Genomic DNA, 57,671 nt, shown 5'->3' on the forward strand with positions numbered 1-57,671 from the left:
TCGGTTACGTCGTGAACCAGATGGGTGGCGTGGACGACGAGCGGGCCAACCTGCTCAGCGCCGCGGTGCGGGACTGCCTGGCCGGATAGGGTCGCCCGCTGGCGGGACACGGTGCCCGAAGCACGCCTCGGCGGGCACCGTGCACGCCTACCTGGCTTTTCCTTCTTCCTCCACCCAGGAGGTCTTCTGGGCCGACGAGTCCGGCGCCAACGTGCGGCGAGCCGGTGTGGACGAGCGGTTGACTCCGTCGGCGCGGTCGCGGTTGGTGGACGTCAATCTCGATCCGCCGTTTCCCAACGAGCCGGCGTTCCGGGCCAGCCGGCTGCTGGCCGACGAGGAGTTCGTCGCGCGCTTCCACCCGCGGGTCGTGTCGACCACGCTGGCGGTGGCGTGGGTCGCCGCCGGCCGGCGGGCGGGATATGTGACCGACGGACAGCAGCGCGACAGCGTGCACTTCGCCGCCGGCATCGCCCTCTGCGAGGCGGCCGGCTGCGTGGTGACCGGGCTCGACGGCCAGCCCTGGCACCGCGGCGTCGGCGGTCTCGTCGTGGCGGCCGACGCGCAAACCCACGCGCAACTGGTGGTGCTCGTCCGGCGGCAGCGGAACGACCGCCACGGGCCGCCGGGACCGTGACCGTCGACGGCCCGTCAGTCGAGGCAGAACTCGTTGCCCTCGGGGTCGGTCAGCACGATGAAGCCGGCCTCGAACGGCGGCGCGGGGTCGACCCGGCGCAGCCGCGTGGCGCCCAGCGCGACGAGCCGCTCGCACTCGGCCTCCAGCGCCACCATCCGTTCCGCGCCCACAAGCCCGGGAGCCACCCGTACGTCGAGGTGGAGGCGGTTCTTGACGACCTTGTCCTCCGGCACCTGCTGGAAGAACAGCCGTGGCCCGTGACCGTCGGGATCCTCGATGGCCGACCGGGTGTTGCGCTCCTCCGGCGGTACGCCGAGCCCGGCGAGGAACTCGTCCCACGCGGCCAGCGGGTCAGCGCCGTCGGGCAGGTCGACGCCGGGCGGGCCGGGATGCACGTAACCGAGTGCCGCCCGCCAGAATGACGACAGCGCCTTCGGATCGTGGGCGTCGAAGGTGACCTGGATGTGCCGGCTCATCGGGTTGCTCCAATCGGTTGCGCGTCCGGAAGCCACCCTGCCACCCGGGACCGACAGAACCGGCGCGATCAGACCGGGTAGCCGGGGTCGGCGACCGTCTCGGCGATGCGGCTGAGCCAGTGCAGATCGTTGGTTCTGGCTTGCGGACTGGTATCGGGGTCGAGGATGGTGCCAACAAACTCGGCCGCGTCGTCGAGGTGCCGATCGCTGCGGTGGTAGCTCAGCCGGCGGGCCAGATCGCGCCCGCGACCCGGCCGCGAGCCGTGCTGGGGGTCGCCAGCGCGACCAGCGAAACAAGCTGGCAATCTCAGAGCTATCGATGTTAACGTTCCCATGGCGTCCCTGCGTGCGACGTGTCGCCTCGGCCGGCAGCCTGATGTGACCGCCAACATCGGGTGGTTCACCGGGGCGGCGCTCGCCCCTTCTTGACGCTCGGACGAGCCGCGCTGGCAGCCCTCACCTCGGGCCGCGCATTCATCTGATGTGTCGCGTGCCGAGGTGTCCACCGAATCGGGAAGCCTCCCGGATTTCCCGGGGCATATCCCTTGTTGAGGCGTTGACGTTACATGCCTGCTACCCCTAACGTCTGACGTCTAACGCGCGTGAGCTCCACCACCCCCGCCATTCCCGCGTTTTGGAGGGATCGCCATGTCCCGTCCCCCTGTCACCCGTCGTGCGCTGATGGCCGCCCTCGGCGCGGGTGGGGCCGCAGCCACGGTCCTGCTCTGGACCGGCACCACCGCCTGAACCTCTCGCAGGCGCCTCCGACGCGTGCATCGCCGGGATCCGTCCCGGCGGCACGCGTCGGATCACTTCCTGGAATATATGGAGGATCTTCGATGAAGCATAACGCTCTGTTGAGCGTCGGGCTCACCGTGCTGCTCGGCGCTTCGGCCACCTTCGCGGCCGGCTGCGGTGCCGGCTCGAACGAAGGCGGATCGGGCGACTCCCAGGTCATCGGCGTGGACTACCCCCGCTCCGACACCGACTTCTGGAACTCCTACATCAAGTACATCCCGCAGTTCGCCGACGAGTTGGGCGTCGAGATCAAGACCACCAACTCGCAGAACGACATCGCCAACCTCATCTCGAACACCCAGACCTTCATCAGCCAGGGCGTCAAGGGGGTGGTGATGGCGCCGCAGGACACCGCCGCCATCGCGCCTACCCTGTCCCAACTGGAGAGCAAGAAGATCCCGGTGGTCACCATCGACACCCGGCCGGACACCGGCAACGTCTTCATGGTCGTCCGCGCCGACAACCGCGCCTACGGCATCAAGGCGTGCCAGTTCCTCGGCACCAAGCTCGGTGGCAAGGGCAAGGTCGTGATGCTTCAGGGCGGCCTGGACTCGATCAACGGTCGGGACCGTACCGAGGCGTTCAACGAGTGCATGCAGAAGGAGTTCCCCGGCATCACCGTCTTCGGCGAGGCCACCGACTGGAAGGCCGACGTGGCGGCGTCGAAGCTACAGACCCGGTTCGCGTCGGACCCGGACATCAAGGGCATCTACATGCAGTCGTCGTTCGCGCTGTCGGGCACGCTCCAGATCCTCAAGCAGCGGGGCCTTCAGGTGCCGCCGAGCGACCCGAAACACGTCTTCGTGGTCTCCAACGACGGCATCCCCGAGGAACTGAAGAACATCGGCGAGGGGCTTATCGACGCCACCGTCAGCCAGCCGGCCGACCTCTACGCCAAGCACGGCCTGGCGTACGTGCAGGCGGCGATCGAGGGCAAGACGTTCCAGCCCGGCCCGACCGAGCACGGCAGCAACATCATCCAGGTGCGCGACGGGCTGCTGGAGGACCAGTTGCCGGCACCCCTGGTCACGCTTGACGGTGCGCCGATCGCCGGTGAGCCCACCCTGAAGTTCGACGACCCGTCCCTGTGGGGCAACAACGCATGAGCACCGTCCCGCAAGGGCCGAGCGACGGGCTGGCCGGTGCCGACCAGCCCGTCGTGGAGGCCGTGCACATCACCAAGCGATTCGGGTCGACGGTGGCCCTCTCCGACGCCGGAATCATGGTCCGCCGTGGTACGACGCACGCGCTGGTGGGGCGCAACGGGGCCGGAAAGTCGACCCTGGTCAGCATCCTCACCGGGTTGCAGGCCGCCGACGAGGGCGCGGTCGCCTTCGACGGGCGCCCGGCGCCGCCGTTGGGGGACCGTGACGCCTGGCGCAGGCGGGTGGCCTGCGTCTACCAGAAGTCGACGATCATCCCCACGCTCACCGTGGCGGAGAACCTCTTCCTGAACCGGCACGCTCGTGGCCCGGCCGGTCTGATCCGCTGGTCGAGGCTGCGACGCGAGGCGGCGCAGTTGCTGGCGGAGTGGTCGGTCGACGTCGACGTACGCCAGCCCGCCGCGACCCTCTCCGTCGAGCAGCGGCAGTTCGTGGAGATCGCCCGGGCGCTCTCCTTCGGCGCCCGGTTCATCATCCTCGACGAGCCGACCGCCCAGCTCGACGGCGCGGGCATCAACCGGCTGTTCGCCCGGATCCGGGACCTGCGGGCGCAGGGCGTGACGTTCCTGTTCATCAGCCACCACCTCCAGGAGATCTACGAGATCTGCGACCAGGTGACGGTCTTCCGCGACGCCCGGCACATCGTCACCGCCCCGGTGGCACAGCTGAGCCGCCCGGAGTTGGTGGCCGCGATGACCGGTGAGGACGTGACCATGCCCGAGGCCGACCACCGGCCGTTGCCCGCCGACGCGCCGGTGCTGTTGTCGGTGCGCGACCTGGTCACCTCCTCCGGCGCCGAGTTGTCGGTGCAGGCCAGGGCGGGTGAGGTGGTAGGCATCGCGGGCGGTGGCGGCAGCGGCAAGGTGGAGGTCGCCGAGGCGATGGTCGGCCTGGCCCGGCCGGCGGGCGGGACGGTCGCCGTCGATGGTCGCGCGCTGCGTCCGGGCAGTGTGCCCGACGCCCTCGACGCCGGCGTGGGGCTGGTGCCGCAGGACCGGCACCGGGAGGGGCTGGTGCCGCTGCTCTCCATCGCCGAGAACGTCACGATGACCGTGCCGGGCCGCGTCGGGCGGCGGGGCCTCATCTCGCCGGCCCGGCGCGACGCCCTGGCCCGGGACACCATCGCCGATCTGGCGATCAAGGCGTCCGGGCCGCACGTGCCGGTCTCCGACCTGTCCGGCGGCAACCAGCAGAAGGTGGTGATGGGTCGGGCGCTGGCCAGTGATCCGAAGCTGCTGGTCCTGATCACCCCGACCGCCGGGGTCGACGTGCGGTCCAAACAGACCCTGCTCGGTGTCGTCGAGGAGGTACGCCGTCGCGGCACCACCGTGCTGGTCGTCTCCGACGAACTCGACGACCTGCGGATCTGTGACCGCGTACTGGTGATGTTCCAGGGGCGGGTCGTCCGCGAGATGGCCCACGGCTGGAGCGACAACGAGCTGGTAGCTGCCATGGAAGGGGTGGATCTCCACCATGTCTGAGACGCTGTCCACCACCGCGCCACCAGCCGCGGCACCGCCACCGGCGGGGCCCGCCTCGCGGACTCTGGCCGTCGCCAGGCTGCGTGACCTGGCCCTGGTACCGGCGATCGTCGCGGTGGCGATCGTCGGGTCGATCATCAGCCCGGTCTTCCTCAGCACCGACAACATCATCAACGTGTTGCAGAGCATGTCGGAGATCGCCATCGTGGTCCTGGCCCAGACCATCGTGCTGATCACCGGCAAGATGGACCTGTCGCTGGAATCCACCTTCGGCCTCGCGCCGGGCATCGCGGCCTGGCTGGTCGTCGACCCGGCACTCACCCGAGGGCTCGGCCTCGACCTGGTGCCGGACGCCTGGGCGGTGCCGGTCGTGCTGCTCGTCGGCGCCCTCGTCGGCGCGTTCAACGGGCTGCTCATCGTCCGCTTCGGCCTCAACGGCTTCATCGTCACCCTGGGCATGCTCATCGTCCTGCGCGGACTGCTCACCGGCATCTCGGGTGGCCAGACCTTCTTCATGCTGCCCGAGTCGATGACCTACCTCGGCTCGGCCAGCTGGGTCGGGGTGCCGGCGTCGATCTGGCTGTCGCTGCTGTTGTTCGCCGGCGGCATCGTGGTCCTCGGCTACACCCGCGCCGGCCGGGCACTGTACGCGATCGGCGGCAACGCCGACGCGGCTCGCGCGGCCGGTATCCGTACCGACCGGGTGCTCTGGATCGCCCTCATCGTGGCCAGCGTGCTCGCGGCACTCGCCGGTCTGCTGATCAGCGGGCGGCTCGCGGCGGTGCCGGCGGCCCAGGGCAGCGGCGCCATCTTCCAGGTCTTCGCGGCGGCGGTGATCGGTGGCGTCAGCCTCAACGGCGGCAAGGGCAGCGTCTTCGGTGCGTTCACCGGCGTCCTGCTGCTCTTCATGATCATCAACGTGTTGACCCTGGCCGGAGTGCCCGCGCAGTGGACGAACTTCCTCAACGGCACCGTCATCCTGGTGGCCCTGGTGGTCTCCCGCATCACCGGAGGCAAGGCACAGACCTAGCCGGCTCGGCCCGCCGGCCGGGCCATCGCACGACAGACGACCATGTTCACCTGTTCAAACCTCCAGGAGCTCCGGTGAGTGAACGCATCTCGGCCGTAGAAACGATCGACGTACGGTTTCCCACGTCCCGGCACCGCGACGGGTCGGACGCGATGAACCCGTTCCCCGACTACTCCGCCGCGTACGTGATCCTGCGGAGCACCGGCGGCGCCGAGGGCCACGGGCTCGTGTTCACCGTGGGCCGGGGCACCGACCTCCAGGTCGCGGCCGTGCAGGCGCTCGCCTCGATGGTGATCGGCCAGCGGGTCGACGAGTTGGTCGCCGACCCGGGTGCGCTGGCCCGCCGGCTCGTCGGGGACAGCCAGATCCGTTGGCTGGGGCCGGAGAAGGGGGTCGTGCACATGGCCGCCGGTGGGCTGGTCAACGCGGTCTGGGATCTCGCCGCCCGGCGGGCCGACAAGCCACTGTGGAAGCTGCTCGCCGACCTCACCCCGGAGCAGTTGGTCGCCCAGGTGGATTTCCGCTACCTGCGAGACGCCCTCACCGAGGACGAGGCGTTGGCGCTGCTGCGGGCCGCTGAGGACGGGCGGGCCGAGCGCGAGCGGCAGCTACGGGCCGAGGGCTATCCGGCGTACACCACGACCCCCGGCTGGCTGGGCTACGACGACGAGAAACTGGCGCGACTCTGCCAGGAGGCGGTCGAGGCCGGGTACCGGCTGATCAAGCTCAAGGTCGGCGGGAACCTGGCCGACGACGTACGCCGGATGGGGATCGCCCGGCGGGCCGTCGGGCCGGACGTGCGCATCGCGGTCGACGCCAACCAGATCTGGGGGGTGCCCGAGGCGATCAGCTGGATGCGTGAGCTGGCCGCGTTCGACCCGTACTGGATCGAGGAACCGACCTCGCCGGACGACGTGCTCGGGCACGCCGCGGTGCGCAAGGCCCTCGCGCCGGTCCGGGTGGCCACCGGCGAGCACGTGCACAACGCGGTCATGTTCAAGCAGTTGCTCCAGGCCGACGCCGTCGACGTGGTGCAGATCGATGCCTGCCGGGTCGCCGGGGTGAACGAGAATCTGGCGATCCTGCTGCTCGCCGCGAAGTTCGGGGTGCCGGTCTGCCCGCACGCCGGGGGAGTGGGGCTGTGCGAGCTGGTGCAGCACCTGGCCATGTTCGACTTCGTCGCGCTCAGCGGCAGCACCGACGACCGGGCCATCGAGTACGTCGACCACCTGCACGAGCACTTCACCGACCCGGCACGCGTCAGCGGCGGGCGTTATCTCGCGCCTGCCGCCCCCGGCATGAGCGCGCAGATCCTGCCCGCCTCGCTGGCCGAGTACCGCTTCCCGGACGGTCCGGAGTGGGCGGGCACGCCCCTCATGGCGGGAGCGCCGACGGCATGATCATCGATGCGCATCATCACCTGTGGCGTCCGGAGCGCGGCTACACCTGGCTTGCGGAACCGGGCCTGGCCGCGATCCGGCGGCCGTTCACCCCGGCGGATCTGATCACCGAGATCACCGCGGCCGGCGTGCACGGCACGGTGCTGGTGGAGGGCGGTCGTTGCCATCCCGACGAGGCGATCGAGTTTCTCGGCTACGCCGCCGACACTCCGCCGATCCTCGGGGTGGTGGCCTGGATCGACGTGGCGGCCGACGACCTGCCCGCCACCATCGAGCGCTACCGCCGGCTGCGCGGCGGTGAGTTGCTGGTCGGGCTGCGCGCCCAGGTGCAGGGCGAGGCGGACCCGGACTACCTCGACCGGTCCGAGGTGCGGCGCGGGCTCGCCGGGATCGCCGCTGCCGGGCTCGCCTTCGACCTGGTGATCCGGGCCGATCAGCTGCCGGCGGCGGGCCGGGCGGCGCGGGCGGTGCCGCAGCTCCGGTTCGTCCTGGACCATCTCGGTAAGCCCCGCATCGACGAGGGTGCCGCCGGGCTGCGGCGGTGGCGCGACTCGTTCGCCGCCCTGGCCGCCAGTCCCAATGTCACCGGCAAGCTCTCCGGTCTGGTCACCGAGGCCGCGCCGGACTGGACGCCGGACGATCTGCGCCCGTTCGTGGAGGTGGCGGTGCAGGAGTTCGGCCCGGATCGTCTGATGTTTGGCTCGGACTGGCCGGTGTGTCTGCTCAGGTCGGACTACCTGGGGGTGCGCCGGGCGTTGGAGGCGGCCCTGCCGTCGTTGACGCAGCGGGAACGGTACGACATCTTCGGCGGCACCGCGCTGCGCAGCTACGAGCTGACCGGGCGGGGTGCCCGCCCCGGACAGTCGGGGGTGTCGGGATGAATCCGACCGTCCTGCCGGCCGGTTGTGCCCGACGTCCCGGCAGTCGGCCGCCGCCCCGGCCCGCCCGACCGCGCCCGGCGGCGGCTACCCGGCCGCCGGCTTGGCGGCGAGCACCGTACGCAGCCATGCCTCGGAGGTGTTGACATGGATCAACGCGCTGGCCTGGGCGAGCAGCTGGTCGCGCGAGCGCAGGGCGAGGTAGATCGCCTGATGTTCGTCGATCGTCTTGTGGGCCGCGTTGCCCTCTATCAGGCCGCGCCACACCCGAGCCCGAAGCGTCCGGCCGGAGAGGCCGTCCAGCAGCGAGGTGAGGGTCTCGTTGCCGGTGGTGGCGACGACGGTGTGGTGGAAGGCGGTGTCGAACTGGATCAGTTTCTCGGCGTCGTCGGCCGCCGCCCGCATGTCCTCCAGGATCTGGCCGATCTCGTCGAGATCGGCGTCGGTCATCCGCAGCGCCGCCAGGCCGGTCGCCATCGGCTCCAGCATCCGGCGTACCTCCATGACCTCCAGGAGGGTGTCGTCACGCAGCAGTTCCACCGCGACGCCGAGCCCTTCCAGCAGCAGCCGGGGGGCGAGACTCGTGACGTACGTCCCGTCGCCGCGCCGCACGTCGAGTACCCGGGCCGATTCAAGCACCTTCACCGCTTCGCGGACCCCGCTGCGCGACAGCCCCATCTGGGCGGCCAGTTGCGGCTCGGGCGGCAACCGCGTCCCCGGCGGCAGCTCGCCGCTCTGGATCATGCTCCGGATCTTCGCGATCGCGTCGTCGGTGAGTGCCATCCACGCCCCCTTCGGACCGGCCAGCCGCGCGCCGCCGGCCTGGGCCCGCCGCCTGCGGTCGGCACCGGCAACCCTCACCACTATAGAGACATCGGACGTTTGCCGGCGACGCGGCTCGCGCACCGGCCGGCCGACGCGAACCGGAACAACGAGGAGACGGCATGAACCGCAGTGCGCAGTACGTCGGCGAGCGGACCTTCGTGGTCGAACAGACCGCCACGGTGCCGCCCGGTCCCGGCGAGGTCCGCATCGACGTCGCGTACACCGGCATCTGCGGCACCGACCTGCACATCGCGCATGGCGCGATGGATCAGCGGGTCCGGGTACCGGCGGTGATCGGCCACGAGATGTCGGGCCGGGTCGCCGAGGTGGGCGCGGGCGTCGCGGCGCACCGGGTCGGTGATCCGGTGACCGTGCTGCCGCTTGACTGGTGCGGCGAGTGTCCCGCCTGCCGCGCCGGCCACACCCACATCTGTCACCGGCTCACCTTCGTCGGCATCGACTCGCCCGGTTCGTTGCAGCGATCCTGGACGGTGCCGGCGCGGCTGCTGGTGCCGCTGCCCGGGGACCTGCCGCTGGCACACGGCGCGCTTGTCGAACCGACTGCGGTGGCCGTGCACGACGTACGGCGGTCCCGGCTCGTCGCCGGTGAGCACGCCGTGGTCATCGGGGCCGGCCCGGTCGGTCTGCTCATCGGCACGGTCGCCCGGCAGACCGGTGCCGCGGTGACCGTGCTCGAACTCGACCCGGATCGTCGTGCGCTCGCCGCCGAGCTGGGACTCGACGCGGTGGACCCGGCAACGGTCGACGCGGCCCGCTACGTCCAGGAGGCCACCGCAGGTGCCGGCGCCGACGTGGTGTTCGAGGTCTCCGGCTCGGCGGCCGGCGTCCGCGCCGCCACCGACCTGCTCGCCGTACGTGGCCGGCTGGTCGTCGTGGCGATCCACCCCACCCCGCGCGAGGTGGACCTGCACCGGATCTTCTGGCGCGAGCTGGAGGTGATCGGGGTACGCGTCTACCAGCGCGAGGACTACGCCGAGGCGGTCCGCCTGGTGCAGGGCGGGCAGGTGCCGGCGGACCGGCTGATCACCCGGATCGTGCCGCTGGACGAGGTGTCGCAGGCGTTCCAGGCCCTCGCCGCCGGGGGCGATGTCAAGGTACTCGTCGACTGTGGAGGAGACGCGTGAACCCGTTCGACCTGACCGATCGGTTGGCCGTGGTGACCGGCTGCCGGCGCGGCATCGGCCTGGCGATGGCCGACGCCCTGGCGGCTGCCGGCGCGGACGTGATCGGGGTGAGCGCCGCACTTGAGGAGCACGGCAGCGAGGTCGCCGAGCGGGTGGCGGCGCACGGCCGCTCGTTCGTGCCGTACCGGGCCGACCTGTCCGACCGCGCCGCCGTCCGCGCGCTCGCCGAGTGGCTCGGCCAGCGGGAGCGGCCGGTGGACATCCTGGTCAACAATGCCGGCACGATCCGCCGTGCCCCGGCCGCCGAACACACCGACGCCGACTGGGACCACGTTCTGGAGGTCGACCTGTCCGCGCCGTTCGTGCTCGCCCGCGAACTCGGTCGGAACATGGTCCAGCGCGGCAGCGGCAAGATCATCTTTACCGCGTCGATGCTGAGTTTCCAGGGCGGGGTGACCGTGCCGGGCTACGCCGCGGCCAAGTCCGGGATCGCCGGCCTGACCCGTGCGCTGGCCAACGAGTGGGCGCGCCACGGGGTGAACGTCAACGCCATCGCGCCCGGCTACATCGGCACGGACAACACCCGGGCGCTGCGCGAGCAGCCGGAGCGCAACCGGGCGATCCTGGAGCGGATCCCGGCCGGGCGCTGGGGTCGCCCCGACGACCTCGCCGGGGTCACCGTCTTCCTCGCCTCCGCCGCGGCCGACTACGTGCACGGCGCCGTCATCCCGGTCGACGGCGGCTGGCTCGCCCGTTGATCGAGGTGATGCGAATGTGCGCGTACGTGCCGGCGGCGGTGGACCTCGCCGCCGCCGTCCTGCGCGCCGACCCGACCCGTACCGTCGCCGCCCTCGCCGAGGATCTCGGTCGGGCGCGTGAGCGCTTTCCCGGCCTGGCGGGGGAGGCGCTGGCCCTGGCCGCCGCCTTCGATCTGGCCTATCGCGACCTGCCCGCCAGCCGGCGGCGGCTGCTCCGCTACCTCGGCCTGCACCCGGGCCCGGAGTTCGACGTCGCCGCAGCCGCCGCCCTGGGCAACCTGACCCTGCTGCATGCCCGGCGAGCCCTGACGGAGCTGCGCGACCGGCGACTGCTCATCGAGACTGGTGGCCGCTTCCGCTTCCCCGACTTCGTCGCCGCGCACGCCCGCCGGCTCGCCGGTGCGGAGCCCGCCGTGCTCCGCGATGCCGCCCTCGACCGGCTCCGCGATGCCGACCGACGTGCCGCCGCGCGGGCCCGTCATCCCCCGGACGGAGGAGCCGCCACGGATCACTACTGACCGCACGCCCTGGCGTCCAATCCACCGATTACATCTGATGAATCAGGGGGAACTCGGCGCTGGCTCCGACGTGTCGCCTCGGTGGGATTTGTCGAACGACTGGGTTGAACTCGCTGGCGAATGCTTGTGGGTCGCCGCAGCATGCGACGACTTTTCCAGCTCAAGGGGCTCGCGGACGGTCGCCTCGCGACCCATGAATTGACCATTGCCTATCCCGGGAGGCGGCGGTAACATTCGCGAAACACATCATATGTCTGGTTGCCTGCTGGCGGGCAGTGGGTGCTTCGGGTGGCCGGATCGATTCACCGGTTGGAGGATCGATGTCAGACCTGACCCGACGGCAGGCCCTACAGATCGGCGCGGCGGGCGCGGGTGGCGCCCTGCTGCCGCTGCCATGGACCGCCGCGGCCCGAGCGGACACGGCGGCACCACCACAGGTGCTGGCCGCCGGTGACCTGGCGCTCTGGTACGACCGGTCCGCCGGTACGGACTGGCTGCGGGCGTTGCCGATCGGCAACGGCCGGCTCGGCGCCATGGTGTTCGGCAACACCGACACGGAACGCCTACAGCTCAACGAGGACACCGTCTGGGCCGGCGGACCGCACGAGCCGAGCAACCCGCGCGGCCTGGGCGCGCTGGCGGAGATCCGGCGACTGGTCTTCGCCAACCAGTGGACCCAGGCCCAGAACCTGATCAATCAGAACATGCTCGGCAACCCGGTCGGTCAGTTGGCGTACCAGACCGTCGGCAACCTCCGGCTGGCCTTCCCCGCCGGCAGCGCCGGGCAGTACCACCGGCAACTGGACCTGACCACCGCGACCACCTCGGTGTCGTACGTGACGAACGGGGTGCGCTACCAGCGCGAGGTGTTCGCCAGCGCGCCGGACCAGGTGATCGCGATGCGGCTGACGGCCGACCGGACCGGCTCGATCACCTTCACCGCCACGTTCGACAGCCCGCAGCGGACCTCGGTCTCCAGCCCGGACGGCGCCACGATCGCCCTGGACGGTGTCTCCGGCAACCAGGAGGGCGTCACCGGCCAGGTCCGGTTCCTCGCCCTGGCTCACGCCACCGTCAGCGGCGGCACGGTGACCAGTTCCGGTGGCACCCTGCGGGTCACCGGCGCCAACAGCGTGACCCTGCTGGTCTCCATCGGCTCCAGCTACGTCAACTACCGCAATGTCGGCGGCGACTACCAGGGCATCGCGCGGCGGCAGCTCACCGCCGCCCGGGCCAGCAGCTACGACCAACTGCGCGCCCGGCATGTCGCCGACTACCAGGCGCTGTTCGGGCGGGTCAGCCTCGACCTGGGGCGCACCTCCGCCGCCGACCAGCCGACCGACGTACGCATCGCCCAGCACAACAGCGTCAACGACCCGCAGTTCTCCGCGTTGTTGTTCCAGTTCGGCCGGTACCTGCTGATCTCCTCCTCGCGTCCCGGCACCCAGCCGGCCAACCTCCAGGGCATCTGGAACGACTCGCTGACCCCGGCCTGGGACTCGAAGTACACGATCAACGCCAACCTGCCGATGAACTACTGGCCGGCCAACACCACGAACCTGTCCGAGTGCCACGCGCCGGTATTCGACATGGTCAGAGACCTCGCGGTCAGCGGGGCCCGCACCGCGCAGGTGCAGTACGGCGCCGGTGGCTGGGTCACCCACCACAACACCGACGCCTGGCGGGCCACCTCGGTGGTCGACGGTGCGTTCTGGGGCATGTGGCAGACCGGCGGCGCCTGGCTGGCCACCCTGATCTGGGACCACTACCTCTTCACCGGTGACGTCGAGTTCCTCCGGGCGAACTACCCCGCGATGAAGGGTGCCGCCCAGTTCTTCCTCGACACGCTGGTGACCGAGCCGAGCCTCGGTTACCTGGTGACCAACCCGTCGAACTCGCCGGAACTCGGACACCACCCGGACGCCAGTGTCTGCGCCGGGCCCACAATGGACAACCAGATCCTGCGGGACCTCTTCGACGGGTGTGCCCGGGCGAGCGAGATCCTGAACGTCGACGCCACCTTCCGGGCCCAGGTGCGGGCCACCCGGGATCGGCTCGCGCCGAACCGGATCGGCTCGCGCGGCAACATCATGGAGTGGCTCTACGACTGGACGGAGACCGAGCGCAATCACCGGCACGTCTCGCACCTGTACGGGCTGGCGCCCAGCAACCAGATCACCAGGCGCGGCACTCCGCAGCTGTTCGAGGCGGCCCGGCGCACGCTGGAGATCCGTGGCGACGACGGCACGGGCTGGTCGCTGGCCTGGAAAATCAACTTCTGGGCCCGGCTGGAGGAGGGCAACCGCGCCCATGACCTGATCCGCTACCTCGCCACCCCGGCCCGGCTGGCGCCCAACATGTTCGACCTGCACCCACCGTTCCAGATCGACGGCAATTTCGGCGCCACCGCCGGCATCGCGGAGATGCTGCTGCACAGCCACGTCGGCGAACTGCACATCCTGCCGGCGCTGCCGACGGCCTGGCCCACCGGGCAGGTGAGTGGCCTGCGCGCCCGGGGCGGGCACACCGTCGGCATCGCCTGGAGCAACGGTCAGGCCACCGAGGTACTCGTCCGACCGGATCGTGCCGGCACGGTCCGGCTTCGGGGCCGGCTCTTCGCCGGCAACCACACAGTGGTCGACACCACCGACGGCACGCCGGCCCGCACCACCCGGATCGAGACCGACCTCATCGAGGTCACCGTGACGGCCGGCCGCACCTACCGGGTCACCGGCTCCGGGTCCGGCCCGACCACACCGCCGCTGGAGCAGAGCTTCACAAACGCCAGCACCACAAACGACAACAACACCGGTGCCGGCAACTTCGACGGCAACGGCGCCACCCTCTCCGCGCAGGCACTGGCCGCGGCGGGCGTCACCCCGGGCGCCACCGTGAGCCGTAACGGGGTGAACTTCCGCTGGCCGAACGTCGCACCTGGCGGTGCCGACAACGCCATCGCCTCCGGGCAGTCGATCGGTGTGACGGGCACCGGCCGCACCCTCGGCTTCCTGGCCACCGGCACCTACGGTGCCGTGTCGGGCACGGCCGCGGTGGTCTACGCCGACGGCAGCCGGCAGACCTTCACGCTGAGCACCCCCGACTGGTACGGCGGGCCGCACGCCGGTGCCACCGCCGCCATCGTGATGGCGTACCAGAACCGGCCTGGAAACCAGCGGCAGAACGTCTCCGCCTGTATCTACTACGTGGGGGTGGGGTTGCAGAACAAACCGGTGGCCCGGGTCGAGCTGCCCAACATCAGCGCGCGTCCCGCAGCCAACGTACCGACCATGCACATCTTCGCGATCGCGATCGGCGGCTGACGCCGGACCGCACGCGACGGTTGACGAACCGGGGCGGGTCGGCCGGATCCACGAAGGACCGGCCGACCCGCCCCGGTGTGCCGGACCGTCAGCCCTTTCGCTGGGCCAGCAGCCACTTGAGGATGCTCTGGTCCTCGTAGGTCGGGCCGTAGGCCGCGTGGTAGTCGGGAAGCGAGAAGACGTCGTTGCCGTACTCGGTGTAGTGCAGCAGCGTGGCGATCTGCTCGGGGGTCTTGCCCCGCGCCTCGTACGCCGAACGCAGCGCGCTGTGGGAACCACGCGCGAGCGAGATGTTGAGCAGGTGGTCGTTGACGCCGTGGGTGATCCAGAGCGGGACCTCGCCGGCGGCGATGGCCGTCGCCTGCGCGGCGCTGAGCTGGAAACCGCCGGTGACCAGGCCGGCGGTGAACAGGTCGGGACGCTTGGCGAACGCCTCCCACAGCAGCCGCGAGCCGTACGAGACGGTGGTGGCGTACACCCGCCCGGTGTCCACCGCGAAGTCCTTGCTGAACTGCTCGACCAGCTTGATCAGCAGGTCGCCCTCGGCGGGCAGGCCGACGCGCTGGTTCTGTGGCGCCAGCACGATCACGTCCTCCTGGCTGCCCGTCCAACTGGACTGCAACCAGGCGGTCGCCGGGATGTCGGCGGCGATCTGTACGCCCAGGTTGTCGCCGTCCCAGCCCATGCCGTGCCCGGGCAGCACCACCATCAGCGGGTACTTCTTACCGGGCTGGTAGTTCTTCGGCAGGTGGTAGTGGTACGGCAGCACCAGGCCGGCGTTGAGGTACGAGCCGTACTGGAAGTCGTCGACGAGCAGGTTGACCGCCGGCTCGGTGACGCCCCGCGAGAGCTTCGGGGTGGCCTTGGCCAGCACCGGTCCCTTGCCCTTGCCCTTGCCCGGCTGGGCGTGCACGTCCTTGCGCTGCACCACCTGGGTCGGCAGCTCGGCGTTCACCTTGACGTGGCACAGGAAGGTCGGGCACTTGGAGAGGACGACCGTCCAGCCCAGGTTCTCGTCCGGGTCGAGTTCGACGATGACGTACCGGCCCGGCACCGATCTGCGGTCGGCGCGCGAGGTGGGCGCGTCGTTGGTGTAGGTGTGGGTGATCTTCCGCTCGGCCAGCTTCGGCAGGTCCTCGATCGGGTTGAAGCGGAAGTTGTACGTGGTGTCCGAGACGGCGAAGGTCGAGTTGTCCAGGGTGCGGTCGTTTACCGTCTGGCCGTACTCGACCGCGACGGCGGAGACCTTCTGGCCGTAGGTGTAGACGGTGGTGATCGGGGTGATGCTCTTGATGCCGTCGCTGGGGCCGCCGTGGTCCTTCGACGCGGCGTAGGCCGTGCCGGACGAGGCGAGCGCCAGCACCGTGGCGACGGCGATCAGGCTCCTTCGCAGTCTCATCGGTTCTCCTTGTCGACGTCCGTCTGACCGGACACCCGCTGTCATCGCTTTCGGCGAGCGGTGGTGGGCATGGTGTGGCGGGAACGGTCGCTAAACTGATTTAGCAGAGCATCTGCCCAGGACCGCGTCATGTCAAGACCGCCGAGGGTTCGCCACCCGGCGTGCCGGCGGGGTCGCGGTATGCCACTGACCGTCGCATGTGGTGTATCGTCTCCGTTCGATGGCCGTTCACGATCGGGCTCGCGCGTTCCCCGGCACCGCCCGTCGCCACCGGCCTTGACCTGCGGTGACCTGGCCGAACGGAGGAGCGCTTCGTTCGTTACGAGACCGTGACCGCTGGATTACCAACCAGGTGTTGACCTGGCCAATGTGAGCGCTAACACTTGGCCTCCAAGTGCGACCCGCGCAGCCGATCCGACGGCGCGAGTTCCAGATTGGGGAAGCCAGTGAGCAGAAGAGTCCTGGCCGCTCTCGGCAGCGCCGTACTGGCGCTCAGCCTGGCGGCCTGTAGTGGCGAGGGCGCCGGCAGCGGTGGGAATGACAGCGAGAAGCCCACCGACCTGACCATCGGCGTCTCGATGCCGACCCAGACCTCCGAGCGGTGGATCGCCGACGGCAACTCGGTGAAGGAGAAGCTGGAGGCCAAGGGCTACAAGGTCGACCTCCAGTACGCCGGTGACGACATCCCCACCCAGTCGCAGCAGGTCGACCAGATGATCACGCGCGGCGCCGACGTGCTGATCATCGCGGCCATCGACGGCACCGCGCTCAGCGGCCAGTTGCAGGCGGCGGCCGACGCGAAGATCCCCGTCATCGCCTACGACCGGCTGATCCGGGACAGCCCGAACGTCGACTTCTACGTCAGCTTCGACAACTTCAAGGTCGGTGTCGCGCAGGCCACCGCGTTGCTGGTCGGGCTCGGCGTGCAGAACAAGGACGGCTCGAAGGGCGACGCCAAGGGCCCGTTCAACATCGAGCTCTTCGCCGGCTCGCTTGACGACAACAACGCCCACTTCTTCTTCAACGGCGCGATGGAAACCCTCAAGCCGTTCATCGACGATGGCACGCTGAAGGTCAAGTCGGGACAGACCAAGATCGAGCAGGTGGCGATCCTGCGCTGGCAGCAGGAGGCCGCGCAGAAGCGGATGGAGGACCTGCTGACCTCCAGCTACAACGACGGCGCCAAGGTCAACGGGGTGCTGTCGCCGTACGACGGCCTGTCGCGCGGCATCATCACCGCCCTCCAGAACGCCGGCTACCGCGGCGACGCGATGCCGGTGGTGACCGGGCAGGACGCCGAGATCGCCTCGGTCAAGCTGATCAACGACGGGGTGCAGAACTCCACCATCTTCAAGGACACCCGCCTGCTGGCCGAGCAGGCCGTGGTCGCCGGTGAGGCGTTCCTCCAGGAGAAGCAGCCGGAGGCCAACGACACCGAGACCTACAACAACGGGGTCAAGGTGGTGCCGTCCTTCCTGCTGCCGGTCGAGACCGTCTACAAGGAAGAGATCAAGCCCATCCTGATCGACTCCGGTTACTTCACCGCTGAGGAGGTCGCCGCCGGTCAGGCCAAGAGCTGACCGTGCGCGCCGGGCTCGGCGGCGGTGCCCGCCGCCGAGCCCACCTCCTTTGGCCTGACCATTCTGCCCAGCACGACAAGATCGCAGGACGGTGATCATGGGCGACAACATCCTCGAGATGCGTCGCATCACCAAGACCTTCCCGGGAGTGGCGGCGCTCCAGGACGTCTCGCTCGCCGTGGCGCGTGGCGAGATCCACGCCATCTGCGGTGAGAACGGCGCCGGCAAGTCCACACTGATGAAAGTGCTCTCGGGCGTCTATCCGTCCGGCAGCTACTCCGGCGAGATCCTCCTCGACGGCAAGCCTGTGGACTTCCGCGGCATCCGGGACAGCGAGCAGCACGGCATCGTCATCATCCACCAGGAACTCGCCCTGGTGCCGTACCTGTCGATCGCCGAGAACATCTTCCTCGGCAACGAGCGCCGGGGGCGCAGCGGTCTGATCGACTGGAACCGCACCAACGCCGACGCCGCCGAACTGCTCGCCTCGGTCGGGCTGCACGAGAACCCGGTGACGCCCGTCGTTCAGCTCGGTGTCGGCAAGCAGCAACTGGTGGAGATCGCCAAGGCACTCTCCAAGAAGGTCCGGTTGCTGATCCTGGACGAGCCGACCGCCGCGCTCAACGACGTCGACTCGGCGCACCTGCTCGACCTGATGCGTCGGCTCCGCGACCAGGGCATCACCTGCATCATGATCTCGCACAAGCTGAACGAGATCACCTCGATCGCCGACTCGACCACCGTGCTGCGCGACGGCCGGACGGTGGAACGGCTCGACATGCGCTCGGGCGAGGTGAGCCAGGAACGGATCATCCGGGGCATGGTCGGTCGGGACCTGGACAGCTTCTACCCCGACCGGGTCAGTACGCCGGGCGCGGAGGTGCTGCGCATCGAGAACTGGACCGTACGGCACCCGACGCAGGACCGGCTGGTCGTCGACGGCGCCAGCCTCGACGTACGGGCCGGCGAAGTGGTCGGCATCGCCGGACTGATGGGAGCCGGACGCACCGAACTGGCGATGAGCGTCTTCGGTCGCTCGTACGGCCGGGACATCACCGGCCGGCTGTTCATGCACGGCAAGGAGATCAGGGCACGCTCGGTCGCCGAGGCGATCAACAACGGGATCGCGTACGCGACCGAGGACCGCAAGCGGTTCGGGCTCAACCTCATCGAGGACATCCGGCGCAACGTCTCCTCCGCCGGCCTGCGCAAGCTCGCCCGCTTCGGGTGGGTGCACGACAACGAGGAGACCAAGGTCGCCGAGGCGAGCCGGCGCGACATGAACATCAAGGCGCCGAGCGTGATGGCCGTGGTGGGCAAACTCTCCGGCGGCAACCAGCAGAAGGTCGTCCTGTCGAAGTGGCTCTTCACCGACCCGGACGTACTGATCCTGGACGAGCCGACCCGCGGCATCGACGTCGGCGCCAAGTTCGAGATCTACACGATCATCAACCGGTTGGTCGCGGCCGGCAAGGCCGTCATCATCATCTCCTCGGAACTGCCCGAACTGCTCGGCATGTGCGACCGCATCTACACGCTCTCGGCGGGCCGCATCACCGGCGTGGTACCGGTCGGTGAGGCGACCCAGGAGAAGCTCATGGAACTCATGGCGAAGGACAAGGAACCCGTGCGATGACCAGCACCAAGCCCTCCTCGGTCGCGAAGGGCGAGCCGACCGAGAGCGCACCCGCCGCCGCGCTGCACGTCGGCACCAGCGATCCCCGTACGCTGATCCTGAACAACCTGCGGCAGAGTGGCATCTTCGTCGCCCTCGTCGTCATCGTGGCGCTCTTCGCGTTCCTGACCGACGGTCTATCGCTGAGCCCGGGCAACATCACCAACATCGTCCTTCAGTACTCGTACATCCTCGTGCTCGCCATCGGCATGGTCATCGTGATCATCGGTGGGCACATCGACCTGTCCGTCGGCTCGGTGGTCGCGCTCACCGGCGCGGTCTCCGCCGTGGTCGTCATCCGGCAGGGCCAACCCTGGTGGGTGGGCGTGCTGGCCGCGATCGCGGTCGGGCTCGCGGTCGGCGCATGGCACGGCTTCTGGGTGGCGTACGTCGGCATCCCCGCGTTCATCGTGACCCTGGCCGGCATGCTGCTCTTCCGCGGCCTCACCCTGCGGGTGCTGGACAACATCTCGCTGTCGCCGTTCCCGGCCGAGTACAACCGGATCGCGGCGGGCTTCCTCAACGGACTCATCGGCGGCGACGGCTACGACGCCTTCACCCTGCTCATCGGCGGCATCGCGGTGGCCGGCTACGTGGTGAGCTGCTTCCGCACCCGGGTGGCCCGGATCCGCTACCAGCAGCCCGTCGAGTCGTTCGCGCTCTTCGTCGCCCGGATGGTGCTTGTCGGTGCCGTGGTCATGTGGTTCGCCTGGCAGTTGGCCCACGCCCGGGGGCTGCCGATCGTGCTGATCATCCTCGCCGCCTTGGTGCTGGTCTACGGGCTGCTCACCCGGCGTACCGTCTTCGGTCGGCAGGTGTACGCGATCGGCGGCAACCTCTCCGCGGCGATGCTGTCCGGCGTGAAGGTCAAGACGGTCAACTTCTGGATCTTCGTCAACATGGGCTTCCTGTCCGCGGTGGCGGGCATCATCTTCTCCTCCCGGTCCAACGGCGCGCAGCCGGCGGCCGGCAACATGTTCGAACTGGACGCGATCGCGGCGGCCTTCATCGGCGGTGCGGCCGTCACCGGTGGCGTCGGAACGGTCGTCGGCGCCATGGTCGGCGGGCTCATCATGGCGGTGATGAGCAACGGCATGCAGCTGATGGGCGTGGACCAGTCGATGCAGTCGGTGGTCAAGGGCCTGGTGCTGCTCGTCGCGGTGGCCTTCGACGTCTACAACAAGCGTCGCGCCGGCGCGAGCCGGTGATCGGCTGGCGCGGGCCGGCGGGTGCCAGGCCGGTCCGCGCCTTGACGTCCGGCACCGTGTTGGCGACACTGCCTCCCGTCAACTGTCCGCATCAGCGCTGATGCCGGAGGGTGCGGATGTTGCTCCAGGAGGAGATCCGCCGGCGCAACGCCGGCGCGCTGCTGCGGCACGTCCACCTGGGTGGCCCGGTCTCCCGCGCCGAGCTGGCCGGGCGGATGGGCCTGAACCGCAGCACCATCAAGGCACTCACCGCCGAACTGGCCCGGGTCGATCTGGTGCACGAGGAACCGCCCTCGGACACCGGGCGCGCCGGTCGACCGTCCCTGCTGGTCCGGCCCGCCGCCGACCGGTGCTATGTGCTGGCCTTCGACGTCGCGGTGGATCGGCTGGTCGCCGCCCGGGTCGGGCTGGGCGGGGTGATCCTGGACCGCCGGGAAGCGGTCCGCCCGCGTGCCGGACCCGACCTGCCCCGCGTGGTCGAGGTCCTCGCCCGTTTCGGCCGCCAACTGCATCGCGCGGCGCCGCCGCAGGCGACCTGCGTGGGGCTGGGCGCGTCGTACTGCGGAATGATCCGACCCGGCGATGGGATGGTCCGCTTCGGCCCCGACCTCGGCTGGGTGGACCAGGCGTTCGGGGCCGAACTCGGCCGGCGGCTCGGGCTCGGTCTGCCGGTGGTGGTGGGTAACGAGGCGCATCTCGGCGCCCAGGCCGAGCAGCAGCGCGGTGCCGGCGTCGGCCTCCAGAACCTCATCTACCTGCACGGCGACGTCGGCGTCGGCGGCGGCATCATCGTCGGTGGCCGACTGCTTGGCGGCGACGGCGGCTACGGCTGCGAACTGGGGCACATGGTGGTGAACCCGTACGACGGGCGGCCCTGCGGCTGCGGCTCGTCCGGCTGCCTGGAGGCGGAGGTGGGCGAGCGGGCCCTGCTCGACGCCGCCGGGCGCCCCGCCGAGCAGTTCGGCCGGGCGGCCATCCGGTCCGTGGCCGACGACGCCGACCGGGGCGATCCCGCCGCCCGAGAGGCGTTGCGCCGCATCGGCGACTGGCTCGGCATCGGGGTGGCGAATCTGATCAACCTGTTCAACCCGGGCATGGTGATCTTCGGCGGGATGCTCTGCGACCTGTACCCCGGCGCGGCGGCCCAGGTCCGCAGCCGGATCGCCCGCAACGTGCTCCCGGTCGCCCGGGAGCACGTACGGCTGCGCACCGCGGCGCTCGGCGACGACGCCACCCTCGTCGGCGCCGCCGAACTAGGCTTCGCCGCCCTCCTCGCCGACCCCCTCGGAAAGGAAGGGCCCCTTATTAACGCCTCGTGTAGAGGAGGGGTCCCCTCTTAACATTTCCCGGCACCCCGCCGCCGATCTTGCACTTCCGGTCGTCGGTATGCCTGCTGAGCAGCCGTTGCCGGGACGGAGAGCGCAAGATCGGCGGGGTGCGGGGTGCGGGGTGCGGGGTGCGGGGTGAGGGGTGCGGGAGTTAGGTTCGGCTCCAGCGTTGGTTGGGGGCGGTGTGGCAGTTCCAGACCAGGACTGTGGTGCCGTTGGCGGTGCCGTTGTTGTTGACGTCCAGGCAGAGGTTGGGGAAGCGGACACTGCTGATGGTGCCGTTGCTGTTGAAGGTCCACTGCTGGTTGGTGCCACCGTTGCAGTCCCAGATCTGCACCGGCGTACCGGCGGTGGCGGTCGGGGAGATGTCCAGGCACTTGCCGAGCACCTGGAGCGCCTGACCGTTCTGGGTGAAGCTCTGGTTACTGCCGGTGTGACAGTCCCAGATCAGCGTCGCGGTGCCGTTGGCGGTGCCGCCGTTGTTGACGTCGAGGCATCGGCCGGCCGACTCGCTGCGCAGCCGGAAGGTGGTCGGCGGTGGCGGGTTTGTGGTTCCACCGCCGCTGACCCGGTACACCACGGTGCCGTGCGCCGGCACGCTCGCGGAGATGGTGCCGGTGCTGGTCGAGGTGCCGTTGGTCCAGGCGTCGCGGAGGGTGAAGGAGTTGCCCGACTTGCCGATCGCCGCCGCCGTGGTGGAGACGGTGGTGGTGGAGTTGCCCTGGTTGAACAGGGCCACCGCGACATCCCCGTTGGCCAGCCGCTTGGCCAGCACCCGGCGGGTGCCGTCGTGGGACACCTGTACGGCCTGTAGTGCCAGCGAATCCTGGTTGATGGCGATCAGATTCTGGTTACGCAGGATGTCCAGGGTCGCCGTATTGGCGTTGCGGATGTCGTTACCGGCGATCAACGGGGCCGCCATGATGGCCCAGAGCGCGAAGTGGCTCCGCATCTCGGTGTCGGTCATGCCGCCGTTGCCGACCACGAGCATGTCCGGGTCGTTGAACGAACCCGGCGAGGCGTACGAGGCGATCGGCACGTTGACGTTGACGATGTTCTGGATGCCCATCGGGTAGCCGTTGGTCTGGCCGGTGTTCCACTGGTTGGTGATGTCCTCGGTGGTCCGCCACATGTTGGCGATGTCGCCCCAGTTGCGTTGCGGGCCGGTCTTCTCGTGGATGCTGTTCGGGTTGATGCTGTAGACGATCGGTCGGCCGGTGGCGGCGAGCGCGTCGCGCATCAGGGAGAATCCGGCTATCTGATCGTTTATCGTGCCCCAGGGCGAGCACCAGTCGTACTTGAGGAAGTCCACGCCCCAGGCGGCGAACTGGCGGGCGTCCTGGTATTCGTGTCCGAGGCTGCCGGTCGAGCCGGGCCAGGCCCCGAAGTACTGGGCGCAGGTCTTCTCCCGTGGCACCTGGTAGAGACCGAAGAGCAGGCCACGGGCGTGCAGGTAGTCGCCGAGCGCCTTCATTCCGCTGGGGAAGCGGCCTGCGTGGGCCTGTAGGTTGCCCTGGGCGTCCCGGTTGGGATCGAACCAGCAGTCGTCGACCACGACGTACTTGTAGCCGAGGTCGCGCATGCCGGTGTTGACGATGGCGTCGGCCATCTGCCGGATGAGCGCCTCGTTGATGTTGCAGCCGAAGGTGTTCCAGGTGTTCCATCCCATCGGCGGGGTGCGGGCCACGCCGTTGTTGAGTGCCTGAGCGGGCTTCGGCGAGTGGAAACCGCCGACGACGACTGCGGTGAGCGTCAATGCCACAACGCTCAGGACGGCCAACCATCGTGGTCGTGCGCGCATGTGATCCTCCTCGGATGACAGGGCGGACAGCGGTAAGTGGTCGATGACCGACCGCGGGTTGTGCGAAGAAGCCCGCGGGTCGGAAGGGGGTGGCGGGGCCGGGGTCGCCGGCTTGTCCACGGACGGAGCGACCGGAGTGTGGTGGGGACGCCTACCGCCGGCCCGCCCGCAGGGTCGCGTGGGCCGTCACCGTCACGCCGGCACTGGCCTGGTGACAGGGGGCCGGATCACCCGCACACAGGCCGCATCGATGTCAGCGATGTTATCGCTTACATCCAGTCCTGTAAATCGAGGACGGTCGCTGTCGGCGCGGGGGCTGGTTTCCACGCTTTGGTACGGACTCGTCACCGACTTTCGAACTCGCAGCTCAATCCCATGGATGGCGAGAGGTCGTACCGCAGCTATCGGTTGATCCAAAGTCCGACCTGCCGGATCGGATGACCTTGGGAGGCAAGCCCATTGTTAACGCTAATATTGGCGGCCGGTGGGCGGATGCCGGGTCCGGCGCGGGCCGGCTGCGGGGGCGTCGTACCGTCCGGAGGCGGGGCGCGCGTCGAGGCTGTGCGGCACGTCTGGGTCTGGCGCGACCATCGCTGGCCCCGGGGCGTCGCTGCCCGGGCTGTCCCGTCCGGACGGCCCGAACCGGCTCGAATCCGGTTGAACCGGCGGGGTCGTGGCCGAGGAATGCCGTCCCCGGTGTCGTCGACCGCCGCGCCGTGCGTCGTCGGAGACCACCCCCCGCGACGTCGGATCCCGCCCCGGTGTCCTCGGGTCGGGCGTTGCTGCGGCATCCGACCGTGGCTCGCGCCCGACATCGGTCCGGTCGGGCCGTGGCCGGCATCGTCCGGACCGGACGTTGTCGCAGCTCACGGCGGCGCGGGTGGGGTAAATCGGGCAGTCCGGCACTCCGTTACGGAGCTGTTGCCGGCAGGTGTCTTGACGGCATCTGATGTGAGCGTTAACACTGAGGTTCGTCATCGGCCGGAGGTGAAGATGAGCGGTGTGGACGAAGCGGGCGACCGGTACGTCGTCGGGGTGGACTACGGAACCTTGTCCGGACGGGCCCTGGTGGTCCGGATCCGAGACGGTGCCGAGCTGGGAACCGCGGTGCACGAGTACCGCAACGCGGTCATCAGCTCCGCCCTGCCGGACGGCGGCACGCCCCTACCACCCGACTGGGCGTTGCAGGATCCCGAGGACTATCGCGAGGTACTCCGGCGGGCCGTGCCGGCGGCGGTGGCCGCGGCCGGCGTCGATCCGGCCCACGTGGTCGGGATCGGCATCGACTTCACCGCCTGCACGGTCCTGCCGACGCTCGCCGACGGCACCCCGCTGTGCGAGGTGCCGGAGCTGCGGCAGCGCCCGCACTCCTGGGTGAAGCTCTGGAAGCACCACGCGGCCCAGCCGCACGCCGACCGGATCAACGCCCTGGCCCACGAGCGGGGCGAGCCGTGGATCGGCCGGTACGGCGGCAAGATCTCCGCCGAGTGGCAGTTCGCCAAGGGCCTTCAGCTCCTCGAAGAGGACCCGGAGGTGTACCGGCGGGCCGAGCGTTTCATCGAGGCCGCCGACTGGATCGTGTGGCAGCTCTGCGGCGTCGAGACCCGCAACGTCTGCACGGCCGGCTACAAGGGCATCGTGCAGGACGGCAAGTACCCGTCGACGGACTACCTGACCGCGCTGAACCCCGACTTCGGCGACTTCGTGGCCAAACTGGACGGTCCGTTGCTGCCGCTTGGCGACAAGGCTGGCGAGTTGACCGCCCAGGCGGCCGACTGGACCGGGCTGCCGGCGGGGATCGCGGTGGCGGTCGGCAACGTCGACGCCCACGTCACCGCCGCCTCCGCGCAGGCGCTGCACCCGGGCCGGCTGGTGGCGATCATGGGAACCTCCACCTGTCACGTGGTCAACGGTGAGCACCCGGCCGAGGTGGCCGGAATGTGCGGCGTGGTCGACGGCGGTATCAGCGCCGGTGCGTGGGGCTACGAGGCCGGGCAGAGCGGTGTCGGCGACATCTTCGGCTGGTTCGTCAAGCACGCCGCACCGGCCGAGGTGGCCTCGCACGAGCGGCTCACCGAGCTGGCCGCCGCGCAGCCGGTCGGTGCTCACGGGCTGGTCGCGCTGGACTGGTGGAACGGCAACCGCTCGCTGCTGGTCAACCACGATCTCAGCGGGATGATCGTCGGGCTCACCCTGGCCACCCGGCCGGAGGACATCTACCGGGCGGTGCTGGAGGCGACGGCGTACGGCACCCGGATGATCATCGAGGCGTTCGTCGAGGCGGGGGTGAGCGTCGACGACCTGGTGATCGCCGGCGGCCTCACCTCGAACAAGCTGCTGATGCAGATCTACGCCGATGTCACCAACCGGCCGCTGGGCATCATCGGCTCCGCCCAGGGGCCGGCGCTCGGCTCGGCGATCCACGCCGCAGTGGCCGCTGGCGCGTACCCCTCGATCCACGAGGCGTCGCAGGCGATGGGACGGGTGAACGAGGCGGTCTACCGGCCGGACCCGGACCGGGTACGCGCGTACGACGCCCTCTACGCCGAGTACCGGGCGCTGCACGACCACTTCGGTCGGGGCGCCAACGACGTGATGCTGCGCCTGCGGGCCATCCGCAACGCGGCGGTCGAGTCGGCCGCGTCGCAGCACGAGACCGCGCTGGAGGTGGTCGCATGACCGAGCGTGAGTTGCGCGAGACCGTCGCCCGCCTGCACGGCGAGCTGACCCGGTACGGCCTGGTGGCCTGGACGGCCGGCAACGTCTCCGCCCGGGTACCCGGCCGGGACCTGATGATCATCAAGCCCAGCGGCGTCGACTACGACGACCTCACGGCGGAGAACATGGTGCTCTGCGACCTGGACGGCGTACCTGTCGAGGGGGAACTGTCGCCGTCCAGCGACACCGCCGCGCACGCCTACGTCTACCGCGCCATGCCCGAGGTCGGCGGGGTGGTGCACACCCACAGCACGTACGCGACCGCCTGGGCGGCCCGCGGCGAGTCGATTCCCTGCTATCTGACCGCCCAGGCCGACGAGTTCGGTGGCGAGATCCCGGTCGGACCGTTCGCGTTGATCGGCGGCGACGACATCGGCAAGGGCATCGTCAGCACCCTCACCGGGCACCGCTCGCCGGCGGTGCTGATGCGTAACCACGGTGTCTTCACCATCGGGTCGACCGCCCGGGCCGCGGTCAAGGCGGCGGTGATGTGCGAGGACGTCGCCCGGACCGCGCACCTGGCGCGTGCGCTCGGTGAACCGATACCGATCGCACCGGCCGACGTCGACGCCCTGTACGCCCGCTATCAGAACGTGTACGGCCAGCGTCCCGCACCGTCGGCCAACCCCTGACCCGGTCCCGGGCCACCGGCGGCCCCGGACCGACCGCGCATCACCCACGCAACCCGATCGCACCACCCCTGCACCACCATGCCGCACCACAACCGCCACCCGCGCAGCTCGCGGGTGGCGTGGCACCCGCAACCCCACCCGAGGAGTACCGATGAGAAACATGCAAATGTCCCTCGCGCCTCGGCGCGCCGTCGCGGCCCTGGCCGCCCTGCTGCTGGCCGGCAGCGTGGCCGCCTGCGGCAACAGCGACACCGGATCAGGCGACGGCGGCGGCGACGACAAGATCGTCATGGGCTTCTCCCAGGTCGGCGCGGAGAGCGGCTGGCGTACGGCCAACACCAACTCCATCAAGGAGGCCGCTGCCGAGGCGGGCATCGAGCTGAAGTTCGACGACGCCCAGCAGAAGCAGGAAAACCAGATCAAGGCCATCCGCAACTACATCCAGCAGAAGGTCGACGTGATCGCCTTCTCGCCGGTGGTGGAGTCCGGTTGGGACACCGTGCTCAAGGAGGCCAAGGATGCCGGCATCCCGGTCATCCTGACCGACCGTGCCGTGGACTCGGCCGACAAGTCGCTCTACAAGACCTTCCTCGGCTCGGACTTCGTCAAGGAAGGCCGGCTGTCGGGGGAGTGGCTGGTCGAGGAGAAGAAGGCCGCGACCGGTGACGTGAACATCGTCGAGTTGCAGGGCACCACGGGCTCGGCCCCGGCCAACGACCGCAAGAAGGGCTTTGCCGAGGCGATCGCCGCGGACCCCAAGCTGAAGGTCATCGCGTCCCAGTCGGGTGACTTCACCCGGGCCGGCGGCAAGCAGGTCATGGAGCAGTTCCTGAAGGCCCACCCGAAGATCGACGTGCTCTTCGCGCACAACGACGACATGGGCCTGGGCGCGCTGGAGGCGATCACCGCCGCCGGCAAGGTGCCCGGCAAGGACATCACCATCATCACCATCGACGCGGTCAAGGACGGCATGCAGGCCCTGGCCGACGGCAAGTTCAACTTCATCGCGGAGTGCAGCCCGCTGCTCGGGCCACAGCTGATGGACCTGGCCAAGAAGGTGCACGCCGGTGAGGAGGTGCCGCCGCGGATCGAGACCGAGGAGACCACCTTCACCCAGGAGCAGGCCAAGGAGGCACTGCCCAACCGGAAGTACTGATCGACGCCCGGGGTCGCCGCGTTGACCGTGGCGGCCCCACCGCGTCGCTTATTTTCCCGACGGACTGGGCGTCTGGCCCGACAAACCCGTGCCACGTCCGCCCGGTCGACCCACAGGTCGGCCGGGCGGACGTGACGGGAGCGCCGTGACCCATCCGTACCGATAGAACCCAGAAGAAGGTCTGATGGGATGACGGATAGTCGTCCGGTCCTGACGATGACCGGGATCAGCAAGTCCTTCCCCGGGGTGCGCGCACTCCACGACGTCGACTTCCGGCTCTTCCCCGGTGAGGTGCACGCCCTGATGGGCGAGAACGGTGCCGGCAAGTCGACCCTGATCAAGGTGCTGACCGGGGTGTACGGCATCGACGAAGGCACCATCACCCTGGGCGACGAGCAGGTGGCCTTCAGCGGACCGATGCAGGCCGCCGCCGCCGGGGTCAGCACGGTCTACCAGGAGGTAAACCTCTGCCCGAACCTCTCGGTGGCGGAGAACATCTTCATCGGCCGGGAGCCCCGCCGCTTCGGTGCCGTGCGCTGGGGCGAGGTCCGGCGGCGCGCCCGGCAGTTGCTGGCCCGGCTGGATCTCGACATCGACGTGACCGCGCCGGTGGCGAGTTATTCGCTTGCGGTGCAGCAGATGGTCGCCATCGCCCGGGCCATCGACGTGCAGGCTCAAGTGCTGATCCTGGACGAGCCGACCTCCAGTCTGGACGCGGGCGAGGTGGCACAGCTGTTCCGGATCATGGGGCAGCTGCGCGACGAGGGGATCGCGATCCTCTTCGTGACCCACTTCCTCGACCAGGTCTACGGCATCGCCGACCGGATCACGGTACTGCGTAACGGCACCCTGGTCGGCGAGTACCCGACCGCCGAGCTGCCGCAGCTCGCCCTGGTCGAGAAGATGATCGGCAAGGAACTCGACGTCCTCGAACGGATCGAGGAGCACCCCCGGCGGGAGCTGGCGGCGCTGGAGGGTGGCACCCCGTTCGTCGAGGTCTCCGAGTTGGCCCGCAAGGGGGCGGTCGCCCCGTTCAGCCTGACCATCCACGCCGGTGAGGTGGTCGGTTTGGCCGGCCTGCTCGGTTCCGGTCGTACCGAGGTGGCCCGGCTGTTCTTCGGTGCCGACCGGGCCGACCGGGGCCAGGTCGCGGTGGGCGGCAAACCGACAAGCCTGCGTAACCCGGTGCAGGCCATCGAGCAGGGCATCGGGTTCTGTTCGGAGAACCGCCGCGCGGAGGGAATCATCCCCGACCTGACGGTGCGGGAGAACATGATCCTGGCGATGCAGGCGGCTCGGGGCTGGCTGCGTCCGATCCCGCGTCGCCGCCAGGACGAGCTGGTCGATCAGTACATCAAGGCGTTGAGTATCCGGCCGGCCAACCCCGAGGTGCCGGTGCGCAACCTCTCCGGCGGAAACCAGCAGAAGGTGCTGCTGGCCCGCTGGCTGATCACCGAGCCCCGACTGCTGATTCTGGACGAACCGACCCGCGGCATCGACATCGGCGCCAAAACCGAGATCCAGCGGCTCGTGGTGCAGCTCTCCGACGGCGGCATGGCCGTGCTCTTCATCTCCGCCGAGCTGGAGGAGGTGCTGCGGCTGAGCCACAAGGTCGCGGTGATGCGGGATCGGGAGATGGTCGCCCAGCTCAGCAATGACGACACCGTGGACGCGGACCGGGTGATGCAGACTATCGCCAGCGGTTCCCAACGGGAGGGGGCGGAGCAGTGACCGACAGCAAGGACCGCTACCGGGCCATCCTCGGTCACCGGCTCTTCTGGCCGGTCGCCGTGCTCCTGGTGCTGTTGGCGGCCAACACCATCTACCGGCCGGGCTTCCTGGCCGTCGAGGTGAACAACGGCCACCTGTACGGCACGCCGATCGACATCCTTCGGCTGAGTGCGCCGCTGATCCTGGTCGCGCTGGGCATGACCCTGGTCATCTCCACCGGCGGCATCGACCTGTCGGTCGGTTCGATCTGCGCGATCAGCGGTGCCATCGCCTGCCTGCACATCAGCCAGGCACCGGACCAGAACAACATGACCACGGTGGTCACCGCGATCGCCATGGCGCTCGGTGTCGCGCTGGTGCTCGGTGCCTGGAACGGCGTGCTGGTCTCCGTGATCGGCATCCAACCGATCATCGCCACGCTGATCCTCATGGTGGCCGGCCGGGGCATCGCCCAGTTGGTCACCGAGGGCCAGATCATCACCATCAACTCCGGTCCGTACCGGGCGATCGGTCTGGGGCACTTCCTGACCCTGCCGCTGGCGATCTTCATCGCGCTCGGCGCGGCGCTGCTCGTCGCGGCGCTCACCCGCCGTACCGCGCTCGGCATGATCATCGAGTCGGTGGGTGGCAACCGCGAGGCCAGCCGGCTGGCCGGCATCCGCTCGGCCCGGATGGTCTTCCTCGTCTACGTGGTCAGCGCCGTGTGCGCGGCCATCGCCGGCTTCATGATGACCGCAAACGTCTCCAGTGCGGACGGCAACAACGCCGGTCTCTGGGTGGAACTCGACGCGATCCTCGCGGTCGTCATCGGTGGCACCTCGCTGGCCGGCGGCCGGTTCTACCTCGGCGGCACGATCCTCGGCGCGCTGATCATCCAGACCCTCACCACGACGGTGTACGCCATGAACATTTCCCCGCAGACGGCGCTGCTCTTCAAGGCGGTGGTCGTCATCGCGGTCTGCCTCATCCAGGCACCGGCCTTCCGGGCCAAGTTCAGCCGGCGCCGGCGCGGCGCCTCGACCCCGCCGGCCCCGTCGGCACAGCGGCAGAAGGAGGAGGTGACGGCGTGACCACGACCTCGCTGACCACCGGGCCGAGGTGGGCCCGGCTGCCCCGGCGGCACGTGCCGGTGCTGGTCACCCTCGTTCTGCTGCTGGTCATGTACGGCATCGGCGTGTCCCAGTACCGGGCCTTCTCCAACATCCAGGTCATCTTCAACGTCTTCATCGACAACGGTTTCCTGCTGGTGGTCGCCGTGGGGATGACCTTCGTGATCCTCACCGGTGGCATCGACCTGTCGGTCGGTTCGGTGGTGGCGATGACGGCGATGGTCTCGGCGTGGTTGCTCCAGTCCGGCATGCCCGCGCTGCCGGTGCTGGTGATCGCGCTGCTGATCGGGCCGACGCTCGGCTTCCTGATGGGCTGTGCGATCCATTTCTTCGATCTCCAGCCGTTCATCGTCACCCTCGCCGGGATGTTCTTCGCCCGCGGCATGTGCACCTTCATCAGCGACGCCTCGATCCCGATCACCGACGGCTTCTGGACCACCATGTCGCAGTACCGGATCGGCGATCCCCGGGGCAACTTCGTCTCGATCAGTGTGCTGGTCGTGCTCGTGGTGGTGCTCATCGCCGCGTACGTGCTGGCGTACACCCGGTTGGGGCGCAACGTGTACGCGATCGGCGGCAACCCGCAGTCGGCGCTGCTGATGGGGCTGCCGGTGGGGCGTACCCGGATCGCGGTCTACACCATCAGCGGGCTCTGCTCGGCGATCGGTGGGATCCTGCTCTCCTTCTACACGCTCTCCGGGGCGCCGCTGATCGCGGTCGGCATGGAACTCGACGTGATCGCGGCCGTCGTGATCGGCGGAACGGTGCTCACCGGCGGCTCGGGCTACATCTTCGGCACCGTGCTCGGTGTGCTGGTGCTCGGCGTGATCCAGACGCTGATCACCTTCGACGGCAGCCTCAACTCCTGGTGGACCAAGATCGTGATCGGAGGACTGCTCTTCGCGTTCATCCTGTTCCAACGCCTCATCGGCATCCGCTACAAGTAACCGCCCCTCTCGCGGAAGGCAACTCCCATGGCAACACACCCCCAACCCGAGGTCTGGTTCCTCACCGGAAGCCAGGCACTGTACGGCGAGGACACCCTCCGGCAGGTGGCCGAGCAGTCCCGTCAGATCGCCGCCCTGCTCGACGACTCGCCGCACATCCCCGCCCGGGTGGTCTGGAAGCCGGTCCTGACCACCAGTGCCGACATCCTGACGATCTGTCGGGATGCCGCCGTGCAGGGAGCGGTCGGGGTGATCGCCTGGATGCACACCTTCTCGCCGGCGAAGATGTGGATCTCGGGGCTGGACGCGTTGCGGACACCGTTGCTGCACCTGCACACGCAGGCCAACGTCCGGCTGCCGTGGGACGAGATCGACATGGACTTCATGAACCTGAACCAGGCCGCCCACGGCGACCGGGAGTTCGGTTTCGTTCAGACCCGGCTCGGGGTGGCCCGCAAGACGGTGGCGGGGCATGTAAGCGATCCGCGCGTCGCGCAGCGCGTCGGCGCCTGGACCCGGGCGGCGATCGGCTGGTCGGCCATGCGGTCGCTGCGCCTGGCCCGCTTCGGCGACAACATGCGCGACGTCGCGGTGACCGAGGGGGACAAGGTCGAGGCCGAACTGCGCTTCGGCGTCTCGGTCAACACCTACGGGGTCAACGACCTGGTCCGGGTGGTCGACGAGGTCACCGACGCGCAGATCGACGATCTGGTCAAGGAGTACGACGACACCTTCCGGGTCGCCGCCGAGCTGCGGCCCGGCGGTGAGCGACACGACTCGCTGCGGTACGCGGCCCGGCAGGAGATCGGCCTGCGGACGTTCCTGGACGCCGGTGGGTTCCGCGCCTTCACCACGAACTTCGAGGACCTCGGCGGGCTGCGGCAGCTGCCCGGCATCGCGGTGCAGCGGCTGATGGCCGACGGGTACGGCTTCGGTGGGGAGGGAGACTGGAAGACCTCCGTGCTGGTGCACACGCTCAAGGCGATGTCGGTGGGCACCAAGGGTGGCACCTCCTTCATGGAGGACTACACCTACGACCTCACCCCCGGGGAGGAACTCATCCTCGGCGCCCACATGCTCGAGGTGTGTCCGACCATCGCCGCGGACGTGCCGAACGTGGAGATCCATCCACTGAGCATCGGCGGCCGGGAGGATCCGGTCCGGCTGGTCTTCGACGCCGAACCCGGCCCGGCGGTGGTGCTCGGCCTGGCGGACATGGGTGAGCGGTTCCGGCTGGTGGCAAACGAGGTCGACGTGGTGCCGCCGCCGCAGCCGCTGCCCCGGCTGCCGGTGGCCCGGGCCGTCTGGCGGCCCCGCCCGCACCTGGCCGGCTCGGCCGAGGCCTGGATCACCGCGGGCGCTCCGCACCACACCGTGCTCTCCCGGGCGCTGGGTGTGGAGGAGCTGCACGACCTGGCCGAGATGGCGCGTACCGAACTCGTGGTCATCGACGCCGACACCGAACCCCGGCGCTTCGCCGCCGAGCTGCGCTGGAACCAGGCGTACTACCGGCTCGCCCGAGGGTTCTGAGCGCACCGCGCGTCCGGCGGGCCGGGTCCACTGTGTGTGGAGACCCGGCCCGCCGATGACCACGCCTGAGGTGCGCCCGCGCGCCGCCCGGCGAGGCGCACCGGATGCCGCCCGGCGACCGCCCGATCCTGCCCACCGCACCGTCGGCGTTGGCCCGTGCGGTGGGCTCCCGTACGCCTGCGGTCCGCTCGTTCGTCTCGGGCAGGTTTCGTCTTGACTAACGGCCTGTTATCGCTCACAGTCGATACTTAAGACGGACGATATCTCTGGCTGGCCGGGCCGTTAGCGTCGCGTCAAGGGCGAAACACACGTCTGCGCCTCCCCATGGGCAGGGAGGCTTTGTTAGCGATCACATGCCGCTCGCCGGCGGCGCCAAGGGCGCTGCGGTGAAGACCGCGCTTGTCGATGGTCGATACGGCACCTCGTTCCGTGGAAGGAAGGGCATGGCTACCTTGGACGGGATCGCACCACCTGCGCCGGGCCGGCGCAGGTGGCTGTCGCGGGTTGCCGCTGCGGCGGTGGCGGTGGTGGTGGGCGGCACGGTGGCCGCGGCGGTGGTCTCGACGCCCGCGGCGGCGGCGACGGTCGACACCAACGCCTGGTACGTGCTGGTCAACCGCAACAGCGGTAAGGCCCTGGACGTGTACAACCTGGCGACGAACGACGGTGCGCGGATCACGCAGTGGACGCGCAACAACGGAAACCAGCAGCAGTGGCAGTTCGTGGACTCCGGTGGTGGTTACTACCGGTTGAAGTCGCGGCTGTCGAACAAGGTGCTGGATGTCTACAACTTCTCGACCGCCAACGGTGCGTCGATCGTGCAGTGGACGGATCACAACGGGACCAACCAGCAGTTCCGGTTGGCCGACTCCGACGGTGGTCACGTCCGGTTGATCAACCGGAACAGCAACAAGGTGCTGGAAGTACAGAACGCCTCCACCGCCGACGGTGGCAACATCGTGCAGTACGACGACTGGAACGGCGCCAACCAGCAGTGGCAGCTCGTCCGGGTCGACGGCGGGACCAACCCCACGCCGGGGCCGACGACGCCGCCGCCGGGCGGGAACTTCACCAACCCGGTGGTCTGGCAGGACTTCGCCGACGTCGAGGTGATCCGGGTCGGCGACGTCTACTACCTGACCGCCTCCACGATGCACTACTCGCCCGGCGCGCCGATCCTGCGCTCGTACGACCTGGTGAACTGGGAGTTCGCCGGGCACTCGGTGCCTCGGCTGGACTTCGGCACCAAGTACGACCTGCCTCCCGGGCAACAGGCGTACGTGGAGGGCATCTGGGCCTCGACGTTGGCCTACCGGCCGAGCAACCGGACGTACTACTGGGCCGGCTGCATCGGGTTCTCGCAGACGCACATCTACACCGCCACGGCCGTGGACGGCACCTGGAGCCGGCACGCCACGCTCCCCAACTGCTACTACGACGCCGGCATGCTCATCGACGACAACGACACCATGTACGTCGCGTACGGCAACGGCACGATCAGCGTGGCCCAGCTCTCCGCCGACGGGCGCAGCCAGGTGCGGTCCCAGCAGGTCTACCAGACGCCGTCGAGCATCGGCACCCTGGAGGGTGCCCGCTTCTACAAGCGCAACGGCGCCTACTACATCTGGTTGACCCGACCCGCCAACGGCCAGTACGTGCTGAAGTCCACAAACGGACCCTTCGGCCCGTACGAGCAGCGCCAGGTGCTGCTCAACATGCAGGGCCCGATCGCCGGCGGTGGGGTGCCCCACCAGGGCGGGCTGGTGCAGCTGCCGAACGGCTCCTGGTACTACATGGCGTTCACCGACGCGTACCCGGGCGGGCGGATGCCGACCCTGGCTCCGATCACCTGGACCGCCGACGGCTGGCCGCAGGTGCAGACGGTCAACGGCGCCTGGGGTGTCAACTACCCGAACCCGCTGCCGCTGCGCCCGGTCAAACCGCTCACCGGCGTCGACACCTTCGCCGGCACCACCCTCGGTCCGCAGTGGGAGTGGAACCACAACCCGGACAACAGCAGGTGGTCGGTGAACAACGGCCTGCGGCTCCAGACCGCCACGGTGACCAACGACCTCTACCAGGCGCGCAACACGATCACCCACCGCATCCAGGGGCCGACCTCCACGGCGACCGTCGAGCTGGACTACTCGACGATGCGCGACGGTGACCGTACCGGGCTGGCCATGCTGCGGGACGTCTCAGCCTGGATCGGGGTCCGCCGCGACAACGGGGCGACCCGGGTCGTGATGACCAACGGGCTGAACATGAACAGCAACTGGGACACCACCAGCACCGGCAGCGAGATCGCCAGCGCGTCGGTCTCCGGAGGCCGGATCTGGCTGCGCGCCAACGCCGACATCCGGCCCGGTTCCGGCCGGCAGGCCCGCTTCTCGTACAGCACCGACGGGGTCAACTTCGTCCCGCTGGGCAACGCCCTGACGCTGAACAACAACTGGACCTTCTTCATGGGATACCGGTTCGCCATCTTCAACCACGCCACTCAGGCCCTGGGCGGCGCGGTTACCGTGCGACGCTTCGAGTTGGCCACGCCGTGACGGCTGTCGTCCGGCGTCCTCGCGGCGGGTGCGGCGCTCTCCTCCGGCAGCGCCGCCCACCGGATAGGGGGGTCACCGGCAACCGGTGACGCGCGGGTGGCGCCCGCCAAGCGCCACCCGCGTACCCTGCGCGGCCCGTGCCGTACTCCCGCCGAGAGTGCGGCACGGGCCCTCGCGCGTGCCGGTAGCGGTCGGTCCCGGCACGCCTGGCTGGCCTGTCCGCAATCGATATCGTTGCTGGCGTACACTGTCCGTGATCTAGCGCAGGCCATCCGGCGGGCACGGGCCGGCGTGGGCGCCGCGAGAGGGATCGTGAACTCAAGCCGCTCCGGTCAGCGTCGACGGGCCGCGGCGACCCACGGGCATGCGGGAGTGTGAGATGGCCGTACGCGATCCTGCGATGACGGACGTGGCTCGCCTCGCTGGCGTCTCTCACCAGACGGTTTCGCGAGTGCTAAATGGCCACCCGAACGTGCGTGAACAGACCCGGCTGCGGGTCCAGGCGGCAATCGCCGAACTCGGCTACCGGCCGAACCGGGCGGCCCGGGCGCTGGTCACCGGCCGCTCTCAGGTGATCGGCGTGGTCGCGCAGAACACCACCCTCTACGGCCCGGCGTCCCTGCTGGCCGCCCTGGAGCAGACGGCCGCCGAGGCGGGCTTCGCGGTGAGCGTGGGCAGTGTGCGCGACCTCGACCACCGGTCGATCTCCGCGGCGGTCGAGCGACACCTGGCGCACCGGGTCGCCGGCATCGTGGTGATCGCGCCGGTGGAGTCGGCCGGTGAGGCGCTGGAGCGGCTGCCGAAAGAGGTTCCGCTGGTCACCGTCGACGGTGATCCCCACCGGCCGATGCCGTTGGTGACGGTCGACCAGGCCGCCGGTGCCCGCGCCGCCACCCAACATCTGCTCGACGCCGGGCACCGTACGGTCTGGCACGTTTCCGGGCCCTCCGACTGGTTCGACAGCGCGGGCCGCATCGAGGGTTGGCGGGCGGCGCTGCTCGCGGCGGGAGCGGAGATCCCGCCGCTGGTGCCGGCGGACTGGTCGGCGGCGGCCGGTTACCGGTGCGGGCAGATGCTGGCCCGGATGCCGGATGTCACCGCGGTCTTCACCGCCAACGATCACCTCGCCCTCGGGGTGCTGCGGGCCCTGCACGAGCACGGCCGCCGGGTGCCGGACGACATCAGCGTGGTGGGTTTCGACGACGTCCCGGAGGCCGCGTACTTCATTCCGCCGTTGACCACCGTGCGGCCGGACTTCGACGCGGTGGCCCGGGCGAGCCTGGACATGCTGCTGGCACAGATCGAGTCGGACAGCGGCGGCGCGCTCCGCGAGACCATCGCCCCGTGCCTGGTCTCCCGCCGCAGCGTAGCGCCCCCACCCCGCCGCTGACCCACCCCAGGCTAGGGTTGATCAAGAGGTTCTGGTCGAGCTGTTCCCGACCAGAACCTCTTGATCGACATTCCTCGGCGTGGGTCGGTGGGTCAGGATGCGGTGCAGGTGGGAGTGCCGGAGGGGCCGCTGCCGGTGCCCTGGAAACCGAACTCCGTGTTGCCGCCGGCGCTGATCTGCCCGTTGTAGCTGACGTTGCTGAAGTTCACCGTTCCGCTGCTGCCGCTGGCCTGTGCGTTCCAGGTGCCGGTGACCGCCGTACCGCCGGGCAACGCGATCCGTACGGTCCAGCCGCGGATCGCGGCGTTGCCGGCGGTGACCCGGACGGTGGCCACGAAGCCGCCGTTCCACGAGTTCAGCGACACCGACGCGGAGCAGGCCCCGCCACCGGGTGGCGGCGTGCTGGTGACCGGCGGCGGTGCGGTGGTGGTCGGCGGCGGGGTCGGCCCGCTGACGCTGTTCAGCGCGTTGAGCACCGAGTTGTACGCGGCCTTCTTGTTACCGTTGCGGTCGAACAGCAGCGGGTTGTCGGATCGCCAGGATGCGGCGTCCCACACGCCCCAGGTGGTGATGCCGGTGCAGCGGGCCACCGCCAGGCAGGCCCGGGTCACCCGCTCGTAGATGCTGGCCTGGTTCGCCCCCTCGGCGACGTCCAGCTCGGTGATCTGCACGTCGACACCGAGGTCGGCGAAGCGTTGCAGGTTGGCCTGGTAGTCGCTGGCCAGCGTGGTGCCCAGGTGGGACTGGAAGCCGACGCAGTCGATCGGCACGCCACGGGACTTGAAGTCGCGCACCATGTTGTAGATGCCTGTCGACTTCGCGTTGATCCCGTCGGTGTTGTAGTCGTTGTAGCAGAGCCTGGCGTTCGGGTCCGCCGCACGCGCGGTCCGGAACGCCACCTCGATCCAGTCGTTGCCGGTGCGTTGCAGGTTCGAGTCCCGCCGGCCGCCGCTGCCGCCGTCGGCGAACGCCTCGTTCACCACGTCCCAGGAGTGGATCTGCCCCCGGAAGTGGCCGGCGACCCGGTTGATGTGGTTGACCATCGCGTTGCGCAGCGCACTGCCGGAGAGGTTCTGCGCCCAGCCGGGCTGCTGCGCGTGCCAGACCAGGGTGTGGCCCCGGACGGACATCCCGTTGGCCCGGGCGTGTGCGACGAGCCGGTCGCCGCCGGTGAAGTTGAAGGTGTTCTGCTGGGGCTCGGTGGCGTCCCACTTCATCTCGTTCTCGGCCACGATCGAGTTGAACTCGCGGTTGAGGATCGTGGTGAAGGAGGTGTTGGAGAGCTGGAACGAGTTGGCGGCGGCGCCGAAGTAGCGCCCGCTCTGTGCCGCCGCCGCGCGCAGCGTGCTGGCGGCGGCGTTGGCGGCGGGCGCGATCAGCGCGGTGGAGGCGAGCAGCGCGGCACCGGCCGCGACGGCAAGCACGACGGTACGCGGCCGGATTCTCGGTGTCCCGGCGGTACCGGTTCGGTTCTTCATGGACAGGGCCTTTCCAGGTGGTGGTGGATGCTGCGGTCAGCAGCGGTGGGACCCGATTCGGGCACGGCGGAACCGCGCCGAGGCGTGTCGTGGCGCGTCGGTGCCGGAACGAGCGGAAAGCTGCGTCGACCCCTCGTGGCAGCCGGCTGTCACGAGGCGAATCGGTGATGCCTACCCGTCGAGGTGGCCCTTCCACGCGAAAAGTCAGCGCGCGGCGCCTCACGGATGTGGACCCGGACAGGTCGCCGGGCGGTCGGCGGAAACCGCCTCGGCCTGCTGGCCGGCGACCTCGGTGCGGAGTGTGCCCGTAACTCCTTGGCCAAAAGCTAACATGTTATCGATAACACGCTCAAGTGATGGCAATGAATTCGACGCGCTCCGCCCGGCGGACGCAAGCGCGCCAGCCACCACCGACGACACGGGGGCGCGTCCGGCGGAGCCAGGGCCCCGGGGACGCGCCCGATCCGCGACTACCGCCTCCTAGGGCGTGTGTCGAAGTCGGTGGCAGGGCTTGAGCTGCCGGCTTGAGGATCTTCGTGTGTCGGTGTTCGAGATGTAGCGAGGTCTCCGGTATCTGGTTCAGCGACCAAGCAGAACCCGAACACCGGAGACCTCGTGGATACCCTAGCGGTGGCGAGGCGGCACGACTTGACCGACGCACAGTGGGTGGCGCTGGAGCCGCTGCTGCCTGTGGGGCGTAGGCCAGGTCGGCCGTCGGTATGGACGAAACGGCAGCTCATTGATGGGATTCGGTGGCGGATTCGGGTCGGTGCCCCGTGGCGGGACGTGCCGCAGTGTTATGGGTCCTGGGCTGCGGTGTACGGGCTGTTTCGGCGTTGGCAGCGTGATGGGACCTGGGCGAGGATCCTGACGGTGTTGCAGGCGGTGGCTGATGCGTCCGGACGCGTCGTCTGGGACGTGTCGGTGGACTCGACGGTTGCCCGGGCTCATCAGCACGCCGCCGGGGCGCGTAAAAGGGGGATCTGCAGGCCGAGCCGCCGGGCGGGGTCATGGTCGAGCCGACCGATCACGCGCTTGGGCGGTCGCGGGGTGGGCTGACCACGAAACTGCATCTGGCCTGCGAGCAAGGGCGCAAGCCGTTGTCGATCGTGTTGACCGCTGGGCAGCGTGGGGACAGCCCGCAGTTTGTGGCGGTGCTCGACGGGATCAGGGTGCCCCGCCTCGGCGGCGGCCGGCCCCGAACCCGCCCGGACCGAGTCTTGGCCGACAAGGCGTACACGTCCCGAGCTAACCGCCGCTACCTGCGCCGACGCGGCATCGCCGCGACGATCCCGTCAAAGGCCGACCAAGACGCCAACCGGCGCAAGAAGGGGTCCAAGGGCGGCCGGCCACCGGCCTTCGATCCCGAGCGGTACAAGCAGCGTCACGCCGTGGAATGCGGCATCAACCAGCTCAAACGCTATCGAGCCGTAGCGACTCGTTTCGACAAACTCGCCGTCCGCTACGAAGCTACCGTTCACATCGCCGCGATCAACGAGTGGCTGTGACCGACTTCGACACAGGCCCTAGATGAACCGCCAGCGGTGGTCGCCGGCGCCGTTGTCGTCCCAGAGGATGATCTGAGTGCCCTGGCTCGACGAGGCGTTCTGGACGCCGAGAACGCGCCCGCCGTTGGCGGACTGGATCCGGAAGTAGCCGTTGGCGCCGTAGCGCAGCCGCCAGCGGTTCGCCGTCGAGCCGTTGTCCGCCCACTGCACCACCCGGGCACCGTTGCCGCTGCCGCCGTTCTCCACGCCCAGCACCTTGCCGCTGTGCGAGTTGCGCAGCCGCAGGTAGCCGCCGCTGTCCACGAGCGCGGTCCAGAGGTGGTCGGCGGTGCCGGTGTCGCCCCACTGGATCACCAGGCCGCCGTCGGCGGTGGACATGTTCTGTACGCCGAGCACCAGACCGGTGGCCAGGTTCTGGATTCGCCGGGCACCGTTGGGCAGGAACCGCCACTGGTTGTCCGGCGTACCGTTGTCGGGATCCTGCACCACCCGGGCGCCCTGCGCGGTGGAGCCGCCCAGCACGGCAAGCAACTTGCCGCTGTGCCCGTTGCGGATCTTGTGCGAGCCGTCGCCCGCGTCCACGATCGTCCACCGGTGGTCCGCGGTGCCGGTGTCCGACCATTGCAGGACCTGCGCGTTGTCGGCGGTGGACATGTCCTGTACGCCGAGCACCTTGCCGCTGTTGGCGTTGCGGAACCGCACCGCGTTGCCGTCCACCACCAGCTGCCAGTCGTGGTCCAGCGTGCCGTTGTCGGCCCACTGCAACGCCGGGGCGCCGTCGGCGGTGGACATGTTCTCGATGCCCAGCACCAGGCCACTGGCGGCGTTGACCAGGCGGAAGGTGGCCCCGGCCGGGCCGGTCTGGCCGCCGCTGCTCCAGTAGACCGTGTAGTTGTGCCCGTGCGCGTCGTAGAACGGGATCAGGTTGACCTGTGACCCATTGGCGGTGGCGGTGAAGTTCAGCGCCGAGGTGCTGGTGCGGGTGACCGAGGAGACCGCCAGCGCGGGCAGCGCCGACAGCGCGGTGTTGCCGTAGTTGCCGGAGAGCACCGCCGGGCCGTACCGCAGCGCCACCACGTTCGGGTTGTCGTTCGTCGGCTCCGCGACGACCCGCATCGGCAGCCGTACGGTCACGGTGTCGCCCGAGGTCCAGGAGCGGGTGAGGGTGGCGTACGTGCCGGGCGTGGTGGCGATGTTCTGCTGGGTGCCGTTGACGCTGACCGTGGCGCCCTGGGTCCAGCCGGGGATGCGGATCCGCATCGTCCACGAGCCGCCGACACTGCCGGTCACGGTAAGCGTGCTGGTGTCGCTGGCCGGAAAGCTTGTGGACTGGGTGACCGTGATGCCGCGCTGGGACCAGGTCAGCACCGAGGGCATGAAGAGGTTCACCGTCAGCGTGCTGCCGTTGTGGAAGTAGATCGAGTCCATCAGCGTGGTGTTGCTCTCCAGCCCGGTGCCCTGACAGCACCAGAAGGAGTTGTAGTCCGTACTCCAGGTGCCGCCGCCCCAGGCCGGTCCCACGCCGCGCCGACCGCCCGGTTGCAGCGGCGTGAAGTAGGTGATGTGCCCGTGGTTGTCGGCCGGGTTCTGCGCGCCGACGAGGTGGTTGAGCAGGGCCCGCTCGTAGAAGTCGAAGTACGCCACCCGGTTCGGGTCGAGCAGCCACAGTTCCCGGGTCAGCTTGAGCATGTTGTACGTGTTGCAGTGCTCGCAGGTGTCGTTGCGCAGGAACCCGGAGATGGCGTTCGGCGCGCGGAAGTGTTCGGCCTGGCTGTTGCCGCCGATCGCGTAGGTGCGGGTGTTGACTGTGATGTTCCAGGCGTTGCTGGCGATGTCCCGGTAGCGGGTGGTGCCGGTGGCCTTGAACTCCCGGGCGGCGCCGATCCACTTGGGGATCTGGGTGTTTGCGTGCAACCCGTTGAGCTGGTCCTGATTCGAGGCCAGTGGGTTGAACACGGCGGCGTGGTCGAAGCGCTGGGCGGCGGTCAGCCAGCGGGCGTCACCGGTCTGCTGGTACAGGTCGGTAAGCACCGCGTTCATGCCGCCGAACTCGGTGCCCAGCATGGCCTGCATCTGCGCCGAACTGAGCCGGCCGGTACGCCAGTCGACCCACCCGGCGAAGGCCAGCAGCACGTCGCGGGCCTGGGTGTTGCCGATGTGTCGCCACACGTCGAGCAGCCCGGCCAGGGTCTTGTGGATGGCGTAGTACGGCACGTTGCCGTTGTTGAGGGTGCGGTTCTCCACCGCGGTGAAGTCGGACTCGGGGAAGCCGCACAGATACCCGGGGTTGAACCCGGCGGCGGCGTTGTTGGCCTGACACTTGGCCAGCTCGGCGACCATGTAGTTGGCCTTGTCCCGGCAGTTGGTGTCGCCGAGCACGGCCCACATGTACGACCAGGCGGTCAGGAAGTGCCCCTGGGAGTGGGTGCGGAACGGGAAGTTGGGGGCCTCCCAGCCGCCGGTCGCCGCCGCGCCGCCGGTGGAGAGGCGGTGGTTGGCGCGGAAGTTGTAGAGCAGCCGATTGACGTCGACGAAGCGCAGGTAGTTGAGGGTGCGGTTCTGGTTGTCCAGCCAGCGGCTGGCGGTCAACCGGACCTGGCCCATGTCGAACGCGTACGCGCCGACGCCGATGTCGGGTCGGGCCGGGGGGATCGCCGCGCTGGCCGTACCGCCGCCCAGGGCGGGGCCGACCGTGCTGGCGACGGCAGCCGCGCCGGCGACCTGGAGTACGCGCCGACGGTTGAGGGACGGGTAAGGCATGGCGGCCTCCGGAATGCCGGGCGATTGGTTGATGGGAAACCATCGATGTTATCGCTAACATAGTGAGTCGTTAACAGCCACGCAACCCTCCCGTCCCGCTACGACACATCGCGGAAACCGAGCCGTGCGGCGTACCCGCCCTGAAGGGTCGGTCGATGCGCCGTCGACTTGACCCTCCAGTCGGTCGAGGCCGGACAGTGCCGACGGCACGGCACCGGCGTCGCATTCGCCCGGTGGGCTCGATCGGCGGGGAGGCATGGTGGCAGTGACGACCGGCAGTCAGGCGGTGCCCCGGCGATACTGGGCCTGGCTCGGTGGTGCCACCCTGTCCCTGCTCGGCGTGCAGACCATGGCGTTCGCGATGGCCTGGGTGGCGGCCGGACACGGCGGTCGCTTCGCCGCGCTTGTGTTCACCGCGATCGCGCTGCCCCGGGTGCTACTGCTGTTGGTCGGCGGCGCGGTGGCCGACCGGTTCGGCGCCTGGGCCGTCCTGGTGGTCACGGACGCGGTGATGATCGTCGTCATGGTGATGCTGGCCGCCGTCGTGTGGTCGTCGACCGATCCGCGGCTGCCCCTGCTGCTGGCCGCCCTGGCCATCGGGATCGTGGACGCGTTCCACCTGCCGAGCACCGGTGCGATGCCCCGGCGGCTGGTGCCGGCGCCCGCGCTGACCCGGGCGATGTCGGCCCGTCACCTGGCCGCCCAACTGGCCCTGTTCGGGGGACCGGCGGCGGGCGGCCTGGTCCTCGCCGCGGTCGGGCTCGCCGGGGTGGCGCTGGCCAACGCCGCCACGTTCGCGGTGCTGCTGGCGGTGCTGGTGGCGCTGCGATCGCACGCGACGCACGCACCGGACGCTGCGGCGTCCGAATCGACGCAGCCGGTGTGGCGAGCTGCCCTGGACGGGCTGCGGGTCGCCGCCTCGCATGCCGTGCTGCGACCCGCGCTGCTGCTGGTCGGCGTCGCCGCCGGCTTCCTGCTGCCGGTCACCGGGCTGCTCGTGCCGTTGCTGGCCCGGGAGCGGAACTGGCCGCCGCAGGTGGCCGGTGCGACGGTCGCGGCGCTGGCGCTGGGCACGGCGACCATCGCGGTACTCGTGCTGGCGTGCGGTGGGCTGGCCGAGCCCGGTCGGGCGGCCGGTGCCGGCCTGATGGTGGCCGCCGTCGGCGTGGCCGCACTGGCGATCGCCGGCTCGCCGCCGGCCGCGATCGCGGCCGGGGCACTTGTCGGCCTCGGATCGGGTGGGTTCGTCACGCACATCGGTCCACTGGTGCTTGCCGCCACCCCGGCGAGCCACCTGTCCCGGGTGCAGGCCGTGCTCGCGCTCGTGCAGAACCTGCCGCTGCTGGTCACCGCCAACGTGCTGGGCTCGCTCGCCGAGACGGTGGGTGCCGCGGCGGTGCTGTCCGGCTGCGCCGGGGTGCTGGCGGCGGCTGCCCTGGCCGCACTGGCCTCCGCCGCCCTGCGGCACTCGGACCCGGCTGACCGGGCGACTACCACCAACCGCGATGTCTGACTAAAGTCAGCAATCATGGATCGCCAACTGGTCGACGTGGTGCGGCGCTTCAGCCGCACGGTGACCCAGCGCGTCGGTGCGCTGGACGACAGCTACCTCGCCCGTGACCGGCCGTTGGCCCAGTCGCGCCTGCTGTGGGAGATCGGTCCGGCCGGTGCCGAGGTCGCGGCGCTGCGGACCCGGCTGGACCTCGACGCCGGCTACCTCAGCCGGCTGCTGCGCACGCTTGAAACGGCCGGCCTGGTGGTGGTGGGCCCGACCGGCGGGGACGGCCGGGTGCGTACCGCCCGACTCACCGAGGCCGGCCGGATCGAGTGGGACCTGCTCGACCGGATCTCCGACGAGCTGGCCTGGTCGATGCTCGCGCCGCTCAGCGACGGCCAACGGGGCCGGCTGATCACCGCAATGGGCGAGGTGGAGCGGCTGCTGATGGCCTCACTCGTCACCATCGAGGTCTGTCCACCCGCTGATCCACGGGCCCGGGCCTGCCTGCGGGCGTATGTGGCGGAGTTGGCCGAGCGCTTCGACGCCGGCTTCGAGTCCGGCGCCGACGACGGCCAGGAATTCGTCCCGCCGGCCGGGGTGTTCCTGGTGGCCACGCTTGCCAGCGAGGCGGTGGGCTGTGGCGGGCTGCGGCTGAGCCCCGGTGAACCCGCCGAGATCAAGCGCCTCTGGGTGTCCCGGTCGGTACGCGGACTCGGCGTCGGCCGGCGGCTGCTCGGCGAGTTGGAGCAGTGCGCGGCGGCGGCCGGAGTCGACGCCGTTCACCTCGACACCAACCGCAACCTCACCGAGGCGATCCAGCTCTACCGCAGCGCGGGCTACCACGAGATCCCGCGTTACAACACGAACCCGTACGCCCATCACTGGTTCGCCAAGCGTCTGGCCGGTGTTGCCGGCGACAACTGAACGATGGTTCAATTCTCGGTTCACCCGTCACACGCTTGGAGTCTGTCCGGTGACCACACACGAGGTGTTCAACCAGGTTCCGCCGCTTGTCGACTACGACACCGCGGCTGACCCGGCGCTACTCGACGGGCTGGCCCGCGAGGGCGCCGGCTGGGCCACCGACGAGGTGCGTGCCCTCGGCCGGCTCGCCGGCACCGAGGAGGCGATCGAGCACGGTCGGCTGGCCAACGAACACCCGCCGGTGCTGCGTACCCACGACCGCTACGGGCACCGCATCGACGAGGTGGAGTTCCATCCGTCCTGGCACGAGCTGATGCGTACCGCCGTGGGTCATGGCCTGCACGCCGCGCCCTGGGCCGACGACCGGATCGGCGCGCACGTCGCCCGGGCCGCGAAGTTCTACACCTGGCGCACCGACGCCGGCCACGGGTGCCCGATCTCGATGAGCTACGCGGCGGTGCCGGCCCTGCGGCACGCCCCGGACCTGGCCGCGAGCTACGAGCCGCTGCTCACCGCCACCACGTACGACTTCGGGTTGCGGGCGCCGTCGACCAAGCGCGGCCTGCTGGCGGGCATGTCCATGACGGAGAAACAGGGCGGCTCGGACGTACGCGCCAACACCACGAACGCCCGCCCGCAGCCGGACGGCAGCTACCGGCTGGTCGGGCACAAGTGGTTCACCTCCGCGCCGATGTGCGACCTGTTCCTGACCCTGGCCCAGGCGCCGGGCGGGCTGACCTGCTTCCTGGTGCCGCGCGTGCTGCCCGACGGCACCCGCAACCCGATGCGGCTCGTGCGGCTGAAGGACAAACTGGGCAACCGGTCCAACGCCTCCAGCGAGATCGAGTACGACGAGGCGGTCGCCTGGCGGGTCGGCGACGAGGGTCGGGGCGTACGCACCATCATCGACATGGTCAACCTGACCCGCCTGGACTGCGTGATCGGCGCGGCGGCCGGCATGCGGCAGGGCCTGCTCACCGCCGCCCACCACGCCGCCCACCGGCGGGCCTTCGGCCGGTACCTCGCCGACCAGCCGTTGATGCGTAACGTCCTGGCCGACCTGGCGGTGGAGTCGGAGGCCGCGACGGTGCTGATGATGCGCCTGGCCGGTGCCACCGACCGGTCCGCCCGCGGCGACGCGACCGAGACCGCCTTCAAGCGGATCGCCCTGGCCGTCGGCAAGTACTGGGTCTGCAAGCGGTGGCCGGGTCATGCCGCCGAAGCTCTGGAATGCCTCGGCGGCAACGGCTACGTCGAAGAGTCCGGCATGCCGCGCCTGTTCCGCGAGTCGCCGCTGAACTCGATCTGGGAGGGCTCCGGCAACGTCGCCGCGCTGGACGTACTGCGGGCGCTGGCCGGTCAGCCCGAGGTGCTGGCGGCGTTCCAGGCCGAGGTGGCGCTCGCGGCAGGTGCCGACCGTCGACTGGACGCCGCCGTACGCCAGGTGCAGGCCGCCCTGAACGACCCGGCCGACCTTGAGCTGCGGGCCCGCCGGGTGGTCGAACAGTTGGCCCTGGTGCTCCAGGGTGCGCTGCTGGTCCGGCACGGCCACCCGGCCGTCGCCGACGCCTTCTGCGCCTCCCGCCTGGCCGGGGACCACGGCCACGCCTACGGCACCCTGCCCGCCGGTGTCGACTTCGCCGCCATCATCACCCGCGCCACCCCCAAACTCGCGCCATAGAAGATCTTGGGCGTTCTCGGCCCCCATAGGGGCGACTTCGGTCCATGATTCACAGCGGCAGGTCCAGCGTCCGAGGTGGGCGCCGGGCGGGGACCCGGTCGGTGAAACGGTGGTGTGGGACGCCGCCGACGTACGCGCATACGCGGAGCGGCGCGGCCGGCGGCTCGCGGACGAGGAGCCGCAGTAGCCGGGGGGCAGTTAGTCGCCCCACCCCGTAGCGCCTCCCGGCATCCTTGTGGGATTTTGGTGTGTCGATGCGTTGTCGCGCGCGCGAGTGGCCGTCGCCCAAATGGGCAGCCGGGGCCGTCATGGCCTGCGGCGGGTGACGGCAGAGGAGTTCGTCGTTCTCTCGACCGTTCATGGCCGGGCCTGCGAAGGCCCGGCCATGGACGGCTCTCGCCCGTGATCAGCGAAGGACAACCATGAGAGTTTCGAACAGGCACGGTGTTCGATCATTTGCCCTACCACTGTCCCTGACCCGGCGTGGCCGCGCGGCACTGGTGGCCGGCCTGCTGCTCGGCACGAGCGTGCTGACCGGCGTCAGTGCTCCGAGCGCCGGTGCGGCGACGGCGCCGGTGACCGTCACCGTGAACGCCCGGGCCGGACTGGCGACCATGCCCGCCACCGGGCTCGGCGTCAACCACGCCATCTGGGACCAGTACCTGGCCACGAACGAGACGTCCGACCTGCTGCGTGATGCCGGGGTACAGATGGTGCGTTACCCCGGTGGCTCGTACGCCGACATCTACCACTGGCGTGACCACACCGCGCCCGGCGGCTACGTCGCACCCGGCACCGACTTCGACAGTTTCATGGCCGCGGCCCGGCGGGTCGGTGCCGAGCCGATGATCATCGCCAACTACGGCACCGGTACGCCGGCCGAGGCCGCCGACTGGGTGCGGTACGCCAACGTGACCAAGCGGTACGGCGCGCGGTACTGGACGGTCGGCAACGAGAACTACGGCAACGGGCACTACGGCGCTGCCTGGGAGGCCGACCACCACCCCGACAAGAGCGCCACCTACTACGCGAACCTGGTGGTCTCCTACGCCGAGGCGATGAAGGCCGTCGACCCCACAATCAAGGTCGGCGCGGTGCTGACCATGCCGGCCAACTGGCCGGACGGCCTGACCGCGGGCGACGATCCAGGTCCGTGGAACAAAACAGTGCTCTCCATCGCCGGGCCGAAGATCGACTTCGTCGACGTGCACTGGTATCCGGGCGGCAGCGCCGCCGAGTCGCTGCCCCGCACCAGCCACATCACCGACGCGGTGCACCTGCTCCGGCAGCAGATCACCCGGTACGCCGGCCCGGATGCCGCGCGCATCGGGATCAGCCTCACCGAGGTGAACGTGACCGCCGACGGCATGACCAGCCAACCCGCCGCGCTCTTCCTGGCCGACGCCTACAGCGGGCTGCTCGCCAACGGCGTCTTCACGGTGCACTGGTGGAACGTGCACAACGGCATCGGCCGGGTGACCACGGTGGCCGGGCAGACCGACTACGGCGATTTCGGCCTGCTCTCCAGCGGCACCTGCACCTCGGACGGCACGGTCTGCGAACCGCCGGTGAACACGCCGTTCGCCGCCTACCACGGGCTGTCCATGATGAGCCGCTTCGCCCGGACCGGCGACCAGTTCATCCGCGCCGGCTCCGACCAGCCGATGGTCACCGCGCACGCGGTGCGGCGCGGCAACGGGGAGGTGGCGGTGCTGCTGGTGAACAAGGACCCGGAGAACGAGTACCCGGTCACCATCGACTACGCCGGCTTCGCCCCGTCGAGCGCGGCACCGACGGTGCACACCCACACCAACGGCGCCACCGCCATCACCACCAGCCAGAGCGGCAGCGCGACCAGCCGGACCCTGCCGCCGTACTCGCTGACCACCCTCGTGGTGCGTCCGGCGGCTGCCGCGACCGGCCTGCCCGGCGCACCCGGGCAACCCACCGTCAGCGCGGTCACCGACCGCAGTGCGACGATCTCCTGGCCGGCGGCCACCCCGGGCACCAGCCCGATCGCCAAGTACGAGGTCCACCGGCAGTACGGGACGGTAAGCGAGCAACTCGGCGAGACCTCGGGCACCTCGCTCACCGTCGGCAACCTCAACCCCGGCAGCAGGTACACGGTAAACGTGCTGACCCGCGACACCGCCGGTCGGGTCTCCTGGGCCTCACCGCCGTTGACCTTCACCACCGGCAGTCCGGCCGAGAGCGCCTGCGCCATCCGCTTCACAAACGACACCGACTGGGGCAACGGGTACGTGGCGACGGTGGAGATCGCGAACAACACCGAGCGGCCGATCAACGGCTGGACGCTGACCTGGACCTGGCCGACCACCTGGCAACAGGTGGGCAGCGGCTGGAACGCCAACTGGACGCAGGTCGGCAGCAACGTGCGGGTGACCAGCAACGACGACAGCCGCCAGATCGCCGCCGGAGGCACGGTGAGCGTCGGGTTCGTCGGGGAGTACAGCGGACCGAACGTCGTGCCGACCGCCTTCCGGCTCAACGGCACCCTCTGCACCGCACGCTAGATCCCGCAGCAACCGAGCAACGACCGGTGCCCCGGCCGAGAGTGGCCGGGGCACCGGGGGGACGGGTCGGGGTCAGGAACAGGCGGCCCCGTTGAGGGTGAAGCGGTTCGGTGCGGTGTTGGTGCCGGTGTGGGTGCCCTGTAGGCCGAAGGTGACGCTCTGGTTGGCGCCGATTGTGCTGTTGTAGCCGACGTTGCGGGCGGTCACCTGGTTACCGCTCTGGGTGATGGTGGCGTTCCAGGCGTTGGTGACCTGCTGGCTGTTGGGCCAGGTCCACTGCACCGTCCAGCCGTTGACCGGGCTCGGGCTGGTGTTGGTGACGGTGATGTTGGCGACCAGGCCGTTGTTCCAGGAGTCGGCCGAGTACTGCACCCGGCAGGACGTCGAGCCGGGCGGCGGCGTGGTGGTCGGCGGCGGTGGCGGGGTGGTGGTCGGCGGTGGCGGTGGGGTGGTGGTCGGCGGTGGCGGTGGGGTGGTGGTCGGCGGCGGTGGCGGGGTGGTGGTCGGCGGCGGGTTGGTGCCGGTCAGGCCGAAGAACTCGATCGCGACCCGGGCCATGCCGGTCGACGGCAAGCTGTGCCCAGCCCCCTGGATGGCGTACGCCTCCACCCGCACCGTGCCCGACGAGTCGGCGAACTGGCGCCGGTTCCAGTTCGGCTGCGGGGTGTCCGTGCGCGTCGGGGTCTGGCTCAGCCCGGCCACGTTCGTCCACTGCTCCACCGACTCCTGGAGCAGTTGGAAGGGGATCAGGTTGTCGGCGGTGCCGTGCCACAGCTGCACCCGGGGACGGGCTCCGCTGTAGCCCGGGTACGCCTGCCGGACGGCGTCGCCCCACTGCTGCGGGGTCCGGTCCATCCGGCCGTTGACGCACTGACTGTTTGTGGGTGGGAAGTCGGCGGCGTTGGCGAAGCAGTTGAACGGCACACCCATGAACGCCGCGCCGGCCTTGTACACGTCCGGGTAGAGCGCCATCAGGGCCTGGGTCATCATCCCGCCCGACGAGCTGCCGGTGGCGAAGACCCGGTTCAGGTCGCCGCCGTACTGCCGCTGCGCGTAGTTCACCATCGACATGATGGAAACCGGGTCGCTGCCACCGTCGCGCCGCTTGCTTGCCGCAGACCAGACGTCGAAGCAGTTGCCGAAGCCGGCCTGCTGGGTGGCGGTGGGATAGATGACCAGGAAGCCGTACTGGTCGGCGAGGCGGGCGAACTCGCTGCCCGAGTAGAAGCCCTGACCGGAGCCGCCGCAGCCGTGCATGGCCACCACGATCGCCGGGTTGGTCGGCCGGTTGTCCGGCGCGTAGATGTGCATCCGCATGTTGCCCGGGTTGCTGCCGAAGTTGGTCACCTCGACCAGGGACGCGGCGGCGGCCGGCTGCGGGACCAAGACGAGGGTCGCCACGGCGAAGAGGAGCGCGGCGGCCAGCGATGCCAGCGCCGCTGTGGTTCGTTTCACGTCCACCTCCATGGAGTACGGATCGACGCCGGTCCCGGCCCACGACGGAGTCGACGCCGTCGAGGCGTCCGTCAATTGGGGACCGATGTCGTGATAGGGGAAGTGCTGCCCTACGGAACGCGGTGTCCGTCCACCTCACCCTGACAAGCGTGCATATCGTGCCAATCCGCAGCTCGCGCGTAGCCAAAGTATGTGCCCGCGTCGATGGGTGCGGCAAGATGCTTGCAGATATCGATAGTTTCGGTCTTCCATGATCGAAGATGTCCATGACCCCTTTTCGGGACGCGCGCCAAGGTCATCCACCCGAACAACCAGGCCCGCCACTGGTCGCAACGCACCGCGTGCCGGCAGCTGCGGCCCCCTCCCTCCCTCCCCCTTTCTCCCTCCCTCCTCCCCCTCCCTCCGTCCCTCCCTCCTCCGTCCCTCCCTCCCTCTCCTCCGTTGATCATGAGGTTGGCGGCACTTTGAAGATCGACGACTGCCGCTAACCTCATGATCAACGGGGATAGTGGTGGGGGTGGGGAGGGTGGGGAGGGGGAGGAGGATTGATAGCCGTGAAGGTCGGTTTTGTGGTCCAATGGGCGTCCGGGGCTGTTCCGTGCCTGGTGCTTCCGCCCGTCAGTTGATGTGGATGGAGAATCGATGCGACGTGCTCTCGCTACGCTCGTTGCCGCGGCGACCGTGTTTGCCGGTGCCGCATGTGGCGCCGATGAATCCGGTTCACCGTCGCCCGGTCAGCCCGACAAGGTCGAGGTCGGCGTCATCGCGATCGCGGATGTGGCACCGATCTATCTCGGTAAGGACCAGGGCTTCTTCAGCAGTCGCAACATCGACCTGACGCTGACGACGGCCCAGGGCGGCGCGGCCATCATTCCGGCCGTCGTCGGCGGGCAATACCAGTTCGGCTTCAGCAACACCATTTCGCTTCTGCTCGGCGAGTCGAGAAACCTGCCGCTGAAGGTGGTGAGCAACGGCAACAACTCGACGGGAGTGGACGGTCAGGACTTCGCCGGTCTGTTCGTGCGGGCAGACAGTCCGATCCGGTCGCCAAAGGACCTGGCGGGTAAGACGGTCGCCGCCAACACGTTGAACAACATCGTCGACACCGCCGTCCGGGCCTCGGTCCGTAAGGCCGGCGGGGACGCCACGGCGGTGAAGTTCGTCGAGTTGCCCTTCCCGGATCAGGGTGCCGCGTTGGAGTCCGGCCGAGTCGACGCCATCTTCGTGGTCGAGCCGTTCCAGCAGGCGGCGCTCGCCTCGGGGGCTCGGAAGATCGCGTCCAGCTACGTTGACGCGGCGCCGAGCCTCACCGTCGCCATGTACTTCACCTCGAACCAGCTGGCCAGCCAGAATCCGGACCTCGTCAAACGCTTCAGCGAAGCGATGAAGGAGTCCCTGGCGTACGCCGACAGCCATGCCGAGGAGGTGCGGGAGATACTCGGCGACTACACCCGGATCTCGCCGGAAGTCCGTGCGACGATGATCCTGCCCAAGTGGCCGGCCGAGATCAACCGCGACTCGGTGCAGGCGCTCGCCGACCTGGCCGTGACCGACGGGCTGCTGACCAGCAAGCCGGACCTCGACAAGCTGCTGCCCTGAGCACCGAGTGGCCGGGCGCCGCGCGGCGGGCCGTCGGGCTGGCGAAGAGGTGGGCATGACGGGGTGGACGTACGACGATGTTCCCGACCAGCGGGGCCGGACTGCTGTCGTCACCGGGGCCAACAGCGGGCTGGGTTTCGAGACCGCCCGGCTGCTCGTCGGCCGGGGAGCGCGGGTCGTCCTCGCCTGCCGCGACCAGGGCCGGGGCGCGGCGGCGGCCGAGCGGATCCGGGAACAGTTCCCGGCGGGCCAGGTCGACGTCGTCCGGCTCGACCTGGCCGATCTCGACTCGGTGGCCGCGTTCGCCAACGCGTTGCGGGCCGAGCATGACCGGCTCGATCTGCTGATCAACAACGCCGGGGTGTTGTATCCGCCGCTGCGGCGGACCCGGCAGGGTTTCGAGCTTCAGTTCGGCACCAACCACCTGGGCGCCTTCGCGCTCACTGGTTGCCTGCTTCCACTGCTGCTGGCCACCCCGGCGGCGCGGATCGTCACCGTCGCCAGCAACGCGCACCGCACCGGCCGGATCGACTTCGCCGATCTCAACTGGCAGCGGCGGCGGTACCAGCGGTTCGCCGCGTACGCCCAGAGCAAGCTCGCGAATCTGCTGTTCACGCTGGAACTGCACAGGCGGTTGACCGAGGTCGGCTCGCCGTTGCGGGTCACCGCCGCGCACCCCGGTTGGGCCTACACCGGGCAGCGCGGTCACCGGGACGGTTTCGTCAACACCGCCGCCCGGGTGCTCGCGATGACCACCCACGAGGGGGCGCTCCCGATCATGCGCGCGGCCACCGACCCGGACGCGGCGAGCGGCAGCTACTGGGGGCCGGCGCACCGCTTCCAGTACGCCGGCCCACCGGTCCAGGTCACCGGGACGGACCGGGCGCGCGATGCCGCAGTGGCGCGGCGGCTCTGGGCGGAGAGCGAACGGCTGACCGGCGTGGCGTTCCCCCTACCGCCGGTCGCCTCCTGACGCGGACCCCGCCGCCCTCGCACCTATTCGACGAGCACCGGGGCCACGCTTGAGGTCCAGACCAGCCGGGGTCCGAAGCGGGACAGCACCTCGACGACGTTCGCCACGGCGTCGTCGGGCACCAGCACGTCGACCCGTAGCCGCGCCAACAGCGGTTCCTCCTGCCAGTAACCGCGCGGCAGCACCTGCTGTGACGGTTCGTCGGTGGCGGCTGCCGCGTCGGAGCCCGCGAGCGAGATCGCCCCGACGCCGAGCAGCGCCTCGCGCAGTTCGGCGCTGCCTTGACCGTCCGTGCCGGGAACCGCTGCCACGGTCACCTCTCCCGGGCCGAAGGATCTCCTCTCTGCAATTTCTAGCAATAACATGGGCTTTACGAATAAAGAAGGATAAGTCCGGTCCGCCTTGGGTCGGATGGCGGAGCCTTCCCTGGCGGGCACCGAGCGCCCGCCAGGGAACGACCTACGGATACTGCTTGAGGTAGACGGGTGTGCCGACCCGGTCCATGCCGGCCGCCTCGCCGACGCCGTTGACCACGTGGTCGATGGTGCCGGCGCTGAGGTTGACGGTCATGATGTGGTGCAGTCTGATCCCCGGCCGTACCGGCACCTCGAACCCGTTCTCGGTCCGGATCGACGGGTTGTTCTGGTTGAAGACGTAGACGCCGCCGCCGTACAGGGTGTGCTTGCGGACCCGGTCGCCGACCTTGTAGCCGGCCCAGCCGTTGACCGTGCCGTTGCGCCAGTCGGCCTGCGTCGGCGGGTCGTACGGCAACTCGTTCTGGTAGAGGATCGTGGTGCCGTGCTCACCGTTCCAGACCGTGTTGTAGCGCTGGAAATGCTCGACGAAGAGACCGGTGGCGGTGACGTGGTCGCCGTTGATGACCGCGCCGTACCGCCCGGTGTTGGTCCGCCAGCGGTCGGTGTCACCGTTGACGCCCTCGGTGAAGCCCTCGACGCCGTGGTCACCGCGCCACACCCAGGTGTGGTCGATCAGGACGTGGTCGCTGTTCACCTCCAACGCGGTGTCGGTCCGACCGATGTGCGGGCCGCCGACGCGGAAGTACACGTCGGAGAGGGTGGTCGGGTTCTTCGGGGTGCTGTGGTCACGACCGTGCCGCTGGCCGACCCGCAGCAGCACCGGCGACTCCTTGCGGCCGGCGTCGATGGTGACCCCGGCGATCACCACACCGGGTACGCCGGCCACGGTCAGCGGGACCGCCCCGTTGACGGCGGTGAGGGTGGCATGCCCGATGCCGAGGACGACGGTGTCGGGGCGGCGTACCTCGATGCTGCGGGCCACGTCGTACCGGCCGGGGGTGAGCAGCAGGTGCTTGCCCCGGGCCAGTTGGGCGTTGATGACGTGCACCGGGTCGGCGGGCCGGGCCACGAAGAAGTCGCCGATCGGGATGCTGCGGCCCGACGTCATGCCGTTGGCCCAGGTGATGCCCCTGGTGTGCTGACGCGCGGCCGGGACCCGGACCTGGTACCTGCCCTTGCCGTCGACGAACAGGTACGGCTTCTCCCGGCTGACCGGGGTCCGGTCGAGGGTGGTGTAGGGCGGGTCGGGGAAGTCGGCGTCGTCGGGGGCGCCGACCACGCCGCTGAACACCTGGTTCCACACCCCGTTGGACCAGCTCTCGACCTCGCTGTTGCGGGTCAGCCACTGCTGCTGGGAGCCGTTGGTGGTGGCCGGCAGCCGGGAGTCGGCGATGAAACCGCCGCTGGCGTACTGCGGCCCGTTTGTGCAGTAGTCCATCAGCGACAGTCCGCCGCCGGAGATGTCGAGCCGGCGCATCGACACCGCCTGGGAGACCGCCCAGAAGTTGGCCGAGGCGCGGCAGTCGTCCTGGCCGGCGGCGTTGATGCGCAGCGACAGGTTGGACAGGGTCCGCCAGAAGTTGACAAGCGCGATGCAGTTGCCGGTGCCGCCCTCGGTGAGGCAGCGGTTGTACGCCTCGATCTTGCCGTTGATGACCACGTCGGTGGGGGAGGCGCCAAGCCCGGAGATCTCGGTGTAGTAGCCCACCTTGATCTGCAACGGCTCCTCGGCCGTGCCGTAACTGCCCGGCCGGAACAGGTAGGCGTGTCGGCTGGTACCCATCTCGTCATCGACCTGTGCGGCGTACGTCGCGTCGAGCACGGCCTGGATCTGGCGGACCGGCATGCTCGGGTCGAAGACCGTGACGTTGGGCCCGAAGTCAGGGTTTGTCGGTCGCGGCGGACCGGCGCTGACCGGGGTGTGCGTGGCGACGGCGGTGGTGGTCAGCACCAGGCCCAGGGCCAGTGCCCGGCCGAGCCGCCGCTGCGGTGGTGAGGTCGGCATACGTTCGTCCTTCCCGTCGGGCACGGCCGCGTTCTCCGCCCCGACGCTGTGGTGGACCAGTCGGCGTGAGAGCGCTCTCTCGCCGAGATGTTTCTACCCCGTAACGCCGCCGCGCGCCATGCTCGCGGGCGAATCGGATGACGCCGGCACCCGTTGCGGCGAGATGGCGCTGTCCGCCTTGGACGGATGGCGCCACTTCGCCGCAACGGTGTCGATCAACCGACGGTCAACGGCTGGCGGGAGCCGCTGCGCCGCCCCGCGGCCCACTGTCGGGCTGTCCGCTGTCGGTTCGTCCACTGTCGTTTTGTCGGCTGTCGTTTCGTCGGCTGTCGTTTCGTCGGCTGTCGGGCCCTGCGCTGTCGCTTTGTCGGCTGTCGGGCCCTGCGTTGTCGCTTTGTCGGCTGTCGGGCCCTGCGTTGTCGCTTTGTCGGCTGTGGGGCCCTGCGCTGTCGGTTCGTCCGCTGGCGCGTCGTCGCGCGAATGCGCCGAGGGCGACGTCGAGGACGAGGAAGCCGAGCAGGGTGACGCCGAGCCACGGCAGGGCCCAGCCGACCGCGGCGACCACCGGCCCACCGGCCAGCAGCGCCCACCAGGGCAGCCCGCGCAAGGCGCCCCGGGCAGGCGGGGCGCCGACGGGCGCGCGACGGTCGCCACGGGTCGGACGACGCTGCCACCACATGCGGTAGCCCCAGACGATGACGCAGAGCAGGCCAATGGCGAGCGCGGCGAGCAGGATCTGGTTGGCCGTACCGAAGAGCACCCCCATGTGAGCCTGCACGCCGAGCGCGCTGAGCTTGGCGAGTACCGGCCAGTCGGCGAAGTCGTTGCGGGCGGTCACCGTACCGGTCTCGGGGTCGACGGCGGCCTGGTCCAACCGGATCGGCCAGGTGTTGTCGGTCTGCGCGACCGCCCAGGCCTCGCCGGGCTCGCCAGGGCTGATCTCCACGGGCCCGGACAGGCCGGCGTCGCGGGCCACCGCCAGGACCCGGTCGAAGGTGGCCGGGTCGGCCGCCCCCGACGACGGCGCGCCGCCGTGCTGGTGCTCGCCACCGCCGTCGGCCGGCGCACCGATCAGGCTGGTGGTGAGCGCCGGCCGCCGGGCGTCGAGCGCGTCCAGCCCGGCGGCGAAGTTCCCACCGGCGAAGCGGGACCAGGTCAGGCCGGTCGCGGAGAGGATGAGCAGCCCCACGGCGAGCCAGACGCCGGTGGTGGCGTGCCACCCCCGGGTACGCCGGACGCCCTTGCCGGCCGTCAGATCCGGCACCAACAGGTGCGTTACCCGGCCGCGTCCGGTACGCCGCCGACGCCACCACAGGATGATGCCGCCGAGCGCCAGGACCCAGAGCCAGCTGGCGGCGATCTCCGAGTAGTGCCGCCCGAGGTCACCCAGATGCAGATTACGGTGCAGATCGTCGAGCCAGGTGGTGGCGGGGGTGGAGCCGAACCAGGTGGTGAGCTGTCCGCGTACCTCGCCGCTGTACGGGTCGACGTAGACGGTGTGCTGCTTGTCGCCCAACTCCGGCAGCGCGAACACCACCTTCGTGGTCTGCTCACCAGCGCCGGGCGCCACCGCCACGAGGGTGCCGTCCGGATGGGCCGCCCGGGCTGCGGTGACCTGCTCGGCCAACGGTCGGGGCTGGTCGCCGACGCTGGCCACGGTGAGTTGGTCGCCGTACCGGATCTGGTCGACCTGTGGCGTGACGGTGTATGCCAGGCCGGTAAGCGCGGCCACCACCAGGAACGGGGCGACCAGG

Annotated in this window: 41 protein-coding genes and 2 pseudogenes (2 of these 43 running past the window's edge); 32 read left to right on the forward strand and 11 right to left on the reverse strand. The window is 69.8% G+C overall.

The genetic code is table 11. The features are described from left to right. Positions 1–89: the 3' end of a serine hydrolase domain-containing protein gene (locus tag QQG74_RS15490; RefSeq protein ID WP_341720991.1), read on the forward strand. It extends 1,060 nt beyond the left edge of the window; the window shows 89 of its 1,149 coding nt (coding positions 1,061–1,149); the start codon falls outside the window, past its left edge; the stop codon is at positions 87–89. An 89-nt stretch (positions 90–178) separates the two neighbouring features. After that, positions 179–634, forward strand: a pseudogene (locus QQG74_RS15495) (inositol monophosphatase family protein); the annotation flags it as partial. Between the two features lie 14 nt (positions 635–648). Here the strand turns inward: QQG74_RS15495 and QQG74_RS15500 are convergent. Together QQG74_RS15500 and QQG74_RS15505 are read right to left on the reverse strand one after the other, a co-directional pair. Continuing rightward, a complete protein-coding gene (locus QQG74_RS15500; RefSeq protein WP_341720992.1) occupies positions 649–1,110 on the reverse strand; it encodes a VOC family protein in 462 nt (153 codons plus the stop codon). A gap of 68 nt (positions 1,111–1,178) precedes the next feature. Further along, on the reverse strand, positions 1,179–1,445 hold the full coding sequence (locus QQG74_RS15505) for a hypothetical protein (protein WP_341720993.1): 267 nt from the start codon (positions 1,443–1,445) through the stop codon (positions 1,179–1,181). A 313-nt stretch (positions 1,446–1,758) separates the two neighbouring features. Between QQG74_RS15505 and QQG74_RS15510 the strand changes: the two genes are divergently transcribed. The 6 genes from QQG74_RS15510 (at position 1,759) to QQG74_RS15535 (ending at position 7,863) form a co-directional block, all read left to right on the forward strand. Next, positions 1,759–1,857, forward strand: a complete 99-nt coding sequence (locus QQG74_RS15510; protein ID WP_341720994.1) for a twin-arginine translocation signal domain-containing protein — start codon at positions 1,759–1,761, stop codon at positions 1,855–1,857. A gap of 92 nt (positions 1,858–1,949) precedes the next feature. Further along, the gene (locus QQG74_RS15515; protein WP_341720995.1) at positions 1,950–3,014 is read left to right on the forward strand and encodes a sugar ABC transporter substrate-binding protein; all 1,065 of its coding nucleotides are present in this window, start codon (positions 1,950–1,952) and stop codon (positions 3,012–3,014) included. Beyond that, a complete protein-coding gene (locus tag QQG74_RS15520) occupies positions 3,011–4,552 on the forward strand; it encodes a sugar ABC transporter ATP-binding protein (protein ID WP_341720996.1) in 1,542 nt (513 codons plus the stop codon). The genes QQG74_RS15515 and QQG74_RS15520 overlap by 4 nt, the downstream gene beginning before the upstream one ends. Continuing rightward, positions 4,545–5,582 (forward strand): ABC transporter permease, encoded by a 1,038-nt coding sequence (locus QQG74_RS15525; protein WP_341720997.1) that lies wholly within the window; start codon positions 4,545–4,547, stop codon positions 5,580–5,582. Before QQG74_RS15520 ends, QQG74_RS15525 begins: the two co-directional genes overlap by 8 nt. 74 nt (positions 5,583–5,656) lie before the next feature. Then, positions 5,657–6,982 (forward strand): enolase C-terminal domain-like protein, encoded by a 1,326-nt coding sequence (locus QQG74_RS15530; protein ID WP_341720998.1) that lies wholly within the window; start codon positions 5,657–5,659, stop codon positions 6,980–6,982. Continuing rightward, positions 6,979–7,863: an amidohydrolase family protein gene (locus QQG74_RS15535; protein ID WP_341720999.1), complete on the forward strand. Its 885-nt coding sequence runs from the start codon at positions 6,979–6,981 to the stop codon at positions 7,861–7,863. Before QQG74_RS15530 ends, QQG74_RS15535 begins: the two co-directional genes overlap by 4 nt. An 84-nt stretch (positions 7,864–7,947) precedes the next feature. On the opposite strand, the gene QQG74_RS15540 is transcribed toward QQG74_RS15535, so the two are convergent. Beyond that, entirely contained in the window at positions 7,948–8,643 is a 696-nt protein-coding gene (locus QQG74_RS15540; RefSeq protein ID WP_341721000.1) for a FadR/GntR family transcriptional regulator, read from the reverse strand. Positions 8,644–8,804: 161 nt separating this feature from the next. Between QQG74_RS15540 and QQG74_RS15545 the strand changes: the two genes are divergently transcribed. From QQG74_RS15545 to QQG74_RS15560, 4 genes are all read left to right on the forward strand, one after another. Further along, on the forward strand, positions 8,805–9,830 hold the full coding sequence (locus QQG74_RS15545) for an alcohol dehydrogenase catalytic domain-containing protein (RefSeq protein ID WP_341721001.1): 1,026 nt from the start codon (positions 8,805–8,807) through the stop codon (positions 9,828–9,830). Beyond that, complete coding sequence (locus QQG74_RS15550; RefSeq protein ID WP_341721002.1) at positions 9,827–10,588, forward strand: SDR family oxidoreductase; 762 nt, start codon at positions 9,827–9,829, stop codon at positions 10,586–10,588. Before QQG74_RS15545 ends, QQG74_RS15550 begins: the two co-directional genes overlap by 4 nt. 14 nt (positions 10,589–10,602) lie before the next feature. Next, on the forward strand, positions 10,603–11,106 hold the full coding sequence (locus QQG74_RS15555) for a hypothetical protein (RefSeq protein ID WP_341721003.1): 504 nt from the start codon (positions 10,603–10,605) through the stop codon (positions 11,104–11,106). Between the two features lie 320 nt (positions 11,107–11,426). After that, on the forward strand, positions 11,427–14,426 hold the full coding sequence (locus QQG74_RS15560) for a glycoside hydrolase family 95 protein (RefSeq protein ID WP_341721004.1): 3,000 nt from the start codon (positions 11,427–11,429) through the stop codon (positions 14,424–14,426). A gap of 88 nt (positions 14,427–14,514) precedes the next feature. On the opposite strand, the gene QQG74_RS15565 is transcribed toward QQG74_RS15560, so the two are convergent. Further along, positions 14,515–15,825, reverse strand: a complete 1,311-nt coding sequence (locus tag QQG74_RS15565) for a hypothetical protein (protein ID WP_341721005.1) — start codon at positions 15,823–15,825, stop codon at positions 14,515–14,517. Positions 15,826–16,271: 446 nt separating this feature from the next. Here QQG74_RS15565 and chvE point away from each other — a divergent pair, with 446 nt between their 5' ends. From chvE to QQG74_RS15585, 4 genes are all read left to right on the forward strand, one after another. Next, on the forward strand, positions 16,272–17,405 hold the full coding sequence (gene chvE / locus QQG74_RS15570) for a multiple monosaccharide ABC transporter substrate-binding protein (RefSeq protein ID WP_341721006.1): 1,134 nt from the start codon (positions 16,272–16,274) through the stop codon (positions 17,403–17,405). A gap of 97 nt (positions 17,406–17,502) precedes the next feature. After that, entirely contained in the window at positions 17,503–19,041 is a 1,539-nt protein-coding gene (gene mmsA, locus QQG74_RS15575) for a multiple monosaccharide ABC transporter ATP-binding protein (RefSeq protein WP_341721007.1), read from the forward strand. Further along, entirely contained in the window at positions 19,038–20,288 is a 1,251-nt protein-coding gene (mmsB, locus tag QQG74_RS15580; protein ID WP_341721008.1) for a multiple monosaccharide ABC transporter permease, read from the forward strand. Before mmsA ends, mmsB begins: the two co-directional genes overlap by 4 nt. Before the next feature lie 116 nt (positions 20,289–20,404). After that, positions 20,405–21,628 carry an ROK family transcriptional regulator gene (locus QQG74_RS15585; RefSeq protein WP_341721009.1) on the forward strand — a complete coding sequence of 408 codons (1,224 nt, stop codon included), beginning with the start codon at positions 20,405–20,407 and terminating at the stop codon, positions 21,626–21,628. 139 nt (positions 21,629–21,767) lie between these two features. On the opposite strand, the gene QQG74_RS15590 is transcribed toward QQG74_RS15585, so the two are convergent. Further along, a complete protein-coding gene (locus QQG74_RS15590; protein WP_341721010.1) occupies positions 21,768–23,417 on the reverse strand; it encodes a ricin-type beta-trefoil lectin domain protein in 1,650 nt (549 codons plus the stop codon). A gap of 993 nt (positions 23,418–24,410) precedes the next feature. Between QQG74_RS15590 and araB the strand changes: the two genes are divergently transcribed. From araB to QQG74_RS15635, 9 genes are all read left to right on the forward strand, one after another. Next, a complete protein-coding gene (gene araB / locus QQG74_RS15595; protein WP_341721011.1) occupies positions 24,411–26,096 on the forward strand; it encodes a ribulokinase in 1,686 nt (561 codons plus the stop codon). Next, positions 26,093–26,767: an L-ribulose-5-phosphate 4-epimerase gene (locus QQG74_RS15600; protein WP_341721012.1), complete on the forward strand. Its 675-nt coding sequence runs from the start codon at positions 26,093–26,095 to the stop codon at positions 26,765–26,767. The genes araB and QQG74_RS15600 overlap by 4 nt, the downstream gene beginning before the upstream one ends. 151 nt (positions 26,768–26,918) lie before the next feature. Then, entirely contained in the window at positions 26,919–27,923 is a 1,005-nt protein-coding gene (locus tag QQG74_RS15605) for an ABC transporter substrate-binding protein (protein WP_341721013.1), read from the forward strand. 189 nt (positions 27,924–28,112) lie between these two features. Continuing rightward, positions 28,113–29,654 (forward strand): sugar ABC transporter ATP-binding protein, encoded by a 1,542-nt coding sequence (locus QQG74_RS15610; protein WP_341721014.1) that lies wholly within the window; start codon positions 28,113–28,115, stop codon positions 29,652–29,654. Then, positions 29,651–30,724, forward strand: a complete 1,074-nt coding sequence (locus tag QQG74_RS15615) for an ABC transporter permease (RefSeq protein ID WP_341721015.1) — start codon at positions 29,651–29,653, stop codon at positions 30,722–30,724. The genes QQG74_RS15610 and QQG74_RS15615 overlap by 4 nt, the downstream gene beginning before the upstream one ends. Continuing rightward, complete coding sequence (yjfF, locus tag QQG74_RS15620; RefSeq protein ID WP_341721016.1) at positions 30,721–31,710, forward strand: galactofuranose ABC transporter, permease protein YjfF; 990 nt, start codon at positions 30,721–30,723, stop codon at positions 31,708–31,710. Before QQG74_RS15615 ends, yjfF begins: the two co-directional genes overlap by 4 nt. A 27-nt stretch (positions 31,711–31,737) precedes the next feature. Next, a complete protein-coding gene (gene araA / locus QQG74_RS15625; RefSeq protein ID WP_341721017.1) occupies positions 31,738–33,240 on the forward strand; it encodes an L-arabinose isomerase in 1,503 nt (500 codons plus the stop codon). 443 nt (positions 33,241–33,683) lie between these two features. After that, positions 33,684–35,795 (forward strand): family 43 glycosylhydrolase, encoded by a 2,112-nt coding sequence (locus QQG74_RS15630; RefSeq protein WP_341721018.1) that lies wholly within the window; start codon positions 33,684–33,686, stop codon positions 35,793–35,795. A 400-nt stretch (positions 35,796–36,195) separates the two neighbouring features. Further along, positions 36,196–37,185 (forward strand): LacI family DNA-binding transcriptional regulator, encoded by a 990-nt coding sequence (locus QQG74_RS15635; protein ID WP_341721019.1) that lies wholly within the window; start codon positions 36,196–36,198, stop codon positions 37,183–37,185. A gap of 92 nt (positions 37,186–37,277) precedes the next feature. Here QQG74_RS15635 and QQG74_RS15640 read toward each other — a convergent pair whose 3' ends face one another. Next, positions 37,278–38,663: an endo-1,4-beta-xylanase gene (locus QQG74_RS15640; protein ID WP_341721020.1), complete on the reverse strand. Its 1,386-nt coding sequence runs from the start codon at positions 38,661–38,663 to the stop codon at positions 37,278–37,280. 615 nt (positions 38,664–39,278) lie between these two features. Here QQG74_RS15640 and QQG74_RS15645 point away from each other — a divergent pair. Continuing rightward, positions 39,279–40,171, forward strand: a pseudogene (locus QQG74_RS15645) (IS5 family transposase). 18 nt (positions 40,172–40,189) lie between these two features. Here QQG74_RS15645 and QQG74_RS15650 read toward each other — a convergent pair. Continuing rightward, positions 40,190–42,931 (reverse strand): beta-L-arabinofuranosidase domain-containing protein, encoded by a 2,742-nt coding sequence (locus tag QQG74_RS15650; protein ID WP_341721021.1) that lies wholly within the window; start codon positions 42,929–42,931, stop codon positions 40,190–40,192. Between the two features lie 256 nt (positions 42,932–43,187). Between QQG74_RS15650 and QQG74_RS15655 the strand changes: the two genes are divergently transcribed. The 4 genes from QQG74_RS15655 (at position 43,188) to QQG74_RS15670 (ending at position 49,568) form a co-directional block, all read left to right on the forward strand. After that, entirely contained in the window at positions 43,188–44,444 is a 1,257-nt protein-coding gene (locus QQG74_RS15655) for an MFS transporter (RefSeq protein ID WP_341721022.1), read from the forward strand. Positions 44,445–44,459: 15 nt separating this feature from the next. After that, positions 44,460–45,353 (forward strand): bifunctional helix-turn-helix transcriptional regulator/GNAT family N-acetyltransferase, encoded by an 894-nt coding sequence (locus QQG74_RS15660; RefSeq protein WP_341721023.1) that lies wholly within the window; start codon positions 44,460–44,462, stop codon positions 45,351–45,353. A gap of 49 nt (positions 45,354–45,402) precedes the next feature. Beyond that, on the forward strand, positions 45,403–47,034 hold the full coding sequence (locus tag QQG74_RS15665; protein WP_341721024.1) for an isovaleryl-CoA dehydrogenase: 1,632 nt from the start codon (positions 45,403–45,405) through the stop codon (positions 47,032–47,034). Positions 47,035–47,456: 422 nt separating this feature from the next. After that, complete coding sequence (locus QQG74_RS15670) at positions 47,457–49,568, forward strand: cellulose binding domain-containing protein (protein ID WP_341721025.1); 2,112 nt, start codon at positions 47,457–47,459, stop codon at positions 49,566–49,568. A gap of 72 nt (positions 49,569–49,640) precedes the next feature. Here the strand turns inward: QQG74_RS15670 and QQG74_RS15675 are convergent, their stop codons facing one another. Further along, entirely contained in the window at positions 49,641–51,035 is a 1,395-nt protein-coding gene (locus QQG74_RS15675; protein WP_341721026.1) for a PHB depolymerase family esterase, read from the reverse strand. A gap of 630 nt (positions 51,036–51,665) precedes the next feature. Here QQG74_RS15675 and QQG74_RS15680 point away from each other — a divergent pair. Beyond that, positions 51,666–52,622, forward strand: a complete 957-nt coding sequence (locus QQG74_RS15680; RefSeq protein WP_341721027.1) for an ABC transporter substrate-binding protein — start codon at positions 51,666–51,668, stop codon at positions 52,620–52,622. A 55-nt stretch (positions 52,623–52,677) separates the two neighbouring features. Further along, a complete protein-coding gene (locus QQG74_RS15685) occupies positions 52,678–53,595 on the forward strand; it encodes an oxidoreductase (protein ID WP_341721028.1) in 918 nt (305 codons plus the stop codon). A 23-nt stretch (positions 53,596–53,618) separates the two neighbouring features. Here QQG74_RS15685 and QQG74_RS15690 read toward each other — a convergent pair whose 3' ends face one another. The 3 genes from QQG74_RS15690 to QQG74_RS15700 form a co-directional block, all read right to left on the reverse strand. Next, complete coding sequence (locus QQG74_RS15690; protein WP_341721029.1) at positions 53,619–53,906, reverse strand: hypothetical protein; 288 nt, start codon at positions 53,904–53,906, stop codon at positions 53,619–53,621. A gap of 148 nt (positions 53,907–54,054) precedes the next feature. After that, positions 54,055–55,917, reverse strand: coding sequence for an adenylyl cyclase (locus QQG74_RS15695; RefSeq protein ID WP_341721030.1), 1,863 nt, complete (start codon positions 55,915–55,917; stop codon positions 54,055–54,057). Between the two features lie 226 nt (positions 55,918–56,143). Further along, positions 56,144–57,671, reverse strand: partial view of a PepSY domain-containing protein gene (locus tag QQG74_RS15700; protein ID WP_341721031.1) — the 3' portion only. It continues 149 nt past the right edge of the window; 1,528 of the gene's 1,677 nt are visible here — the last part of the coding sequence; the start codon falls outside the window, past its right edge; the stop codon is at positions 56,144–56,146.

The organism is Micromonospora sp. FIMYZ51, from assembly GCF_038246755.1.
Classification (GTDB): Bacteria; Actinomycetota; Actinomycetes; order Mycobacteriales; family Micromonosporaceae; genus Micromonospora.

Excerpts from the sequence above, each read along its gene's own strand:
- QQG74_RS15500 (WP_341720992.1), bottom strand. The coding sequence starts at position 1,110 with ATGAGCCGGCACATCCAGGTCACCTTCGACGCCCACGATCCGAAGGCG.
- QQG74_RS15505 (WP_341720993.1), bottom strand. The coding sequence starts at position 1,445 with ATGGGAACGTTAACATCGATAGCTCTGAGATTGCCAGCTTGTTTCGCT.
- QQG74_RS15510 (WP_341720994.1), top strand. The coding sequence starts at position 1,759 with ATGTCCCGTCCCCCTGTCACCCGTCGTGCGCTGATGGCCGCCCTCGGC.
- QQG74_RS15515 (WP_341720995.1), top strand. The coding sequence starts at position 1,950 with ATGAAGCATAACGCTCTGTTGAGCGTCGGGCTCACCGTGCTGCTCGGC.
- QQG74_RS15520 (WP_341720996.1), top strand. The coding sequence starts at position 3,011 with ATGAGCACCGTCCCGCAAGGGCCGAGCGACGGGCTGGCCGGTGCCGAC.
- QQG74_RS15525 (WP_341720997.1), top strand. The coding sequence starts at position 4,545 with ATGTCTGAGACGCTGTCCACCACCGCGCCACCAGCCGCGGCACCGCCA.
- QQG74_RS15535 (WP_341720999.1), top strand. The coding sequence starts at position 6,979 with ATGATCATCGATGCGCATCATCACCTGTGGCGTCCGGAGCGCGGCTAC.
- QQG74_RS15540 (WP_341721000.1), bottom strand. The coding sequence starts at position 8,643 with ATGGCACTCACCGACGACGCGATCGCGAAGATCCGGAGCATGATCCAG.
- QQG74_RS15545 (WP_341721001.1), top strand. The coding sequence starts at position 8,805 with ATGAACCGCAGTGCGCAGTACGTCGGCGAGCGGACCTTCGTGGTCGAA.
- QQG74_RS15555 (WP_341721003.1), top strand. The coding sequence starts at position 10,603 with ATGTGCGCGTACGTGCCGGCGGCGGTGGACCTCGCCGCCGCCGTCCTG.
- QQG74_RS15560 (WP_341721004.1), top strand. The coding sequence starts at position 11,427 with ATGTCAGACCTGACCCGACGGCAGGCCCTACAGATCGGCGCGGCGGGC.
- QQG74_RS15565 (WP_341721005.1), bottom strand. The coding sequence starts at position 15,825 with ATGAGACTGCGAAGGAGCCTGATCGCCGTCGCCACGGTGCTGGCGCTC.
- mmsA (WP_341721007.1), top strand. The coding sequence starts at position 17,503 with ATGGGCGACAACATCCTCGAGATGCGTCGCATCACCAAGACCTTCCCG.
- mmsB (WP_341721008.1), top strand. The coding sequence starts at position 19,038 with ATGACCAGCACCAAGCCCTCCTCGGTCGCGAAGGGCGAGCCGACCGAG.
- QQG74_RS15585 (WP_341721009.1), top strand. The coding sequence starts at position 20,405 with ATGTTGCTCCAGGAGGAGATCCGCCGGCGCAACGCCGGCGCGCTGCTG.
- QQG74_RS15590 (WP_341721010.1), bottom strand. The coding sequence starts at position 23,417 with ATGCGCGCACGACCACGATGGTTGGCCGTCCTGAGCGTTGTGGCATTG.
- araB (WP_341721011.1), top strand. The coding sequence starts at position 24,411 with ATGAGCGGTGTGGACGAAGCGGGCGACCGGTACGTCGTCGGGGTGGAC.
- QQG74_RS15600 (WP_341721012.1), top strand. The coding sequence starts at position 26,093 with ATGACCGAGCGTGAGTTGCGCGAGACCGTCGCCCGCCTGCACGGCGAG.
- QQG74_RS15605 (WP_341721013.1), top strand. The coding sequence starts at position 26,919 with ATGAGAAACATGCAAATGTCCCTCGCGCCTCGGCGCGCCGTCGCGGCC.
- QQG74_RS15610 (WP_341721014.1), top strand. The coding sequence starts at position 28,113 with ATGACGGATAGTCGTCCGGTCCTGACGATGACCGGGATCAGCAAGTCC.
- araA (WP_341721017.1), top strand. The coding sequence starts at position 31,738 with ATGGCAACACACCCCCAACCCGAGGTCTGGTTCCTCACCGGAAGCCAG.
- QQG74_RS15630 (WP_341721018.1), top strand. The coding sequence starts at position 33,684 with ATGGCTACCTTGGACGGGATCGCACCACCTGCGCCGGGCCGGCGCAGG.
- QQG74_RS15635 (WP_341721019.1), top strand. The coding sequence starts at position 36,196 with ATGACGGACGTGGCTCGCCTCGCTGGCGTCTCTCACCAGACGGTTTCG.
- QQG74_RS15640 (WP_341721020.1), bottom strand. The coding sequence starts at position 38,663 with ATGAAGAACCGAACCGGTACCGCCGGGACACCGAGAATCCGGCCGCGT.
- QQG74_RS15650 (WP_341721021.1), bottom strand. The coding sequence starts at position 42,931 with ATGCCTTACCCGTCCCTCAACCGTCGGCGCGTACTCCAGGTCGCCGGC.
- QQG74_RS15655 (WP_341721022.1), top strand. The coding sequence starts at position 43,188 with ATGGTGGCAGTGACGACCGGCAGTCAGGCGGTGCCCCGGCGATACTGG.
- QQG74_RS15660 (WP_341721023.1), top strand. The coding sequence starts at position 44,460 with ATGGATCGCCAACTGGTCGACGTGGTGCGGCGCTTCAGCCGCACGGTG.
- QQG74_RS15670 (WP_341721025.1), top strand. The coding sequence starts at position 47,457 with ATGAGAGTTTCGAACAGGCACGGTGTTCGATCATTTGCCCTACCACTG.
- QQG74_RS15675 (WP_341721026.1), bottom strand. The coding sequence starts at position 51,035 with ATGGAGGTGGACGTGAAACGAACCACAGCGGCGCTGGCATCGCTGGCC.
- QQG74_RS15680 (WP_341721027.1), top strand. The coding sequence starts at position 51,666 with ATGCGACGTGCTCTCGCTACGCTCGTTGCCGCGGCGACCGTGTTTGCC.
- QQG74_RS15685 (WP_341721028.1), top strand. The coding sequence starts at position 52,678 with ATGACGGGGTGGACGTACGACGATGTTCCCGACCAGCGGGGCCGGACT.
- QQG74_RS15695 (WP_341721030.1), bottom strand. The coding sequence starts at position 55,917 with ATGCCGACCTCACCACCGCAGCGGCGGCTCGGCCGGGCACTGGCCCTG.